Below are 57,671 nucleotides of genomic sequence, written 5' to 3' on the forward strand. Positions count from 1 at the left end.
ACTTAAAGTATTAAATTTTGATCAAAGCTTAAATTTAGAAACTACTTTTTGTTGTTCTTCTATGATTTTAACTAACTTACTACAATTAATTTCTGCTAAGAATATTTTTTCAACATTCATTATTTTTTCAGTTTGTGGATGCAGTGCGCCAATAGTAGCAATATGTTCTTGCTCATAAAAAATATCTGCGCTTAAATACGGATGCATTAAAGAATTATTATTATTTTTATAAACAATAGAGTTAAATAAATTTGGCATAACTTTTGCTAAAAAACCATCTAAAAAACCTTTAATAAAATAATAAGTACTATTAGTAATTTTATTAGCATTAATTTTTGGTCAAAAATTATCCATAATCATAAAAGCTAAATGATGATTATCATCAGTTTCATCACCTGTATAAACAGTTTCATCAGTAAAAATTTTTAATTGTGTTTCTTTACGTGCATAATTATATTGACAAATTCTTAATAAACTATCTGTCAAACTAAAACGCATAACTTCTCTTGTTAATGTCAACGGTGCTTCTAATTTTACAGGTATTTTATATTTAAAAAAATTAAAATCATTTAATCTCTGCATACTTGTTAAACTATATGTTTTTACTTGATTAAAACCATAACTTGTTAAATGTTGTCTTCATTTCATCATTAAATTTTCCAATGCTGTTGGTGACTTAAATGATACATTAAATTGTGGTTTAATAACTGGTAATTTATCATATCCAAATACTCTGGCAACTTCTTCACTAAAATCATTAGCGTTATTTAAATCACTACGATGATTAGGAACTGTTACTTTTAAAATTTCTTGATTTTTTGCATCAATTTCAATTTGACAACCAATAATAGTCAAATAATTAATTATTTCATTAACCTCAAATTTTGTACCTAAAATTTTATTAATAAAATTAAAATTAAAGTTAATCACTTTTGTTTTAACTTGATAAGGAACATCATTACTAAAACCGGTAATTTCATATTTAACTTGCAATTGTCCTAAAATAAACAAATAACGTTGTAAAGCAATTAAATAATAGTCAGGAACAACTGGTCTTGTTAAACGTTCTAATAATGTATTAATAAGAGCACCATGTCGTTTTGCTTGTTTACTCATTAAGGTAACATCAGGATTAATTGAAAATATAAAAACTTCTTTGGAACTTGGTTTAACTTCATATTCAATATTATGACTAACTCCTAAAACACTAAAAGCCAAATATTTATCGTGTAATAAAATATCGCCCTCTTTAATTTGCAAATTACCTTCTGGGTATGATTTAGGCGAAATATTTAAAGATGGTTTTTTTAAAACATCAGCACTAAAAGTAATTAAGGGTTGACCCAATTCTAACATTACTAAATGAATAATATCTTCTGATAAAGTTTTGGGTACAATATTTGCAAGTTGTAGTGTTCTTCTAATTCAAATTGGTGTTATTACAGATTTATCATCAAATTCAATCTTTAATGTTGCTAAAGCTTGAATTTTACCATTAAGAACGCTAACTTGACTTTTATTATCAAATTTTCCTATACTACTAACTTCCATGTTTTTTAAAGGAATTTTAAAATACCCGCTTAATTCTCTAGCAATACTATAAATCCCCAAACAATCACTACGATTTACTGTTAAATCAATAAAAAAAATTGTATCATCTAAATTTAAATATTGTAACGGATTAATATTACCAATCATTGCATCATCTGGTAAATGAATAATACCACTTAATTCTTCTTTATTCTGAACAATACCGCTTAATCCTAATTCTGTTAATGAACAAAGCATTCCTGAAGAAACAACATCTTGAATTGTTCTTTCAACAATAGTAAGACCATTACCTAAAACACTTCCTATCCTTGCTACAACAACTTTAATACCAATAACTACATTTGGTGCACCAGAAACTATAGTTAACATTTCAGTACCTACTGTTACTTCACAAATATTTAATTTATTCGATTTAGGATGTTTGGTAATTTTAGTAATTTGACCAACAACTAAGTTTGTATTACTAAACATTAAATTTTTTACTTGATCAACCTCAAAACCTAAACTATTTAAAGCATCAACGATTTCATAATCTTTAATGCTATTAATATTCAATCACTGCGAAATGATTTTACGTGAAACTATCATTTTATTTTATACTCCTTTTAATTTTTAAAATTGTTTTAAGAATCGAAAATCATTATTATAAAATAATCTGATATCGTCAATGCCATATTTAATCATAGTAATTCTTTCAATGCCTACACCAAAGGCAAAACCTGCTGTTGTTTCATCTAAACCAGCAGCAATAAAAACATTTGGATGAATCATACCAGCACCCAAAACTTCAATTCAACCAGTATACTTACATAATGAACAACCTTCTGTATTACATTTTGGGCAACTTACATCTACTTCAACTGAAGGCTCCGTAAATGGGAAATAACTAGGACGTAATCTTGTTTTAGTTTCCATACCAAAAAATTGCTGACAAAAATAATTTAATGTTCATTTTAAATTTGCAAAAGTAATGTTAGAACCAACTAAAAACCCATCAACTTGCATAAATTGATGAGAATGAGTAACATCATCATCATCTTTTCGATAAACATTTCCTAAACTAATAATAGCCGTGGTTTCTTTTGAATTTTTATCTTGCTCGCTAAGAATGCGTGCAGTCATATTTGTAGCGTGTGTTCTTAATAATCAACGATTAAGTTTGTCATTATTATTTTCAAGATAAAAAGTATCTTGCATATCTCTTGCTGGATGATCAAATGGTAAATTTAAGCGATTAAAATTATATTCTTCATTTTCTACTTCATTACCACTAATGATTTGATAACCCAAATTTTTAAAAATTTCAGATATTTCGGTAACAGTTTTTAATAGAGGATTGATGTGACCAATATTAAAATCAATACCCGGTAGTGTTAAATCAATTTCTGAAGATTTAAGACGCTTATTAATGTTATCTTTCTCAATTTCATTAAATTTTTTTATTATATATTCATTAATTTCTTTTTTTAATTTATTAGCTGCTTGACCAATTTCAATTCTAAAATTATGAGGAAACTTTTCTAAAGATTTTAATATATTATTAATATCCGAATTTTTACCTAAATATTGTGATTTTAAAACTTGCAATTTATGTAAATCAGCAACTTCATCAATATTATTAAATGCTTGCTGTCTAATAATTTCTAATCTTTTTTTTAAATCGTTAACCGCTAACATTCTATTCCTCCATTAATTTGTTAATATGTATAATTAAATTTTTATAATTCAAAATAAGTATAATTTATTTTAATATATTACTAGATATATTACTAGTAAATAAGCAATACGTTACTATTGCTATACTTGTTGCTAAATTTAATGATTCAACATTAAAAGAAGTTGGAATAAAAATATTACTATTAATTTTATCTTTATACTTTTTATTAATGCCTTGTCCTTCATTGCCAAATAAAAAAGCATTCTTTTGCTTAAAGGTAATTTCAGATAAATTAGTACTATTATCTTCATGTAGAAATGTACCATAAATCATATAATTTGCATTTTTTACTTTTAATAAAAATTGATCAAAATTTTCATAATACACATTAGTATAAAAAATAGCTCCTTGACTTGCACTAATTACTTTGTGATTATATAAATCAACGCTTTCATTCGATAAATATACTTCAGAAATATTAAAAGCAGTAACACTGCGTAAAATATTTCCTAAATTACCTGGATCTTGAATTGTATCAATTAGAATAATATGAGAAGAATAAAAATAATTTAAAGGTTTAACAATATTACAAACGCCAATTATTGGTTGTGGTGTTTTTTGTTGTGAAATTTTTTTAATAATCATACTATTTACAACAATAACTTCAATATTATTACAATCTTTTAATAAATTTGCATATTTGTCTAAATACTTCTCATCAACATATACTGCAAGTAATCTTTTTTTTAATAATGCAATACTAATTAAATGTTCTCCTTCAATTAAAAACTTTTTTTTAACATTGCGATGTTTTCTTTCATGTAATAAAACTAATTCTTGAATTATTGGATTTTTAAGTGAGGTTATTTGTTTCATCCATAACTCCTTGTTTTAATATTTTTTGACAATCTTGAAAATCTGGACAATATTGAGCAACAAAATTTCAAAATGTTTTTTTATGATGAGCATGAATTATATGCGTTAACTCATGAATTATAACATAATCAATTACAGCATAATCAAAATGAATTAATTTATAATTAAGTGTAATGATTTTAGTATTTGGTTGACAAACACCTCATTTATTTAACATCGAACGAATTTTTAGTACTGAAAACTCAATATTCATAATTTCTGATCAATATTGTAAACGACTCATAAAAATATTTTTTGACTCTTCTTTTAAAAATTTTTGAATTTTAATTAATATTTGCTTATCATCTTGAATATTTGTGCATACTACCAAATTATTAAATTCAAAATAAATAATGGTTTTTTTTGAATGATACTTAGTAATTAATTTATATTTTTTACTTAAAAAATAAAGATAACTGTCATTATTATTAATAACAATATTAGGTTTTAATATAATTTTCTTTTTTAAAATTTTAGGTAAACTTTTTAAAATGAAATCTTCAATTAATTTTTCTTGCATAAAAAATGGAGCACTAATAATAATTTGATCATTGCGCACTTTTAAATACATATGTTTTTGTTGTTTATATGTAATAATGTACTCTCATTTTGTATTATTATAATTGAAAATTTTAACATTAGTCATTTTAATCTCCTAAATAAAACGATCACTTATTTCCATTAATAATTTTGTGATTGTCGTAAATGATTTATTTCATTTTTATAAATATAACAAGAAATAATGTCTTCACTATTAAAGTTACATTTTTTACCAATTGTAAAATAAATATTTAATAATTCAAAAAAATCATTACTTGATTTTGATTTAAAAAAAGTTGTAACAAAAGCAAATAAATCAATGAATGCAAGATTAAGATCTTGATAATTTGTTTTTTCTGAAAAACTAAAATTTTGAAAATCAATATTAAGGCTATTACCGATACTAAGAATAAAATGAAGACTATCAATATATTCTTCAAGCATTACTGATTTTTCACTACTTGGTTTTGAACTTCAATATTTAAAACATCTTTGTTCATTTGCAAATTCACCTAATTCAACTAAAAGTGCTAAAAATCTAGAATTTAATGTTTTAATATCGCTAACACCGCGATTAATAATTATTTTTTTATCTAACTCATTTTGAAGTTGGATAATTGTTGAAAATTGTTTTGAATTTAACATAATTAACTCACTTTCTTTTTTTAATTATTAATTAAGATTTCATTATTTTTTTATCTTTTAAATTTAATTTTTTATAAAATTTTGTAATTAATGATTTTTTATCTTTGTAAATAGCATTAATTTTTGTTCCTTTTTCTAAATAAAAAGGAGATAAAGTTTTTATAATAAAAATATATGTTAAAACTAGTAATGAAATACCAACAACAGACATAAATGTAAAACGTAAAATTGGTAACCACACTGAAGTGTTTAATACTTTTTTACCAAAACTTGCTGTATAACCGGCATTTCCAATAAATAAGTAATTAGTACCAAAGGAAGTATTAAAAATAAAAACACCACCACCAAATAAAGTTAAATATAATATACTTTTTTTGATATATATTTTGTCATATTCAATATGACCATATAAATATAAAAGTAAATAAGAAAAAAGAATAATAATATGAATAAAATAATAATTTCAATAAAGAAAATGCTGTGGACCAAAAACTCATTTTGTTTTATCTGGTAATAAAAATGCCAAAATAACAAGACCAATTAAAGGAAAAGTAATATTAAATAAACTTTTATTAGGAATAATTAATAATATACCACTAGTAATATTTAATACCGAACATAATTGAAAAGGAAAATAATCATACCATTGATAATTATCTCCATTCAATCCATGAACAATATAAAAACTAATATATAAAAGTATTTGAAAAATACCTAAACTATATTTAAAACTATAGCACTTACTTAAATTAGCATAAAACCTTTTAAAAATAAATAAACTAATTATCAAGAATAATGATATAGATAACCCAATTCAATAATACATACCAAATAAAGGATTAATAACTGCTTGTGGATTACCATCAAAAAATCCAAGAAAAACAAATTGCATAATGGCCCCCCTCTTTTTTAAATTTCTTTCTTATTTTTATACTAAGAAGCGAATTTATTTTTTAATTTTACCATTAAATATATTATAAAACAAAGTTTGTGATAAAAAAATATTCTTTGAAATTTATATTAAATACATTTCCAAAACTTATCATAATTTTATAAATTAAAAACACTTGAAATAAATTAAATTTATTATAAGTGTTTTTAATTTATATAAAATTTGCAATTAATTATTTTGCTAAAGCAGATTTTGATGCCAAAACTAATTTCTCAAATTCTTCTGGTTGATTAATTGATAACTCAGACAATATTTTACGATTAAGATTAATATTAGATTTATTTAAGCCATCAATAAAACGTGAATATGATAAATCATAATTACGAACAGCTGCATTAATTCTTTGAATTCATAACTTGCGAAACTCACGTTTACAATTTTTACGATCACGATAAGCATATGCTAATGAGTTCATTACTTGTTCATTTGCTGTACGATATAAACTATGTTTTGCTCCATAATATCCTTTTGCTGCTTTTAGTATTTTTTTACGACGATGATTAGTTGTATAACTGCCTTTAACTCTAGCCATTTATTTTGTCACCTTCCTAAATTAAATCTTTTAAACGCTTATAGTCAGAAGCAGATACTTCACTTCACCCACGTAATTGACGTTTTTGTTTTGTTGTTTTATTTTGAGCTAAGTGAGAAACAAAAGCACCACTACGCATTCATTTACCACTTCCTGTTACTTTAATTCTTTTTTTTAAAGCTTTTTTTGTTTTCATTTTTGGCATATTTTACCTCCTATTGTTAATTTTCTTGATTTTTCTTTTTTGGAAAAAGATAAATAGTTTGTATATTTTTTTCTTTTTTATCAAAGTTTTTATCATAAATACAAATATCTTCTAATTCTTTATAAAATTTTGTAATTACTTCAAATCCTGCTTCAGGATTATGTAATTCACGACCACGATATTTTAATGTAACTTTTACTTTGTTACCATTACTTAGAAATTTACGAGCCTTATTTGCCTTTGTTTTAATGTCATTGTTATCAATAACAACACTTAGTCGAATTTCTTTTTCTTCAACAATTGTTAATTTTTGTGCTTTTTTAACTTCTTTTTCCTTTTTTTGTTGTTCAAAACGATATGTATCAAATTTAAACATTTTACAAACAGGTGGTTTAGCATTTGGTGATATACATAACAGGTCATATCCTAAATCTTCTGCTTTTTTTAAAGCATCATTTTTTTTCATTAAGCCATAATTAGTACCCTCATTACCAATTAATAAAAATTCATAAAAGGGAATATTACTATTTCATAAATTATCATTATTTTTAAAAGCCATACATACCTCCTTTAATTTGCATAAATAAAATTCTGCTAAAACGCACACTCACCACTACAAAACTTTATTTTAAAAATAAAAATTTAAAGCATTGAACCTATAACAACTTAGTTATCAGGTGAGCGTAAAAACTACTTTCTTTATGTCAACTATTATTATATTAGATTTTTAATAAATTACAAGATTTTTTTAATATGTTAGTACATAAATTTAAATAAAAATAAAAAAACTTACTATATAATTAGCAAGCAAGTCTTTTATTTTTATTAATTTTAATACTAATTACTTATATATAACCTATATTTTATTAAAATTTTTAGCTGTATATAAGATTCCTTGCGATCCAGCAGCATAAATTCAATCATCTGGACCAACTGCTAAAGCAAAAATATGATCATCAGTATTTTTTATTCCAGATAATTCAGAACATAAATTTGTATCTTCTATTTTTTTATATACTTTATTAGAGTCAATACCAACAAATAAATTATTATCTCTATCAATGACTAAACCTTTAACATCGTGGTTTGGATTTGTTTCTAATATTACCTCATATATTCCATTCTTTATCTTATAAAGACGACCATTTCAAGAACCAGCAAAAACAGTATTATCCTTGTCAACTACTAAACTATCAATTTGATGCCCATCGTTTATTTGTTGAAATATTCCAAAAGTTTGACTTATTTTATCAGTTTTATAAATTATTCCACGATCATCATCACCAGCATAAATTGAGCCATCTGAACCAACTGCTAAACTATGAATATGATCACCATTTGTTCCTTGCATTAAACTAGTGCTTCCATTTTTACTGATTTTGCATACACCAGTATTAGTATTACTACCAACATAAACAGTTTCAGTATTTTTATCAAATGTTAAAGCTCAAATTCAGTTTTTTGGTCCTGGTATTATAATTTTTTCAAAACTACGTACACCATCACTCTTATAAACAAAACCATTATCACTACCAACATAACATTATCTTCATTATCAATTACTAAGGCTCTAACTGCCCAATATCCTTCTAATCCTGACAATAAAATTTCTAATCCTGTTGGAGTAATCTTATAAACCTTATCTTCTTGTGCTCTAAAAATATTACCTTGTGAATCAACACCTAAAGCATAAATGTTTCCATTTGTTAATTTTTGAGAAACAAAATTAGTAATACTATAATACAAATTAACTGTTCCTATATAATCACCTTTACCAATAATTGTAGCAGTACTATTATCTTGTCTTTTAATATCAAAATCATTAATAGTTAATGATTTAATTGCATGATTTGCTTCAATAATACCTATTAGTAAACTCATTTTAGATGGTGCTAAATCCTTCCCACTATTAATAAGTCCTAAATTATTATTTACTATTATATCTGCTAAGTTAATTGCACTATGTTTATTTTCTAAACTTTTTTTATTTTGAATATAATTAGTTGCAATATTAGTTTTTTCTTCAATTGTGTTTAATACATTAGTTAAATTTCCTGTTGTTGTTGCAAGTGTTAAAACACTTAATGTTTTTATTAATGTTTTCATAAGTACCCCCTTTTTGATACTACTAATAGTTTTTTATAGTATACTATATATAATATATATTAAGACTTTTAAAATAAAATACAAATCTTTTAATTTTCCAACTTTGTAATTCTAATTAAATTGATATGTAGGTTAATTAAATAATTAATTAGACTATTTAATAGCCAACATCTTAAAATTAATGTACCTCAAGTAGTACCATTCATAATAAGTGAAATTGAATGAGTTCCTGTAATCCTTGTACTTATATCTGCAAAGCAATTTTTTTTTGCGTAAAATTTCTTCACATTTTCCTTTAAATATATCTCTGATATTTGGAATATTTTACGATTCCGTTTACCACTTGCTTTCACATAATCAATACTATATTCTAATCGTACCTTGATTGGTTTTTTTGTCTCAATCTTAAAAGAAAAAGTCATATTTTCTCCAATAGAAACAAATTCAGCACCTAAAGCAAAATCAATCACATTTACACAATCAATATTGGTAAAACCAAAGATTTTCATTACCTCCATATTGCCTTTTTTCAAAAGGGTCCTACAACCGTGCTTTACAATCCAATCAGTATGATTGTTTTTACCATATCATTCCTTTGCATTTTTTGTAACCAAGTCAGGATGTGTTTTAGAAATATCATTTAAATTATTTGCTACACTTTTACGAACATAAAAAGAGGGATTGGCTTTTAATTGTTGTAAAATTTTAAGGATTGGATATGGGTTTTTTTAAAATTTGTTAATGCTTGTCCTCATGGTAATTGAGGACGACAACCTTCACTAGCAAGTCGTCGCACATGCTCATTATCATGCTTAGATCAAGCAAGCGTTTAATAATATTGATGAATAAAAAATGATTTATCAATAGCAGAATGTATAAGTGGTTTAAAACAATCATAAATTAAAAATAAAATTATTTACTTATTTTAATGTAAAAATTAAAAAAATCTTAATTTTTAGATTAAGATTAACAATAAAAAAAATTTGGCATCGTGCTATTTTCCCATTGCTGGTATTTTCGCCGCTGAAGTGCTTAACTGCTGTGTTCGAGATGGGAACAGGTGTGACCACTCCGCCATGGACACCAAATAGTTTAGCAATTGCTCCCTAAAAACTAGAAAAAGACATCTTTAAATTTGATTACTTTTGATTTGCAATAGAGAATATATTCTTCAATAAATCCTCGATCTATTAGTATCAGTAAGCTGAACATATCACTATGCTTACACACCTGACCTATCAACCTTGTAGTATTCAAGGGATCTTACTTCTTTCGAATGAGAAATCTCATCTTGGAACTGACTTCGCGCTTAGATGCTTTCAGCGCTTATTCATGCCCTACATAGCTACCCAGCTGTGCCACTGGCGTGACAACTGGTGCACCAGAGGTAGGTCCATTCCGGTCCTCTCGTACTAGGAACAGCTTTCCTCAAATTTCTTGCGCCCACGACAGATAGGGACCAAACTGTCTCACGACGTTCTGAACCCAGCTCGCGTACCGCTTTAATGGGCGAACAGCCCAACCCTTGGAAGCGACTACACCTCCAGGATGCGATGAGCCGACATCGAGGTGCCAAACCTCCCCGTCTATATGAACTATTGGGAGAGATTAGCCTGTTATCCCCGGGGTAACTTTTATCCGTTGAGCGACGGCCTTTCCACACAGCACCGCCGGATCACTAAGCCCAACTTTCGTTCCTGCTCGACTTGTATGTCTTGCAGTCAAGCACCCTTTTACCTTTGCGCTCTACATATGATTTCCATTCATATTGAGGGTACCTTTGGGCGCCTCCGTTACTTTTTAGGAGGCGACCGCCCCAGTCAAACTACCCACCAGACACTGTCCTTAGACCAGATTATGGTCTCAAGTTAGAATTTCAATATAGCAAGGGTGGTATCCCAATGGTGACTCCATGCCTACTAGCGTCTGCATATCAACGTCTCCCACCTATGCTGTACAAACTACACCAAAATTCAATATCAAGTTGTAGTAAAGCTCCACGGGGTCTTTCCGTCTAATCGCGGGTAACCTGCATCTTCACAGGTACTAAGATTTCACCGAGTCTATAGCCGAGACAGCGTCCGGATCGTTACGCCTTTCGTGCGGGTCAGAACTTACCTGACAAGGAATTTCGCTACCTTAGGACCGTTATAGTTACGGCCGCCGTTCACTGGGGCTTCAGTTCAAAGCTTCGCTTACGCTAACAAATCTCTTTAACCTTCCAGCACTGGGCAGGCGTCACCCCCTATACATCGTCTTACGACTTAGCAGAGAGCTGTGTTTTTGCTAAACAGTCGCCCGGACCTCTTCACTGCGACTCATATTGCTATGAGCTCCCCTTCTCGCTAACTTACGGGGTTATTTTGCAGAGTTCCTTAGCTATAGTTATCTCGCTTGCCTTAGGATATTCTCCTTGACCACGTGTGTCCGTTCTCGGTACAGGCACCATGGTGATGTCTTTAGAAACTTTTCTTGGAAGTATGGTATCAAATGCTTCGTTACTAAGCGAACCGTTCACTCCCCATCGTACTTCAAGGTTAACGCTGTGCGGATTTGCCTACACAACCCTCTTTGTACTTAGCCCAGCACTACCAACCACTGGGACATTTTAGCCTTCTCCGTCATTCCATCAGTCACCATGGTGGTACAGGAATATCAACCTGTTATCCATCGACTACGCCTTTCGGCCTCGCCTTAGGTCCTGACTAACCCTGGTTGGACGAACCTAGCCCAGGAAACCTTGGTCAATCGGCATGAAGGATTCTCACCTTCAATCGTTACTCACGCCGGCATTCTCACTTCTAAACGCTCCACTAGTCCTTCCGGTCTAACTTCGTCGCAGATTAGAACGCTCCCCTACCGCCCACAATATATGTAAACATATATATAGACCCATAGCTTCGGTACAATGCTTAGCCCCGGTACATTTTCCGCGCAGAATCATTCGACTAGTGAGCTGTTACGCACTCTTTAAAGGATGGCTGCTTCTAAGCCAACCTCCTAGCTGTCTGAACAATTCCACATCGTTTTCCACTTAGCATTGATTTGGGGACCTTAGCTGATGATCTGGGCTGTTTCCCTCACGTCCATGGACCTTATCACCCATAGACTGACTGCCATATATGTAACAATGGCATTCGCAGTTTAATTGCATTCAGTACCCCGAGGTGGGGCCATCATACATTCAGAGCTTTACCTCCATTGCACTAATTCTGACGCTAGTCCTAAAACTATATCGGGGAGAACCAGCTATCTCCAGGTTCGATTGGAATTTCACCGCTAGCCACAAGTCATCCACGGTCTTTTCAACGAACGTTGGTTCGGTCCTCCATTAACTGTTACATTAACTTCAACCTGCTCATGGCTAGATCACCTGGTTTCGGGTCTACGACCACATACTAAACGCCCTATTCAGGCTCGCTTTCACTTCGGATCCGTCTTTTCAACTTAACCTTGCATGTAATCGTAACTCGCCGGCTCATTCTACAAAAGGCACGCCGTCACCCATTAACGGGCTCCGACTTGTTGTAAGCATATGGTTTCAGAAACTATTTCACTCCCCTCTCGGGGTACTTTTCACCTTTCCCTCACGGTACTGGTTCACTATCGGTAATTGGTTAGTATTTAGCCTTACGCAGTGGGCTGCGCAAATTCCGACAAGGTTCCACGTGCCTCGCCGTACTCAGGATACTGTCAAGAGATTTATACATTTCGCATACTGGGCTTTCACCATCTATGGCTTTGCTTCCCAACAACTTCTGCTATATATAAATTTTGTAACTCTTCATAGGTCGAACCTAATAGACAGTCCTATAACCCCAGTCTGACGACTGGTTTAGGCTGTTCCCTTTTCGCTCGCCGCTACTAAGGGAATCGCATTCGCTTTCTTTTCCTCTAGGTACTAAGATGTTTCAATTCTCTAGGTATCACTCTGCACAACTATGAATTCATTGTACAGTACTATCTGATTAAAGATAGTGGGTTTCCCCATTCGGACATCTCCGGATCAAAGCTTATTTCCAGCTCCCCGAAGCTTATCGCAGGTAATCGCGTCCTTCATCGTCTTCCAATTCCAAGGCATCCACCATACGCTCTTAATAATTTATTTTTAGAATATCCTATTGCAAGATAAAAATTATCTTATTTTTTTAAAAGATGTCTATTATCCAGTTTTTAAAGAACAATTGCTCAGAGAAAACAATCCCTGAAAACTAAACAGAACAAAAGAAGTAATCCAATAAATCATCCATCTAATTTTTCTTGTTGTCTTGGTTTCTTATTAGAAACTAAACTCCATAGAAAGGAGGTGATCCATCCCCACCTTCCGGTAGGGATACCTTGTTACGACTTAACCCCAATCATCAACCCTGCCTTTGGCAGCTCCCTCCTTGCGGTTAGGACACCGACTTCTGGCATTGCCAACTCTCGTGGTTTGACGGGCGGTGTGTACAAGACCCGAGAACGTATTCACCGCGACATTGCTGATTCGCGATTACTAGCGATTCCGACTTCATGAAGTCGAGTTGCAGACTTCAATCCGGACTGAGACTGACTTTTTGAGATTTGCTTGACCTCGCGGTTTAGCGACTCTTTGTATCAGCCATTGTAGCACGTGTGTAGCCCAGGTCATAAGGGGCATGATGATTTGACGTCGTCCCCACCTTCCTCTAGCTTACACTAGCAGTCTCCTTAGAGTCCCCAACTTAATGCTGGCAACTAAGGACAAGGGTTGCGTTCGTTGCTGAACTTAACCAAACATCTCACGACACGAACTGACGACAACCATGCACCACCTGTATCCTTGTTAACCTCTACTATATCTCTATAGCTTCGCAAGGTATGTCAAGACCTGGTAAGGTTCTTCGCGTTGCTTCGAATTAAACCACATGCTCCACCGCTTGTGCGGGTCCCCGTCAATTCCTTTGAGTTTCACTCTTGCGAGCATACTACTCAGGCGGAGTACTTAATGCGTTAGCTACAGCACTGCCTCATGGCAACACTTAGTACTCATCGTTTACGGCGTGGACTACTAGGGTATCTAATCCTATTTGCTCCCCACGCTTTCGTGCCACAACGTCAGTAATAGGCCAGTTAGCCGCCTTCGCCACTGGTGTTCCTTCATATATCTACGCATTCCACCGCTACACATGAAATTCCACTAACCTCTCCTATACTCTAGTAATGTAGTTTCCAAGGCGGTCAGGGGTTAAGCCCCTAAATTTAACCTCAGACTTGCAAAACCGTCTACGCACGCTTTACGCCCAATAAATCCGGATAACGCTTGCCACCTATGTATTACCGCGGCTGCTGGCACATAGTTAGCCGTGGCTTTCTGGTAAGGTATGGTCGATACTAAAATCATTTCCTATTCTAGCACTTCTTCCCTTACAACAGACCTTTACAATCCGAAGACCTTCATCAGTCACGCGGCATTGCTCCATCAGGCTTTCGCCCATTGTGAAAAATTCCCTACTGCTGCCTTCCGTAGAAGTTTGGGCCGTGTCTCAGTCCCAATGTGGCCGTTCATCCTCTCAGATCGGCTACGCATCGTTACCTTGGTAAGCCATTACCTTACCAACTAGTTAATGCGCCGCATCCCCATCAATTAGCGAAGCAAATGCTCCTTTCATTATTTATCATTGCAAATAAATAACATATGCGGTATTAGCTGTCGTTTCCAACAGTTATTCCCCACTAAATGGTAGGTTAGATACGTGTTACTCACCCGTTCGCCACTAAAGTATTGCTACTTTCGTTCGACTTGCATGTATTAGGCATGCCGCCAGCGTTAATCCTGAGCCAGGATCAAACTCTCAATAAAATTGTTTTTGTTAAAAGATGATGTCTGACTTATTTAATTTTTAATAAAAAATTGACGGATTAATTCTTGTTTTATTTAGTTTTCAAAGATCGTTTTTTCTAGTTTGTAACCCATTTATTTTCGGGCACAATAAGTATCTTACAGAAAACAAAACCCAATGTCAATGAAAATAATAGTAAAAATATAAATATTTTTTTCGTATAAAAAAATGGTTTAAATTTTACTAATATACTTAGTAAAATTAAATTGCTTAATTAACTAAAAAACCATTTAAGAATTAGAACCTTAAATGGTTTTTTTAATTTTTATAGTTATATTTTATTCTCAACTTGTTTTGTTAATAATTTTAAAAATTCTGATAAAGTAACAATTTTACTTTCTTTTTGACCATACTGACGATAACTTAAATTATTATTTTCTATTTCCTTATCACCAATAATAATTTGATAAGGAATTTTTTGAGTTTGTGTTTCAACAATACGTTTGCCAATAGTTCCACTGCTAATAATTTCAGTTCGTAAATTATGTTGTTTACAAGTTTGCAATAATTTATTAGCATATTCTAAGGTTTTTTCTTTTTCATTTATTGGTAAAATTGCAATTTGCCTTGGTGCTAATCATAGTGGAAAAACGCCTTTATTTTGTTCTAATAATGTGGCAATAAAACGTTCATATGTACCAATTAATCCTCGATGAACAATAACTGGATTTGTTTCATTATTATTTTCATCAATATAAGTTAAATTAAACTTTTTCGGTAATAAGAAATCGAATTGAATAGTAGATATTGTAATTTCATGACCTAATGCTGTTTTAATTTGAACATCAAATTTTGGTCCATAAAAAGCAGCCTCACCAATCATTGGTTTATACTCTAATTGTAATTCATCTAATACTTCACGTAATGCTGTTTCTGCTTGATTTCACATTTTATCATCATTAAAATATTTTTCTTTATCAGCAGGATCTCGTAAAGATAATGATAAATAATCAATTTTAATATTTAAAGTTTTTAAAACCTCAGCAATTAACTGATAACAACGTTTAAATTCTGTTTTCATTTGATCAAATCTAACAAAAATATGAGAATCAGTTAATTCCATACTTCTTACTCGTTCTAAACCAGTTAAAGCACCACTTGCTTCATAACGATATAATAAAGCATGCTCACTTAAACGCAAAGGTAAATCTTTATAACTACGAAGAGCACTTTTATAAATCATACAGTGATGAGGACAAGTCATTGGTCTTAATACCAATTGTTCTTCTTCTTTTTTAATTGGAGTAAACATATTTTCACGATAATGATCTCAATGACCACTTTTTTTATATAATTCAACAGAACCTAAAACTGGTGTTGATACTTCTTGATAATCTCACATAAATTCTTGTTTTCTCAAATATTTCTGCAAAACTTTTTTAATAACCATACCATTTGGTAAAAATATAGATAATCCTTTACCACAATCATCATTAAAAGTAAAAATATTTAATTCTTTACCTAGTTTGCGATGATCACGATTTTTTCGTTCTTCAAGTTCATTAAGTTTATCTACTAATTTTACTTTTGAATAATCACAAATACCAGAAATGCGCTGTAATTGTTTATTTTTATCATTTCCTAATCAATATGCACCAGTAATACTTAATAATTTAAAATCTTTTATTGATGAAGAATTATTAATAGCAACACCCGATGCCACTACTAAAGTCTTATTATCAACTAAATAAGAGCATTTTAATCCATTAACATGATTTAATTTAATATATTCTAAAGCAAAAGGATTGTCTTTATGAGTTTTTAAAGATTCTTCTTTAGTTTGACAAACTCTTTTAATTTCAATATTTTTTATTAAAATTTCACGCATTTTCTCTTCAATTTTAATTAATTCATCATTAGAAAGTCGCTTTTCATAATCAAAATCTAAATAAAAACCATTATCATTAGTATTAGCAATCGTAATTAACGCTTGTGGATACATTAATTTAATAGTATGAGCTAAAATCATAGCACATCCATAATTTAAAATAGTTCATCCTAAAGCATCATCTTTTTTAATAAACTTGATTTCAGCATCTTCTTTAATTTCTCAATATAAATCTTTTAATTGTCCATTCAGAGTAAAAGCAATAATTGAAGAATCTATATTTTCATTTTCCTGTTTTAATAATTGATAACCAGTAATTGGATTTTCAATATTATAAGTCATCGTTTTGCCATTTAATTTAATTACATTAATTTTCATGTTTTACCTAATTCCTTTTCTAATTTACCTCAGTAGTACTAGGTTATTTGACAATAAAAGTTGTAAAAGGATTAGTATTATTATTAATATCTACTACTAATACTTTTGATTTAGTAGCGATTATATAAGTGCTACTAATGCTTTTAACTAATTGCGAAGAATTACTTAATTCTACTGGAATTCCTTCAACTGCTAAAAAAGTATAAATTCCAAAGTTTATTGCAAATTTATTATAATCAATAACATTATTAACAATAGGAATTATATAAACTGGCAAATGAGCATTAGCAATAGTTCTAATATAATTACTATCTTGACTATTAGTAATTAAATATTGTGGTTTTTCTTCAATAATTTTTTTAATAGTTTTAGCAACTAATTGATCTTTTGTATGGAATAAATCAGTAGCAATTTTACTCTGTTCTTGATGACTTTCAGCATCAACAAGAATTTTACTCATTGTTGCAATTGATAACACAGGATAGTTACCATTGGCAGATTCACCCGATAACATTGTACATGTTGCTCCCCAATCCATAGCAACCCAAACATCAGTAACTTCAGCGCGTGTTGGATGAGGATTATCTATCATTGAATCTAGCATTTGCGTAGCAACAATTATCGGTTTGTTAACAGTACGACATTTTTTAATTCATTCACGTTCTAAAAAAGGAACTTTTTCAAAAGGAATTTCAACTCCTAAATCACCACGAGCAACCATAATAGCATCTGATTCTTTTAAAATTTCATCAAAATTATTAACTGCTAATTGTGATTCAATTTTAGCAATGATTTGAATATGTTTACCATCATTATCATCTAAAACTTTGCGGATTTCTTTAATATCAGCTGCTGAACAAACAAATGATGCAGCAACATAATCTACTTTTTGCTGACAACCAAAAATTAAATCTGCTCTATCTTTTTCAGAAATAAAAGGTAAAGACAATTTAACATTTGGAATATTAATAGCACGACGATCTTTAATAGTATGTGTATTTAAAGCTTGACAAATAACAGTATGATCTTTAACCGCTGTAACCTTTAATGTTAATTTACCATCATCTACTAGTAAATTATCATTAACTTTAATATCCTTTGCTAAATTACCATAATTTACAGAAAACTTATCGGCAGTACCAATAATCTCTTTATTATCAATTATCGTAATAATTTCATTTTTTTTGATTTCTACACTACCCTTTGTAAAGGTATGTGTTCTAACTTCTGGACCTCTAGTATCTAACATAATAGCAACTGGTACATTTAATTGTTTAGATACTTCTCTAATCATTAAAACCCTTGCTAAATGTTCATCATGAGTACCATGAGAAAAATTTAAACGCCCACAAATTGAGCCATTTTCTATTAGTTGTTTAATAACATCAGCAGAATTTGAAGCAGGTCCTAAAGTAGTTACACATTTAGTTCTTTTTATAATTGATATCAAATTATTCACCTCTTTTTATTAAGTATTTTTTTTAAAAATAACTCCTGACAAACGTAAAATTTTATTAGCAACGTTATTTTTATTTATTGAAGGTGTGTTTAATGCATCTTGAATTTCAATAGCTACTAATTTATTATCTTGTAATCCAATACAAATACTAGATTTATTACTATTTGCAAATCTTTCGGCAGCAAAAATACCCATCATTGTTGATAAATAACGATCAAATGCACTTGGTGTTCCCCCACGTTGAATTTGACCCAATATTACTGCTCTTGTTTCACAATCAGTATCTTTTTCAATGATTTTAGCTATTTTATTAACATCATATTGACGTTCAGTTACTACTATTACTAATGAACGACATTGTTTTTTAGTGTACAACTGTTTAATAATATCAATCAATGACTGTTCTCCAATTCCTAAATCTTTAGTTGCAACTAAATCACAATTTGCAGCAGCAGCACTATGAAGAGCAAGGTCACCACAATTACGACCCATTACTTCAACAATCATAATTCTTCCATGAGAATTAGCGGTTTGACGAATTTTATCAAGATTTTCAACAATTGTATTAAGAGCGGTATCAAAACCAATAGTAAACTCACTTGAACTAATATCATTATCAATAGTACCTGGAATACCCACACATTGAATAGCTGCTTCATTACTTAATTTTTGCAAACCATTATATGTGCCATCACCACCAATAGCAATTAAACCTTCAATTTTTTTAGATTTTAAAATTTCAATACATTTTTTACGAGTTTCTTCTTGCTCAAATTCTCTAAAACGAGCAGACCCAATGATTGTTCCCCCCATCTCAGTCCCTAGATCAATTAAATTTGCTCAATTGTTATCAATAACATGAATGTCATTTGTCATTATTCCTTTATAACCATTTTTTATTAAAACTAATTCAAATGGTCTTTTATCAGCAGTAGCAATTTTACTATTTTCATGATTTATACCACGAAAAGTCTTATATACTGCATTAATAACATTATTCATACCTGGTGAATCACCACCAGAAGTTAAGATTCCAATTCTTCTTTTATTTAATTCTTGCATATTTAGTCATCCTCTCTTCTAATTACATTATTTTAGTGATAATTATTATAATTTGTTTAAAATTAAAAAGGATATCAGTAAATTTAACCATAAAATATGATTTTAATTAATTAATATTATAAAATACATCGTCACCTAAAAATTTAGATTGATCTGCTAAATCAGCTTCAATTGTTAATAAACGATTGTATTTTGCAACACGATCAGTTCTTGACATTGAACCTGTTTTAATTTGTCCAGTATTAAAAGCTACTGCTAAGTCAGCAATCGTTGTATCTTCAGTTTCCCCAGAACGATGAGATACTACTGCCGTTCACCCAGCTTTTTGACACATTTCAATAGCTTCCATAGTTTCAGTTAATGTTCCAATTTGATTTAATTTAATTAATACTGAATTAGCAACGTTTTTAATAATTCCTTCTTTAATAATTTTTGGATTAGTAACGAATAAATCATCAGCAACAACTTGGAATTTACCTTCTGATTTTTCTAATAATAATTTAAATCCTTCTCAATCACCTTCAGCCAAACCATCTTCAATTGAAATAATTGGATATTTTTTAGTTAAATCAACTAAATAATCTACTAGTTGCGCTGAAGTTAATAATTTTTCAGTATTTTTACTTTTACCATCTTTATTACCAAAAACATATTTACCATTTTTATAAATCTCTGATGATGCACAGTCCATAGCAATTTTTATATCTTTATTTGGAGTATAACCCGCTTTTTTAATAGCTTCAACAATTAAATCTAATGCTTCTTCGGTTGATTTTAAATTAGGAGCAAAACCACCTTCATCACCAACTGCAGTAACTAAACCCTTACCTTTTAAAATACTTTTTAAAGCATGAAAAGTTTCGGCAGCCATTTGGATTGCCTTTGAAAATGTTTTAGCACCAACTGGCATTATTAAAAATTCTTGAAAGTCAATATTATTATCAGCATGAGCACCACCATTAATTACATTTAACATTGGGACTGGCAACTGACAAGCATTAGTACCACCTAAGTATGTATATAAGGGCACATATAATTCATCAGCGGCAGCTTTAGCAACTGCTAATGATACCCCTAAAATAGCATTGGCACCTAATTTTGTTTTATTTTCTGTTCCATCTAACTTAATCATTGTTTGATCAATTAATCTTTGATTAGTAACTTCCAAACCAATAATAGCTTCGGCAATATTTTCATTAATATTTTTAATGGCTTTCATAACACCAAGTCCACCATAAACTTTAGTATCTTTGTCTCGTAGTTCTAAAGCTTCTCTAGTACCTGTTGAAGCACCTGATGGCACTAAAGCAAGCCCGTATCCACCATCTTCAGTTCAACATTCAACTTGAATAGTTGGATTTCCTCTTGAGTCTATTACTTGTAGTGCTCTAATATCAATAATGCAAGACATATTTGTTAATTCCTTCTTTCTTTAATATTTCACTAATTATTATACAGAAAAAAATATTGTTTAGAATCAAAAAAGCACAAATATTTTTTATTTGTGCTTCTAAAATAATGATGATTTAATTACATTTGTTGTTGTTGTTGTGGATGTTGAGTTGTACTACTTGGTAATGATGCTCCATTAACTTTAGCAGCAGTATCACTATTTCATGGTTTTGGAGTTACTCCATCATCTTCTGGTATTAAACTTTCAGGATTATTAAGAGCAGTAACTATTGTTTCCATTAATTCATCAGTTTCAATCCTTTTTTGATTAAAATTATTACTATCAGATAAATCTTTCCTATTAATAGTTATATTTTGTTTTACTTCATCTCTATAAAAGGTATAACTTATACTTTTAAAATTATCATCTTTATCAAAAGTTAAAGAAAAATCAACTTCATTTTTAGCTAAATATGATAATGCACGAATTTGTTCAGGACTAAGTTTCACTTCTGCTTTTAATGGAATTCCAAGTTCATCATTACATAAAACATAACATTTTCCATTAAAAATATTAAAATTAAAAGTTTTAGTATTTTTTAAAAATAAGTTTGATTTTAAATCAAGTATTGGTGTTACTGTTCTTGCTTCTAATACTCTTGCTTTTGCTTTTTGATTTATGGTACTAAGTTGTTCTTTATCTTCATCACTTAACTTATTAGAGCAATTTACTTTCTTATTATTTTCATCAAAATAATATGCTCTTAAAAATTTACGATCACACTTATTAAATAAAATAACAGTATTTGCTTTTTTATTTTGTTCTATTAAATTATTCAAAATATCATTTTCATTTTTTTCTAATTTTAATTTTTTATCCAATGTTTGCTCATCAGTTGTTATATTTAAATCTCATAATTTTCTACTATCATCTCATTTTAAATTAATAACATTTTTAACGATAACTGGAGATAATTTTGTAGCTGATGGTTTTGGTGATATTACCTGTTCAGCAGCAGTTCTTGCCACTTTAACTTGTGCTCCATTTTCTCCACAGTGAATACCCTTTAATCCATCAAGAAATAAATTATTATTTGCAAAACTTTTTCTTAATTCCGATAAAGAAATTGTTCGAATACATTGTAGTTGATTTTGATCAGCAATAACTACTCATTTTTCTACTAAATTATTACTTGGGTTTTTCGCAAAGTATACTTTTTGATACTTACCAGCAACTTCTATATCATTATTTCATATATTTTTATTTTCTTGAGAAAGTTCTTGTTCAAAAATTACATTTTCTGGATCTGATTTAGCATCTGATATTTTTATTTTACCATCTTCTATTACTAAACTATACAAACCTTCTATGCTATTATTTTGCAATGTTTCAGAGATATTATTTGCAATCTGTAAAGGTTCAGGTAAATCTTCTGGTGCATTTACTAAAAAACGCATAGCAACTAAATCAATTTCTTGTTGCTCTTCTTTAAGAAGAGATGCTAATCCATTATTAATTGTTGGTTCTATAGTAAATCCTAATTGTGGAGGAATACTTAATGCTTTTAAATCATCAAATTGCTGGTTGGTTAAAGGATTAAATTCATATGCTTGATATTTTACATTATCATATAACCATCCTAGAACAGGTTTTTTTGTTATTTTATAGGTTTCTCAAAAAGTTTCTCCATTTTCGTTAATCTTTTTATTTAAATAAAAAATATCATTATCAGTAATATTTTGAGCAGTTGTTGAGATTATAAAAGTATCATTTGGATCAGTAACATTTTTAATAAAAATTTCATTTCCTTGACGATAAATAAAATAGTCTTTTTCAACATTCACTAAGTTTAAATGTTTTTTAAAATTTTCAATCATTGTACTATTTGAAGAATAATCATTAATTTTATAGTGTTCCACATCTCAAACTGGGTTTGGTTGTTCAAATGGATTTCGCAACTGTGGAGCATCTAATAAATTATTAATCTTTTGATTAATTAAAACATCATTTTCTTTAAACAGTCCAGAATTTATAAAAATTCCATTAAATTCTGATAATTTTATACTTCCTAATAATCCTAATTCAGGTCTTATTTCACCTTCAGATTCATCAAATAAAATTTTATATATTTTAATTTTAGTATTGTCAGTTTCATCTTCAACGAAAACTAATTGGTCTTTTTTAAATAAACTTTGATCATTTTGAGTTAATGATTCATCACTAATAAATATAGTATTAACTAATGAACCACTATCAACAACAAATTTTCCATCTTGATTTAAACTAACTATTTTTTTTACTTTTAATGGATTAATCTTGAAAGAAGAATTCTTTAAAATATTAAGTGTATTCTTTTTTGAATATAGGTCATCCTCTACTTCAATAGCAATATCTTCAACATCACTTATTTCTGATTGATATATATTTCTCATAATGTTTGTAAATCATTTAAAATTTTTCATTAGTGGCATTTTTATTTTTCTCCTTTAATTATTACATTTATGGTGTTGGTGTAGATAAAACTGACTTAACACTTTGTTCTACTGGTTTTGATGGTGGTTCAGTACCATTAACTTCCTTTGCAGGAAAAGAATTATTACTTTGTACTTCTTTTTTAGGTGCAACAGAATTATTTTGTGAATGTTGTGAATGTAAAGAAGAGGCTGTAATAATTACTCTTTCAAAAGTATCAATTAATTTTTCAGCAATTTTTATATCTTTCCTCTTATGAGTCTGGTTATCAATAATATATGCAAACAAAATCTTTCCATTTTTATCAACTTCAATATTTATACTACCATTACGAGGACATTTTTTGGCTACAAAGTTTTTAAATTCCTTAGCATCATTTACATCTACAGGAACAATTGTTTTGTTTTTATTATCAATAAACAAATAACACGTTCCATTTTCAGCAAATGATAATTTCATAGGCTCTTCAGATCTTTTTATAATATTAACATTAAGATCATCTAACTCTTCTTTATATTCTTCATTATTTAAATTATTGGATTCTGATTCAGTTTTTAATAATAATGCTGGTAATTCTTTTTTACCTAAATATTCAAGAATAATCTTATCATTTTCTTTTTTAGTTCGATATAAATGTACTAGAGAACTATCTAATTTTTCTTTTACTATTACTAGTTGTTGTAATTGATCACTATTAATTACTAAAGGTGGTTGTTGAATAATACTAACGTTTTCATCATTAGTTTTTTTTACTAAACGTCCCTTTTCATCTACATATACAAGTTCAATAATATATTCTTTTAAACTACTATCCAATTGTGTTTTTATATCATCAATCTTAACTTCCAAACTATTTAAAGTTATATTGGCTGATGATTCATCTTTTTTAGAACTTAATGATTTTTGTACAAAATCATTAAGTTCTCGATATTCTACTGTCTCTGATAATGGCATACTCTACCTCCATAATTTTTAATAAATGTATAAATTTGCAAAATATAAAAGCTAAATATAATAAACCCCTTATATTTATTTAAAAAAAATAAAAGGGGAAACACTATATTTAATTCATATGCCTATATTTTAATACTTTTATATTCTTAAAACAAGCACTTATCAATAAAAAGAAAAAATCAATATATTTTTATTTAATAATTAAAGACTCACTTGTCATAACAGTTGGTTTAACTAAACCCAAAACGTCTAATAGCGTTGGAGCAATATTTGCTAAGCAACCACCTCATTTTAATTTTAATCCTGTTTTACAAATAATAAATGGTACTGGTTGCGATGTATGTTTTTTATTAGGATTACCCTCTTTATCAATCATGATTTCAGCATTACCATGATCAGCAGTAATCATTAAAATACCATTCACTTTTTTTATTGCTTGATACAATTTTCCAAGACATTCATCAATAACATCAATCGCATCAATGGCAGCATTTAAAACACCAGTATGACCAACCATATCTGGATTAGCAAAATTTAAAACCATAACATCATATATGTTTTTAGAAATTTCACTTTCTAAACGAGTAGTAATTTCGCGAGCACTCATTTCTGGTTTTAAGTCATAAGTTGCTACTTTTGGTGAAGGAATTAAAATTCTTGTTGATAGTGGATATTCAACATCAACACCACCATCAAAAAAATAAGTTACGTGTGCATATTTTTCAGTTTCAGCAATTCGTAATTGATGATATTGATTTTTACTTAATCATTCCCCTAAAGCATCAAGCATTGATATAGGTGGAAAAATAACACCTTGTGGTTTAACACTTTTAGCATATTCCATCATTGAAATAAAAAAAGTATTTTTTAATGTTGGTATTTTCATACTAATATTAAAATCATATTTATTATTTGTTAATGCTGATGCTAATTGAATTGCACGATCAGGACGAAAATTAGCAAAAATAATGCTATCGTTATTAGTAATATTGCCATTATTAATTTCAGAATTATAAGCAGGCATAATAAATTCATCATTACGACCAGCACTATATTCTGCATTAACATAAGCAATAGGATCAATAAATGAAGCGCCTTCATGATTAACTATTACATCATATGCTATTTTTAAACGATCTCAACGTTTATCGCGATCCATAGCATAATATCTTCCTGAAATAGTAGCAAGCATACCAACACCTAATTGTTTCATAGTTTTTAATAACTGTTCAACATAAATTTTAGAAATATCAGCTTTTGTATCACGACCATCTAAAATAGCATGAACATAAACATTCTTAAAATTTTGTTGTTTAGCAATTTCTAATAATGCCAAAATATGATTAATATGAGCATGTACTCCACCATCACTTAGTAAACCAATAATATGAACATTACTATTATTCTTTTTGGCATGATTAATTGCTGACAATATTGTTTCATTTTTAAAAAATGTTTTATCATTTATTGACTTATTAATTAATGTTAATGACTGATAAATTACTCTACCGGCACCAATTTGTAAATGTCCAACTTCAGAGTTGCCCATTTGTCCTTCTGGTAAACCAACTGCAAGGCCAGAAGCTGAAACTTCAGTATGCGGATAAGTTTTTAATAAATAATCCAAATTAGGTTTTGTTGCAGAACTAATGGGATTAGTTGCACTAGATTTTGCAATACCAAAACCATCTAAAATACATAGTAATATTGGTTGTTTTGTTTTCATAAATTTCACCTCATATTTTATTTAATAACTTGCAACTGATGTTTAAAATTATCAGATTTAAAAATAGTAATCATTTTAGTAATAAAATCAGTAATACATTGATAATGAACAGTACTCAAAATAACAATATCTTTTTTAAAGACTATTTTAATAGATTGCTTTTTAGTAATTTTAGTAATTATTGTTTTTAAATCACAAATTGATTTTAAATCTTGACTTAATAAAATAACCATACTAGGATTATCACTAATATTATTAGAAAGAAATAAAATAGTATTACTACTATTAGCTAATAAATTGTGTCCTTTAATTTCCATTAAATTATAATCTAATAAATCATTATTAAAAGAATAATGAGTAATTTTCAAATTATCAATGACTTCTGAATAATAACCATAAGCAAAAGTCTGCGATAAATTTTCTAATATATCTTGAGATACTATCCGCCATTTTGAAAATGACTTCAATAGTTCTTTATGAATTTTTTGTAATTGTCATAAATCTTGATAATTAGTAATATTAGTTATCGGTGCTATTGGTTGAATATTTTCAGGCTGATTAATTGCTCTAATTTTTTTATTAATAGCATTAATAGCAATAATGATTGGTTTTTTAGCATTAATAAAAAAGTTTTCAATTCGTTGTTTATTACCTGCTATTAATGTTATTTTTCGCTGATCTTTATTAGTTTTAATAGCAACAACTGCTATTTTTTGCAAATTAATAATTTCTTGTAATTCAACTTCATTAAATTTTTTTAAATAACTATATTCTTTTTTATTTTGCAATAAAATTAACTGTTCTAATGATAATTTTTGTTCTAATAAAGAATTAATGATACATTCACTTTGCAATATTTGTTTTCTATTTATCTTTAAATTATTAAGAACAACAATAAAATTTTCTTCAGTAATAGAAATAGAACTAAAATTAGAAGTTTTATAATTTAATTGTTTCATCAAACTATTTGTAAATAATTTAGCACCAATTTTATTATTAACTAATGATTGATGATGACTTTCATTGATGGTTAAATATAATGGAATATCGTTAATAACGATTGGTCCACTATTAACTTTAACTAAATGAATATAAGTATTAGGAATAAGAGTATTATTAACATCAATTACTTCACCAGTAAAATATTCATTAGTAATAATACCTTTGTCACTAACAATACTATCACTACTAGAAGCAAAAATAGTTTTAGTACAAATAATAAAGCCAATTTGTTCTAATTGATTAGTGTCTTCACCATTTTTACTAAACAATGCTAAAATTTCTGAATTATTCCTAAAAGCATTGACAAAAGTGGTTGCCGGAAAGGCACGATGTTTAATTTTTTTTGTTAGTTTTGTTCACATACTTTTAATTTGTATCTTTGATAATTCCATGTTTAGTTAACTCCTTATTTTTATTAGTAATTTAAATAGAGTTAAATTAGTAAATCAAAAAAAGATTGTGGTACTAATGAAGCACCTCCAACTAATGCACCATCAATGTCAGGTTCAGAAAGTATTAATTTAATATTATCGGGTTTTACTGAACCACCATACTGAATACGTACTTGTTCTGCAACATTTTTATTATATAATTCACTAATAAATACACGAATCATTTTACAAACCGTTTGAGCTTGTTGAGCTGTTGCTGTTTTACCAGTACCAATTGCTCATATTGGCTCATAGGCAATTACTAACTTAGCAATATTTTCTGCTTTAATATTTTTTAATGCTAACTTAATTTGATTTTTAATTACTTCATTAGTCTTTTTATTTTCATATTGGTTTAAAGTTTCACCACAACATAAAATTGGTATAATATTAGCATTAAATAGTGAATGTAATTTTTTATTTATTGTTTCATCTACTTCATTAAAATACATTCTGCGTTCAGAATGACCAATAATAACATGACTAACCATCATATCTTTTAGCATCTTAATTGAAATTTCACCAGTATATGCACCTTCGGTTTCATAATGACAATTTTGAGCTGCAATAATTAAAGCAGAAGTTTTATTCATTTTTAATAAAGGTAAATTAGTAAAACTAGCTGCTATTCCATAATCATATTTAATAGTTTTAGTTTTTAATAATTTATTAAATTCATTTAAAAAAAATTGAGTTTCTTCTATATTTTTATACATTTTTCAATTTCCAATAATAATCTTTTTACGTTCCATTTGTTTCTCCTTTAAGTTAATTTTTTTTTGATATAGTTGGCTTTAATAAAGTTGCTGCTTCTTCATCAATAATAATTGTAACATCATCATGATTTTGTAAAAAAGTACATGGATAATTTGGAGAAACTTTACCTTCAACTAACTCTCGAATAGCTTGTGCTTTATTAGTTCCTGTAGCAATTAAAACAATCAATTTAGCTTGTAAAATAGTATGAATACCCATCGTAACAGCTTTGGTTGGTACATCTTCAACTTTAGAAAAAAATCTTTTATTAGCTTCAATTGTTTCTTTAGTTAAATTAACAACATGTGTTTTACTACTTGCAAGAGTACCTGGTTCATTAAAAGCAATATGACCATTAGTACCTAAGCGCAATATTTGTAAATCAATTGGTCCTTTTTCTTTTAATAATTTTTCATACTCTTCCACATTTTGGTCTAAATCACCAATACCTTTAGGAACATACGTATTTTTTAAATTAAGACTTTTAATATGATTAAATAATTGATGATTCATAAAATAACGATAACTTTTTACATGATATGGAGTTAAACCAACATATTCATCTAAATTAAATGTTACGACTTTTGATCAATCTCTTTTGTTATTTTTTGCATCTGCTATTAATAAATCATATGTTTCAATTGGACTACTTCCCGTTGCCAATCCTAAAATAGCATTTGGTTTAACTTTAATAATATCAATAATAATTTTACTTAATAATTGAGCAAGCTCAGTTTTATCTTTTAAAATAATTAATTTCATAATTTAAAAACCCCTTACATTACTTACTTATTCTTGCTGATATGCAATTTTTCCTTCACATATTGTTAAAAAAATATCATTATTCTTAGTTAATACAATAATATCTGCTAATTTACCAATAACAATATCACCCGTTTTATTTGCAATTCCTACTTGTTTAGCACTATTATAAGAAGCCATTTTGATGCAATCTTGTCAATTATTATTAGTAATTTTTAATAAATTTTTAAAACCAGCAATCATTGTTGCAATGCTGCCTGCTAATTTTCCGGTTGCTTCAACAGTAACCTTATTATTACTTTTAATGACAGGTAATGGTCCCAATAAATACTTACCATCAGGCTGTCCTTTCGCACTCATGGCATCAGTAATCATACAAATTCCATCGGCACACCTTTAATTTTATATGTTATTGCTAAAATATCAATATCAACATGAATTCCATCACAAATTAACTCAGTAACTAATTGATCATAATATAATGATGCCGGAACAACACCAGGATCAGGATGATTATAGGGGCTCATTGCATTATAAAGATGGGTAATATGCGTTAAACCATATTCAACAGTTTTAGTTATTTCTTTAAAAGTAGCATTACTATGACCAACACTAGGAATAATGTTATTAATTATATTTCAAGATTTTACTAAATTAAGATCAGGAACATGAAGTAATGACGGAGTATGTGCTCCTTTTTGTAATTCTGAGATAAAAGGTCCTTCTAAATATGCACCAATAATTCGTGCCTTGTTACCTTTATTTTCTGTTTTCATATACTTAGCAAATACTGAAAGAACATTATCAATTTCTTTTTTGCTGGCAGTAACTGTTGCATAACAAAACTTTGTTACTCCCTCTTTTGGAACTAATTTTGCAAAATTATTAATTGATTCAATGGTACCATCCATTAAACTATAGCCATAACCTCCATGTACATGTAAATCAATAAAACCAAGTATTATTGTTTGATTATGACAATCAATAACCTGAGCATCTTGAAATTCATAATTATACTTTCCTTCATTAATTTGGAAAATTAAATTATCTTTAATTACTAAAAAACCATTATTTATTATTTTCTTAATGCTAATTATTTTCGCATTATTTAAAACTAAAATTTTAGACACTAATACCCTTCTTTCTAGAATTATTAATTGTTTAAAATTGCTAATGACACTATTATACCTAAAATTTTAACTTAAACCTAAATCTAAGAAAAATAATTAAAAAAAAGGCTTAATTGCCTATATTTTAAATAATGGTGGCTCGAAGCGGATTCGAACCACTGACACTTCGCTCTTCAGGCGAATGCTCTACCAACTGAGCTACCGAGCCGTTACCTATACAATAATAGCATATAAAAGTAAAAAATAACAAGGGGTTAAAACTTATTTTTTAATTTATTTAAATATATATTTATTTTTTTGCTAATTATCTTCTAATTACATATCTTCTTCAACAAGGTTTTTCAGTTTTTGGCATTAAGTGATTTGAGTCTCTTCTAATTTCTTCTTTTCAATTATTATTTAATAAATCAGTAGACTCATTTTCTTTAGAACCTGTTTAAAATCTTTTCAATAAAATTGAAATAAAGGCAAGAACAACCATTTGTAAGCTAGTATTTAATTTTTTTTCACAATTTTTTCATAATCTTCTGCATTTTTCTAATCATGCAAAACTTCGTTCTACAACTCATCTTTTTGGTAATACTACAAAAGAATGTAATTCATTACGTTTTATAACTTCAACATTTGCATTTATAATTGTTTTAATTTTAGAAGCAAATTTTTCACCAGTATAACCAGCATCTACTAGTATTTTTTGAACTGCAGAAAGATTCTCTTTTTCATTTTCAATCATTATTATAGCACTATTACGATCTGTTTTTTCTGCTGTGGTTATGTAAATTGCATGTGGTAAACCTTGAGAATCAACAGCAATATGACGCTTTATTCCTGAAATCTTTTTACCAGCATCATAACCTTTATTTTTAGTAGTATCTGTATTTTTAACACTTTGTGAATCAATTATACAAAAACTAGTTTGTTCTTTTCTACCATTATTGATACGAAATGCCTTGACTAATTTTTTTTAAAACTAATTGTAATACACTAGGTTCTTTATCATTATTTTTACTTCAAGCTTGAAAATAATAATATACAATTTGTCATTTTGGAAAATTTTTTGGTAACATTCTTCACTGGCAACCACTTTTTAATACATATAAAACTGCACAAAATACTTCATATAAATCTAAACTTCTTGGTTTAGTTCTCTTTTTAGTATTTTCTAAAATTGATTTTATATTTTCAAATTGCTCTTTGCTAACATTACTAGGATAATTTTTACACATATATACCTCTTATTTTAAAATATATAATCATTTTATCCTATTCTCTAAAAGATTTTAAACAGGTTCTAATAGTAAAAAAGATTCTTCTTTAGTTAATGGCATATATACTTCTCCTTTTTAAAAGCAAAAGAACCCATTTGCTTTAAAAAAACAATGGGTAAAAACTTATATTAAGTTTATATATTAAGTTTATATATTAAGTTTATTAAAATATATTATACTTTATTTTTTTATTTTTTAACTATTAATTTTTAAAAAATAGTTACATTGAACAAAAATATTACATTATAACATAAAAAATATCTTTAAAATAAGATAATATATTTATATTAGAAATATAGTTATTAACTAAATTCAATCATATACTAGTTATAATTACTTATTTATTTTATCTAAAACACCATTAATGTATTTATAATCATCATTTGGACAATAAGCTTTAGTTATAATAATAGCTTCATTAATAATAATTTTTTTATCTGTTTTAGTATGGACAATTTCATACACTGCTAAAATTAAAATTGCTTGTTCAATTGGTTTTAAATTTTCAAAATCTCATCCTTGTTTTAAATTTTTATTAATTAAATCTATTAAATCATATTCATAATCAATTATTTTATTTAATATCTCACATTGTTCAGTAATTAAACTCTTACCTTCTTCTTCAAAAAGAAATTGTTTAAATGCTTGTTGTGATTGGCCTTCAAGGAAATATTGATATAATACTTCTATCATGCCAATTCTTTTATGATGCTGGGTTATCTTCTTTTGTTCTTGCATTGTTGATTTCTACTTCCTTAGTTTTAGCAATAAATATTATATGAATATTTAATAAAAATAAATTTAAAGCTGATTCAGTACGTCTTAAAATTAAATTATTAATTTTATTTTTTAAATTTACTAAATCTTCATTTGGATTAACAATTAATTTTATTCGCACAACAATATTATTATTAATAGCAGTAATATCATTTGTTTCTAACATTAGAACTTCAACATCTTCTAATGTTAATTGAAAGTTATCATTAATTAATAACATATAAATAAATTTTTTAATAACTAACGAAGATAATTTTAATGTTCCAACTTTACTTTCTTCAATAAGTATTTCCATAATATTCACCTTTCTTAAGCGCGAGTTTTGTATTTCCCTTCATCTGTACTTACTACAATTTTATCACCATTATTAATAAACATTGGTACTTGTAATTGTAAACCATTTTCTAAAATAGCTGTTTTTGTCGTATTAGAAACACTATTTCCCTTGACTCCTGGTGGAGCATCAACAACCGCTAATACTACCGAAGGAGGTAAATCAATACCTAATATTTCTAAATTTTTATAAACCCTTAATGATACTTCATTACCAGGAACTAAAAATTTTTTTTCTCATGATAAGCGTGATTGATCAATCCTAATTTCATTATAATCTTCATTATCCATAAAAACTGAATACATACCATCATCATAACTATAAATTGCTGGTCGTTTATCAATAATAGCTGGATAAACTGTATCACCACCGGTAAAAGTAATACTAATAATAGCTTGTGTCCTTAAATTTTTTGCTTTTACCTTCACATGCGCTTGTCCACGTCCACTTTTAGAATGTGCTGATTCAATAACTATTAAAATATCAGTTTTATTATGTAAAAAAGTAATTCCTGGTTTAAAATCATTAACGTTAATCATTTTTATTTTTTCTCCTTTCAAATGTCAATTTCACGAGATGATTTTGTTAAAATTTGATAACCATCTTTGGTAACTAAAATATCATCTTCAATTCTAACACCACCTAAATTAGGAATATAAATACCTGGTTCAACAGTAATAACCATTCCCGGAACTAAAATAGTAGATTCATTTTTAATAACTCAAGGCGATTCATGAATTTCAATACCAAGTCCATGACCAGTACCATGAGTAAAATATTGTTCATAACCCTTTTCTTTAATATATTCTCTACAAATCTTATCAATTTCACCAATAGCTATACCTGGTTTTACAGCCTTAATTCCTGCCATTTGTGCTGATTTAACTATTTCATGAATTTCAATTAATTTTGGATTAACTTTACCAATCGCAAAAGTTCTAGTCATATCTGAACAAAAACCTTCATATACACAACCAAAGTCACAAGTAATTAATTCATTATTGCCAATTTTTTTATTACTAGCTTTACCATGAGGCATTGCTCCTCTTTCTCCAGAAGCAACAATAGTATCAAATGATGCTTTTGTTGCACCATTTTTAACAAATGAACGTAATATTATATCTTCAACATCTTTTTCACTAACACCAGGTCGGATAAAGCTTAAAACTTCATTAAAAGCCAAATCACCAATAGCACAAGCTTTTGCAATTCGTGCAATTTCGATTTCATCTTTAATCATTCTTAATGAACTAACATAAATTGGAACAAATTCAATATCTTTAATTTCTTGCTTTCAACTTTCTAATTGAGCAATAGTAATATATTCTGCTTCAAAACCAATTTTTTTAATTTTTTGTGATTTTAATAAATCTTTCAACGAAGAAAAAATATTACTAAATTGAATGCATTTAACATTTTTGGCATTTTCTTTTCCCTCAGTAATATATCTTCCATCTAATAATAAATTTGCATCATTTTTGCTAATCAATAAATAACCTAACGTTGAAATAAAATCACTATATCAAAAGCGATTTTCGGGAGAGTAAAATAACATAGCATCTATTTTATTTTTGGTTAATATTGTTTCAATAATTTCTTTTTTATTTAAATTTTTCATTTTAAATTCAATCCTTTTAATAAATCATTAATTAATAACTAAGTATATTGTACTGCAAATTAAAGAAAAGAAATAAGTAAAACTTATTTCTTTTCTTTATGTAGTGTATGTTGATTACAACGAGAACAATGTTTTTTTGTTTCTAATTTTTCAGGCTTAGTTTTTTTATTACGATCAGCAATATAATTTTCTTCTTTGCAAACTTCACATCTTAAAGTTAATCCATCACGCATTGTGCCCCTCCTTAATAATAATTGAGTTATATACAATACAATATTATTGCATAATTAAATAGTTAGTTCAATTAAATAAAGGAATTATTTTTAAACTTCCTTATATGAAAAAATGTTACTAATATTAAAAATACAAAATATCAGTAACTAGGTAATTATTTAAATAATATTATTTAAAATACTTGATATCAATATAAGTCATCAGTTTTATACTGTGTAAAAATACTAACTGTTTTATTATATCTATTAATTTCGCCATTCATTCCATTAGGAATACTTTTAGTATTAACTTCTAAATTCTCAATTTTGTTTATATTTGCATCAATATTAAGAACATAATTTGGATTATTTAATGTTTTAACGAAAAAATTAGTTGAAGATTTACCCTTATTTTCTTGATTATTTAATAATTTTATTTCACTTATTTCATTAGTTAAATTTATTGTTTTTAATACAACTAATTCATTTTCAGAATTAAGATTTCTCTCAATTATTCTAACTGTCATTTTTTGTTGTCGATCAAATAAAAGTAATAATTGACTATTAATATTCAATAAATCATAAGCATCAGAAATTTCAAAATTATATTTTCCTTTAATAACTTGACCTGTTCAGAATATGTATTACTTACATAATCATAATGAATCAATAATTTGAATATTTTTACTATCTTCTTTTAAAATATATGTTTTACTATTTAATCTAATAATATCAATTCCATAAAGATCTAAAATTAATACTTGATTATTATCATCTTTAATTACTCAAACTTCTCTATTAGTTTTAAAAAAATATTTTGCTGTTCACGATAATTTATTAATAGTAAAATCGGAATTACTTACTAAAAGACTATAGTCTCCATTATCTGACTTAATAATAACTTCATCATCACGAATATAGTTAATTTCTTTTATTAGACTTGGTGCAAAACCTTTAATTTTAATAATTTAACGGTTATTATTAATATCAAAGGTGATAATTATTATGTTAAAAAAATACAAAGATGAACAAGAATTTTATAGTTTAGTGGGAATAAAACTACAAACATTTCAAAAAATGGTTAAAATTTTAAAAAAAGCTGAAGCAATTAAAAAAGCAGTTGGTGGTAAACCTAATAAATTATCAATAGAAAATCGTTTATTAATGACATTAGAATACTGAAAAGAGTATAGTAGTTATAGAGTTATTGCAAAAAGATATAATATTAGTCATACTAGCTGCATTCGTAATATTTTTTGAATTGAAAATACTTTAATAAAAAGTGGAATTTTTAATTTATCTGGCAAAAAAGATTTAATCAAAAATAAAGGAATCAATAATACTTTACTAGCTATTGATGCTACTGAAACTCCAATTGAAAGAATTAAAAAAAACTAAAATTACTTTTTTCGGGTAAAAACAAACATCATACTCTTAAATCGCAAATAATTATTGATATTTTAAATGGAAAAATTATTTCAACCGCTTTTTGTTTTGGAAGCATTCATGATTTTAAATTACTTTTAAAATCTTTTTAATAAAATTGAAATAAATGAAAGAATAACCATTTGTAAACTAATATTTAATTTTCTTTCAGAATTTTTTGATAATCTTCTACATTTTTCTAATCATGCAAAACTTCGTTCTACAACTCATCTTTTTGGTAATAATACAAAAGTATGTAGTTCATTACGTTTTACAACTTCAACATTTGCGTTTATAATTTCTTTTATTTTAGAAGCAAATTTTTCACCACTATAACGATAATCTACTATTATTTTTTGAACTGCAGAAAGATTCTCTTTTTCATTTTGAATCATTATTATAGCGCTATTACGATCTGTTTTTTCTGCCGTAGTTATGTAAATTGCATGTGGTAAACCTTGAGAATCAACAGCAATATGACGTTTTATTCCTGAAATCTTTTTACCAGCATCATAACCTTTATTTTTAGTAGTATCTGTATTTTTAACACTTTGTGAATCAATTATACAAAAACTAGTTTGTTCTTTTCTACCATTATTGACTTGAATTTTTATAACTGATTTTTTTTAAAAATTAGTTGCAATACACTAGTTTCTTTGCCATTATTTTTACTTCAAACTTGAAAATAATAATATACAATTTGTCATTTTGGAAAATCTTTTGGTAACATTCTTCATTGACAACCACTTTTTAATACATATAAAACCGCACAAAACACTTCATATAAATCTAAACTTCTTGGTTTTGTTTTCTTTTTGCTATTTTCTAAAATTAATCTTATGTTTTCAAATTGCTCTTTACTAACATTACTTGGATAATTTTTAATCATATACACCTCTTACTTTTAAAGTATATAATGATTTTACTTTATTTTCTAAAAGATTTTAAACAGGTTCTTAAATTTAAGAAGTTAATTACATTTTAATTTTCAAAAAAAATAAATGCAATAAAAAATTAATATTAAAGTATTCTAATCTATTTTCTAAAAAATATTTTTTATCAAAACCATTCTCCTTTTTAAAATCTTTAATTTGACAAATTTTAAAATATACTTATCAAATAACTTCTATTTACAATTAATTTATTTTCATAAAATTAATAAATCCATTACTTAAAACTAAAGTAATGGATTAATTTTTATATTAAACTAATAATATATTTATAATGTTATTTTTGGTAATTCTTTTCTAAAGATTAAATAATACATACCAGGTAATAAAATACCACCACCAATAAAATTACCAAATAAGGTTGGAAGTTGTACTTGATAACCAAATTGTAAAAAGTCATTAAATCCACTATGAATTCCATAAATATTAAATAAAGGCCCTAATCCTCAAACATAAGAATTTGCTACAACGTGAGAAAAACCAGATAAGGCAAAAACCATAATTACTAATCCTATTAATAAAAATTTAGCAGTAGATGAACGAGTGGCATGAGAAATATAAACACTTCCTGCTACTAAAAAATTACATAATATGCCACTAAAAAAGGCTTTTCATCAAGACATTACTAATTTATGATTAAAAATACTAACAGCATTATCCAAAAAAGCTTGATTATCAAAAAATCCTGCTCATCATGTAAATAATGAAAGAATAAAACAACCTATAAAATTACCAATTAATACTACTAGTAAGTTAATTAACATTCTTGTTAACTTAACTTGTTTTTTTATTAATGGCATAAATATCATGGAATTAGAAGTAAAAAGTTCACCACCCATAAAGACAATCATAGTAATTGCTAAAGTAAAAATAAAACCAAATGTTAAATTTTTAATACCCTTATCACTTAATCCTCTACTACCAAAAATAGCCGCAATATAAGCAATACCAACAAAAAGTCCAGACGCAATACCCATTAAAAAAGTTTTTAATAACGGACTTTCTGCTTTCTTTAATGCATACTTATAAACAGCAATATAAGTTTCAATACTTGTTAATGTTTCTTCATTATTGATATTTTCTACACTTGTATTCACGAATAAACTACTCCTATCTTTTATTTAATAGCAGCAAAAGCTGTTTTTAAAGTTTCTTTAATAATTGCACAAGATTTATCAAATGCCGTTTGCTCTTCTTTCGTTAATGGTAACTGAACTACTCTTTTTCAACCTTTTTCGTAAAGTATTGTTGGTACACCAATATAAAAACCTTGCTGTCCATATTCTCCCTGTAAATAAGCACCTGCTACTAAAACGTGATTTTGTCCTTCAAGGATATTTCTTACTAATAATGCCAATGCTGCACCAATACCATAAAAAGTTGCACGCTTTAATTTAATAATTTTATAAGCTCTTTGTGCTACTTCTTTTCTTAATTCTTCTAAATCTTTTTCTTTAATTCTACCTTCAGTAATTTGTTGATAAATAGTTTTATTACCTACCGAAACCGAACTTCAAGGAATCATTGAAGAATCACCATGTTCACCAATTACATAAGCAGCAACTGACTTTGGATTAACTGCAATTTTTTCTCCAATTAAATATTGTAAACGTAAGGTATCTAAAATTGTACCAGAACCTAATACTTGATGATAATCAAATTGTGTAATTTTTTGATAAACAGTTGTCATAATATCAACAGGATTAGATGCAATAATAGTAACACCTTTAAATCCTGATTTTTTAATTTCTAAAGCAATGCTCTTCATAATTTTGGCATTATCTGCTACCATATTTAATCTTGTTTCACCATCTTTTTGTGGTCTTCCAGCAGTAATAACAATAATATCAGCATCTTTACAATCGCTGTAATTTCCCGCCTTAATTGAAATAAAAGGATGATCTAAAGCTGCTTGACAATCAGCAAAATCAATCGCATTACCTTCAGCTATACCTTCAAAAGCATCAATTAATACATATTCTTGGGCTAAACCTTGATTAATGGCACTGTAAATAAAACTACTACCAACAGCTCCACATCCAACAAGGACAATTTTTCGTTTTGCCATATTTACCTCCATATTTTTTGCATTTCATGTAACAGTACTTTATCCTCGGCACTATTTTAATAACTTACTTTTTAAAATAAAAGTTACAATGATATGTAATATTTTTATTATGCTTTTTATATAAGAATGTTAAAAAAATAAAAATCTAATTAACAAGGACAAAAATTTATTACATTTTTATCTTACCACTATTTTAATAAAAAAATAAAACTTATTTTTTTATTAAAATAAGTTTTATTTTTTCTTTTAAATTTTTGTTTTTCAATTAATAACAATCCCTTTTGGTCTAGTAAAAGCAAGTAACGAAGGACGAATACCTTGTACGCCAAGACCCGAATCCTTAACACCAACAAAAGAAAAGTGATCGGGACCACGTTGTGACTGATCGTTAATATTAACACTTCCAACTTCTAATAATTTAGCAATACTCATTGCACTATTAATATTAGTAGTAAAAACAGAAGCTTGTAAACCATATTGTGAATCATTTGCAATATTAATTGCTTCTTTTACTTCATCAAAAATAATAATCGGCAACAATGGTGCAAAAGGTTCTTCTCATGCTAAATTCATTTTTGTTGTTACGTCAGTAATAATAATTGGTCACATTAAATTTTCTTTAAATTTATTACCAACTAAACAATTGGCTCCTTTATCTAAAGCATCTTTAATTAATTTTTTAGCATTATCAACTGTTGGTTGATCAATAACAGGAGTAATATCACAATCATCTGTGGGCAAACCAACAGTTAACTTTTCAACTTTTTCTTTTAAAATTGGAATTAATTTGCTACTAATTGTTCTTTGTACTAACACTCTTTTAATAGCAGTACAGCGTTGTCCTGAATAACTAAATGCACCTTTAATGATTTTGGTTGCTGTATCTTCAAGATCAGCATCATTAAGCACTATTGCTGGATCTTTACCTCCTAATTCTAAAATCAAATCAGCTTTTAAAGATTTCTGTGAAATACGATTACCAACAACAGCACTACCAGTAAAAGAAATAACATTAATTGCTTCATTTTCAACTAAACTATCACCAATTTCACTACCTTTACCACTTATAGCATTAAAAACACCATTAGGAATGTTAGCTTCTTTAGCTAATTTAGCTAAGTGTAATCCCACCAATGATCCTTGTGTTGCGGGTTTAAAAACAACACTATTACCAGTCACAAGTGCTGGAAATATTTTAGAGACTGATAAATTTATCGGATAATTAAAAGGGGAAATAGCAAGAACAATTCCTTTTGGTACGTATTCAAAAACAGCTAATTTGTTCATACTTCCTCAACTATCACCTGTATAAGATTCAGGATGAAGACGTAATGCTTCTTGTAAAGTATATTCAATATATTCAACTGTTCTATCAATTTCACTGCAAGCTGCTTTTGTGCCTTTAGCAATTTCATTAGTCATTAATTCAGCAAGTATTAATTTATCGCGAATAATTAATTGTTTTCAAGAATTTAAAAAAGAAATTCTTTTTAAAATAGGCATTTGTTCTCAATTTTTTTGAGCAAATTTTGCAGATTCATATACTTTTTTAATTTCAACTTTAGTTAAGGCAGGAACTTGGCCTGCTATTTTATTAGTGGTGGGATTGATAACTGATATTCAATTACCATTTTCATACAACTCACCATTAATTAGAGATTGATATTTAATAATATTATTTGTCATCTATACTTCCTCCTTAAATCACTACCATAATAATTATAGCATTGATATAAGTCATATCCTATTCACTCTTAACTAAAATTATTATTTAAATTTATATTATGAAAATCAAAAAAACTAATTCTTTAAAAAGTCCATAATTTTCAACAAAAAAGTTTATTTTAAATACCATTGTTGCTTTCTTTTCCATCAAAATTTTCTGATATTGATGATATATCAGCATCAATAACATCAGTTTTTAAATCAATCACTAAATTACTACCGCCAGCAATAATATCATCAGCAACTACTTTGCCAGTTCCTTCATTTACCTTGCTAAGATTAATGTTACTTGCTTTAATCACTAATCATTTTTCTTTTTTCGTTAATATATTAATAAAAGATGTTGCTGGTGATAAGAAAGTTTTAATAATACTAATACTTTTACTTTTAGGAACTTTTATTACTTTATTACCTTTTGTTGTTCGTGAAGTTTGTTCAATAGTATTGAATAACATTCGTTTAATTGTTCCAACTGATGTTAACATTGCATAAATATCATTACTATTACCACAAGCCATTCCTACCACTTCATCTTCTTCAGAATTAATTTTCAAAGCTTTAACACCTGTTGCAGTTTTAGTTAATAATGGAACTTTCGTTTCTAAATATTTTAAAGTCATACCCTTGCGAGTACTAATAACAATAAAATCATGACCGGTAGTACTATTAACACTAATAACACTATCGTTCTCTTTTAACTTAACATATTTGGCGGTTTTATTAAATCTGGTAGTTGCTAACTCTAAAAGTGGCATTCTTTTAATTAAACCATATCTAGTAGCGACTACTATATTTACATTTGGCTGTTCAAAACTATTAACTTGCGCAACACTAATAATTTTTTCATTTCCTTCAAGTTTACATAACGTATTAACATGAATACCATTATCTTTCCATTTATTTTCTTCTAATTTAAAAATTGGTATTAAAAAATAATTACCTTTATTTGTAAAAAATAATAAATTATTAAAATTATTGAACATTGCTCCACCAATAATAACATCATTTGGCTTACGCCCAAAATCTTGATAATCAAGATTTTGTAAAAATACTTTACTACTTATTACCTTAATTCAACCATCATAACTAATACTAACAAATACATTTTCTTGTCGCAATGTTGCTTTTTCATCAATTGTAATTTCAGAAATTTCACCTTGAATTTGTGATTTTCTTAATCCAGAAAAATGAGAATTAATTTGTTCTAACTGAGTAATAATAACTTGAAGTAGTGAATTTTCATTATTAAGAATTTCTTGTAAAACAATAATTTTACTTTCAATATCTGCTTTTTCTAAAACTAATGATTGAATATCAGTAGCAGTTAAACGATATAAACGCAATTGTACAATTGCTTCTGCTTGAATATCAGTAAAATTAAAAGCTGATATTAAATTTAATTTTGCTTGCATACGGTCAGTTGATGTTCTAATAATTTTAATTACTTTATCAACTTCACTTAATGCAATAACTAAACCATTAACAATCTCTAATCTTCGTTCTAATTGTGCTAAGTCATATTGTGAACGCTTAGTAACAACATCAATTTGATGATTAATATAAAAATCTAACATATTAATTAAACTCATTTGTACTGGTTTTTTGTTAGCAATTGCTACTAAATTAAAGTTATAATAAATTTGTAAATTGGTATTTTTAAATAAATAATTTAAAATTTCTTGTGGTTTACTATCTTCTACTAAATCAATAACTATTCGTAAACCAAAACGATCCGTTTCATCACGTACTTCTTTAATACCATGAATTTTTGCTAATGTTTTAACATCATCAATTTTTTTAATTAAATCTTGTTTAATAACTTCAAATGGAATTTCGGTAATAATTATTTGTGGAATTTCACCTTCATTATTAATATGAGTTTTGGCACGAATTGCAATTCGCCCCTTACCAGAACGATAAGCTTCTTTAATACCTTTAATACCTTGAATAATTCCTCCGGTTGGAAAGTCAGGACCCTTAATAACACGCATTAATTCGCTTAAATTACATTGTGGATTATTAATTCTCATGACAATTGCATTAATTACTTCTTGTAAATTATGAGGTGGAATATTAGTTGCCATTCCAACGGCAATTCCAGAAGCACCATTTACTAATAAATTTGGAAAATAGGCAGGTAAAACTGTTGGTTCTGTTTCTGATTCATCAAAATTTTTAATTAAACTAATAGTATTTTTCTTAATATCCTTCAATAATAATTCTGAAATTAATGATAAACGTGCTTCTGTATATCGCATCGCAGCAGGATTATCACCATCAATTGAACCTTTATTACCGTGCATTTGTACTAATGGTCATGCTACCTTTCACTCTTGTGCCATTCTACACATCGCAGCATAAACTGCTGTATCACCATGAGGATGATATTTACCAATTACTTCTCCAACAACACGAGCTGCTTTTTTATATGCTTTATCATTGGTTAAACCCAAATCATTCATAGCATGCAAAATTCGACGTTGAACTGGCTTCAAACCATCACGGACATCGGGCAATGCTCGTTCTAAAATAATATATTTGGCATATCGACCAAAACGTTCTGCAACAATATCATCAATAGGATAAGATAAAATTTGTTCATTATTTTGTTGAATCTCTTCTTTACTATTCATAACTTATAAACTCCTTTTTTTCTTAATAATCACTAGCTTCAAAAGAAATATTTTCTTCAATTCATTTTCGTCTTTTTTCTGGTTTATCACCCATTAATATTTGAATTTCTGTTTCTGCTGATAGAGCATCCTCAATAGTAATTTTAATTAATTGACGGACGTTTGGGTCCATAGTTGTTTCTCATAATTGTTCAGCATTCATTTCTCCTAAACCTTTATAACGTTGCAGATCATATTTACCTTTAATTGTTTCAACTTTATCTTTTAATTCTAACTCATTTCAAACATATACATGTTTCTCTTGCTCTTCTTCTTTAAAAGAAATTTTAAATAAAGGCGGTAATGCAATATAAATATTACCCGAATTAATTAAATCTCGCATATAACGATAGAAAAAAGTTAGTAATAAAATTTGAATATGGGCACCATCAGTATCGGCATCAGTCATAATAATGACTTTATTATAATTACAATTTTCAATACTAAATTCGTTACCAACACCAGCACCAATCGCATTAATAATCATACTAATTTCCTCATTATTAAAAAGATCAATTACTTTAGTTTTTTCGGCATTAATTACTTTTCCTTTTAACGGTAATATCGCTTGGAACTTACGATCACGACCTGACTTGGCACTGCCACCAGCGGAATCTCCTTCCACTAAAAATAATTCATTAATATTGGGATTTTTACTTTGTGCGGGCACCAATTTACCTACTAAAAATTTTTGCGTATCTTTACTTTTATTACGCAATGATTCACGTTCTTTTCTTAAAGCATTACGAATATCACGAGCCTTAATGGCTTTATCAATAATTTTTTTAGCAGCATCACTATTTTCGTGAAGTCAAAATGAAAATCTTTCATTAACAATATTATCAACAACAATTCTTGCTTCGGGCGTTCCTAATTTACCTTTTGTTTGACCTTCGTATTGAATTAAATTTTCAGGAATACGCAACGAAACAATAGCAACCAAACCTTCTCGCAAATCATTACCTTCTAAATTTTTATCTTTTGCTTTTAATAATTCTTGTTTTCTTGCATATTCATTAATAGCTTTTGTTAAACCACTTTTAAAACCAACTAAATGACTTCCACCATCAACAGTTTTAACGTTATTGGCAAACCCTACTAACGTTTCGCTATAATCTTCCGTATATTGTAATACAATTTCAACCTCAATATTATTTTGTTTACCTTTTAAACTAACAATTGGTGATAAATTTTTTTTATCTTTATTTAAATATTGCATAAAAGCAACTAAGCCATTTTCATAATGAAAAGTTTCTTCAGTACCTGTCCTCTTATCAATTAATTGAATACTTAAATCATTAATTAAAAAAGCACTTTCACGTAAATGTTGTTCAAATAAATGAACATTTCAATCACAACCTAGAAAAACACGATGAAAATCAGGTAAAAATTGTACCCTAGTTCCTGTTTTATAAGTGTTACCAATCATTTTTAAACTTTGATCAATCTTACCACCATTTTTAAATTTAATTTCATGAATTTTTTTATCACGATGAATAGTAACAATCATTCAATTACTTAAAGCATTTACTACTGAAGCACCAACGCCATGTAAACCACCCGAGGTTTTATAACTATTAGTGTCAAATTTTCCACCAGCATGTAAAACCGTATAAATAACTTCGGGAGTACTTTTTTTTGAAGCATGCATACCAGTTGGAACACCACGACCATTGTCTTCAACAGTAACTGACTTATCAACATTAATAGTAACAACAATACTAGTACAAAAACCAGCTAATGCTTCATCAATACCATTATCAACAATTTCTCAAACTAGATGATGAAGACCGCGATTATCAGTAGAACCAATATACATTCCAGGTCTTTTTCTAACTGCTTCTAGACCTTCTAAAATTTGAATTGATGATTCATTATAAACACTGTTTTTTCGTTTATTTGCCATTAAAAAACTCCTTACTACAATTTATTTCATTTTCATTTTATCATATATTTATTTATTTAAAGATAATGTCGATAAAAGAACTAAATCAATTTTATAATTTAAAGTTAAAGGTTTCTATACAAAATTTAAGATAATACATTTAAAATAAATATTTAACTAATAATTTTTAATTATTAATAAAACAGCTATAAAAATAAATATAAAAAAACTATTAACTTTTAAATTAATTAAAAGTTAATATTTGAATCATAAAAAAAATAAATATAATAATCTTAGAACCTGTTTAAAATCTTTTAGAGAATAGGATAAAATGATTATATATTTTAAAATAAGATGTATATATGTGTAAAAATTATCCTAGTAATGTTAGCAAAGAGCAATTTGAAAATATAAAATCAATTTTAGAAAATACTAAAAAGAGAACTAAACCAAGAAGTTTAGATTTATATGAAGTATTTTGTGCAGTTTTATATGTATTAAAAAGTGGTTGCCAGTGAAGAATGTTACCAAAAAATTTTCCAAAATGACAAATTGTATATTATTATTTTCAAGCTTGAAGTAAAAATAATGATAAAGAACCTAGTGTATTACAATTAGTTTTAAAAAAAATTAGTCAAGGCATTTCGTATCAATAATGGTAGAAAAGAACAAACTAGTTTTTGTATAATTGATTCACAAAGTGTTAAAAATACAGATACTACTAAAAATAAAGGTTATGATGCTGGTAAAAAGATTTCAGGAATAAAGCGTCATATTGCTGTTGATTCTCAAGGTTTACCACATGCAATTTACATAACCACAGCAGAAAAAACAGATCGTAATAGTGCTATAATAATGATTGAAAATGAAAAAGAGAATCTTTCTGCAGTTCAAAAAATACTAGTAGATGCTGGTTATACTGGTGAAAAATTTGCTTCTAAAATTAAAACAATTATAAATGCAAATGTTGAAGTTATAAAACGTAATGAATTACATTCTTTTGTAGTATTACCAAAAAGATGAGTTGTAGAACGAAGTTTTGCATGATTAGAAAAATGCAGAAGATTATGAAAAAATTGTGAAAAAAAATTAAATACTAGCTTACAAATGGTTGTTCTTGCCTTTATTTCAATTTTATTGAAAAGATTTTAAACAGGTTCTTATAAAGATTATAGAATTTTATCGCTTACTTATTTTAATGTTTACAAAATAAATGGGTTTTTTATTGTTAAAGGAGTAAAAAAATGAATGACGATTTAAATGAAAAATTAATAAATAGTGCTTGAAATGGCGATTTAGATACAATTAATATTTTACTGATAAATAATGTTGCTGATGTTAATTATTTAACTATAAATAATTTTAGTGCTTTAACACTAGCCGACTGAAATGGACACTTAAATATCGTTAAAACTTTACTAGAAAATGATGCTAATATTAATCATGCTAATATATTTGGTAATACTGCTTTTATTAGCTGCTGAAAATAATCATATTGAAATAGTTAATACACTAATAGAAAATAACGCTAATATTAATCATGAAAATAATGGTAATGAAACTGCTTTAATCTTAGCTGCCAGAAACGGACACCATGAAATCATTAATCTCTTAATCGATAATTTTGCTAATATTAATCATGAAAATCGTTATGGTGATACAGCTTTAATATGAGCCGCCAGAAACGGACACTTAAATATTGTTAATAGCTTAATAATGCAACATAATATTAATATTAATCATGAAAATATAGAAGGTTACACTGCTTTCAAGTGAGCCGCTACAAACGGATATTTAGATATAGCTAATGTTATAATAGCGCATAATGCTAATGCCGATCATACAAATCAAATAAATAATAATGCTTTAATATGAAGCGCGCGAAATGGTTATCTAAATATAGTTAATAGTTTAATAATACATAATACCAATATTAATTATGTAAATGAAAAAGGTGATACAGCTTTAATATGAAGTACTTGAAAAGGTTATTTGGAAATAGTTAACACTTTACTAGCAAAAAATGTTAATGTTAATTATTCAGATCAATCTGGTTACAGTCCTTTAATGATAGCTGCTGAAAATGGTTTTTTAGAAATTACTAATGCTTTAATAAAAAATGGCGCCAATGTTAATCATACAAATCAAGTTGGTGATACGGCTTTAATCTTAGCTGCTGAAAATGGTTTTTTAAAAATTGTTAATAGTTTAATAGAAAATAACGCTAATCTTAATTATGCAAATCAAAATGGTAATACAGCTTTAATGATGGCCAATAAAAATAACCATATAAAAATAGCAAGAATAATCGAGCAAATAAATCAACTAAATCAACTAAAGGCAGAAAATTTAATAAATGCTAAAGAAATGATACTAAACATTAATAATGTTTTAAATGAACAACTAAAAAAACTAATGAAATAAAAGATAATCAAAATGATAATGAAATTTGAAAAAATAATCAAGAAGAAATTATTGAAATCATTGATAACTATAAACATAATTTAAATCAAAAACTTAAAAATATTAATTCAGAACTTAATAATCATTCTCTAAAAAAAGATTTTATTAATATTCTAAAGTTTGGAAAAGAAAATTATTCATTATTACATATAGCAGTATTAAATGATTGACAAAAATTAGTAACTTATTTAATAAATGAATGACCAGTTGATATTGATTATCAAGATAATTCGGGAAATTCGGCATGAAATCATGCTTGTATGTTATTACAACCAAAGAACATCAATTAACTTATAAAAATAAAGTATTTATAAAACAATTAATTCCTTCATCTCCAAATTGAAATCCAATTGAAAAAAAAGAAATTAATAAAAATGCTAGTGAAAATAGAAAAAAAATTATTGACTATTATATGCCAAAAGATAAAAATAGTATTGAGAGTTGAGAACATATTAGTAGTATCGATTTACAAATGCAAAATTCTTTCACAAACGAAAGCAATACGTTAAAATTTTCAATATCTTAAAACATTAAGATATTTTTTATCTAACTTTTGATATTTTTACATTAGTAACTTAGATAAATATCTTATTTACGTTATTATTTATTTCTTAATAACATATTATTCAAAACTATGTAATTCTTTTCATAGTTTTTCTAAAATTACTTTTGATTTAACTAATGATGAAAGTTCTGTTTTTGTAGCATTTTGCAATAATTGTCAAGTTGGAAATTGCTGTAATATTTTATTTTGTAATTGTAAACCAATTCCTGGTACTGATGATAAAACACTACTTATCATTGATTGACTTCGCTTTGCTTTATGATATTTAATTGCATAATTATGAACTTGATCTTGTAATTTACTCAAAAATAAAAAACAAGCATCAGTCTTAGGAATATTAATAATTTGCATTTTATCATTTATAATTTTATCAGTTTGATGTTTTTTATTTTTAACTAATCCAATAATAGGAATTGTTAAGTTTAATAATGTTAGTTGTTCTAATGTAGCACTAATTTGTGGTTTTCCACCATCAACAATAATTAAATCAGGAAGTGGCAATTTATTAATAACTAAGTGATGATATCTACGATAAATCATTTCACAAAAACGATGATAATCATCAATAATTTTTGGATCTAATAAAAATTTGCGATAATCATTAAAACTAGGATTACCATTCTTATAAACAATCATACCACCAACACTAGCACTTTGTTGAAGATTAGAAACATCAAAAACCTCTAAATGATTTAAATTAGGAATTTTTAATCATTGTGATAATACTTTCATCATATTTAACGGCGCATTAAACTGATTAGTCTGTAAATAATTATTTCATGCATAAATGGCATTGGTTTTTGCCAATGTTAAAATATGTTCTTTTGTTCCTTTAATTGGATTAATAAATTTTATTTGTGGAAATAATAATTTTAATTGTTTTAAATCAATATTTGATGGTAAATATATTTCATTTGGCAATGTATTTTTACTATATAGTTGTTGACAATAATTACGAATTAAATCTTGAATTTCTAAGTAATTATTTTGAACTATTTGTTCATCTTTAGCTTGCAATTTACCATTACGATAAAATAAAGTAATTAAAACAACCATTTCATTTTCAATTAAAAAATTAATAAAATCGCGATTTCCATAATCTTGAAACTCAACAACTTGTTGTGATAAAAATAGATCTATTTTTGATAACAAAATTTTAATACGATTAGCATTTTCAAATTGTAAGTTTTCAACACTAATATTCATATTATTAATTAATATTTTTTTAACAGCAGTAACATTCCCTTTGAAAAATTGATCAATTTTACTAATCATATCTTCATAATAAGTAATAGGTACTGATTTAAAACAAGCGCCAGAACATTGCTGTAAATGATAATATAAACAAGGTTTACCAAGATTACCAGCACATTTTCGTAATGGAAAAATTCGTTCCAATAACTTTAAAATTTCACGCGCACCAGTACCATCGGGAAATGGTCCATAATAATGTCCCTCTTTTTTAGTAGCACTACGTACATAACGATATTGTGGATCACGATTATTAGTGATTTGAATATAAGGATATTTTTTATCATCTGCTAACAAAATATTATATTTAGGATGATGTTTTTTAATCAATGTTTGTTCTAAAATTAAAGCCTCTTTTTCATTAGATGTCGTAATGTATTCAACATCATGAATATCATTAACTAATAACATTGTTTTAAAATTACTGGCTTTATTTAAATATGAAGTTACTCGTTTTTTTAATGAATTAGCTTTACCAACATAAATTAAATTATTATTTATATCTTTAAATAAATAGCATCCAGCAATATTAGGTAAAAGTTTAATTTTCATTTGTAGTAAAGATTTTTCTGCCATTAGTTCACCTAAATTTATTAACAAATTAAAAGATACTTTGATTTTAACATTAATATAATGTTTTATCCTAAAGTAAACTCTTAATTTTATTCATTATTAATTACTTATGATTCGTTATTAATAATAGTCTCGTTATCATTAATAATTTCACGATTTAAAATACTATCTTCTAAACTTTTTTTAACTACCAGAGTACCTTTGCTATTACTCATTACATCTTTTTGTTTTTCAGGGTCAATTTTACCAAAAGGAGTTAAATAACTATTTTCATTAAAATAAACAATAGGTGAAGAAGGTTTATTGATAATGTCGCTATTATCATTTTGTTTTATTTCTGCTTTTTTTACTGGTGATATAGATGGTTCCTTCTTTGATTCCTTATTAAAATTATTTTCTTTTCTAAAAGATTTTTTAACTTGTTTATCAATTAATAATTTTTCTTTTTTTAACTTAATATGTTTTTGTTTTAAATCAGCATTTATTTTATTTTTTTGCTTTTTATTTTTATTATTAATAATAATTTGTTTAATAATTTGTTTAATAATTTGTTTCATTTTGCTAAAGAAAATAAAAGGTTTATTAAAAATAAATAAACAAGTTAAAGAAAAAATACTAATAAAGTTTGCAATTAAATTAGTAACAAAAAAACCATAATTAAAAATACCTATTAAAACATTACTAATAATGCCACCAGTAGCATATGCTGGAAAAAAGGTTTCAACACTAAAGTCTTTAAAAGAAATTGGTGAAGCAAAAAAACCTAGATAATTATTTATAGCATTTGTATTTCATCATGTTTTAACGTATATTTCACTAATATTTAATAGGTTTAAATTATAATAACTAGTTCATAAATTATTCTTTCCTAAAATTATTAAAGTTAAAGTTTGTGTTGTCCAACAACTAATCACTAAAAATAAAAAAGTAACAAAAATATACTTCAATTTAAATTGCATGCGATAACCAAAAGCTAAAGGAATAATCATTAAAAAAAGAAAGAAATAAACAGCATATTTCACTCATCCAAATAAAAAAGAAAAAAGAAAATCATCAAGTACTTTACCAATTATTGAAAATCTAGTTAAACTAACTATTAGGAAAAAGAAGATTAGTAATAAGAAAAAAAGTAACCCAACTTCATCACCACGAGATTGAGATTTTGATATTTTAATGCCATTTTTAATCATAAGAATATCACCTCTTAACAGTCTCCACAAAATAACTTATAAAAATAGTATAACATAATTGATATATGTAATATCTTTCTATAATCGATTTTTGATTTATTATTGCAAAAGAACAATAATATTTTTTTAATACTTTTATCATAAAAAATGTATTATTTAAATTTCATATTCATTATTTTCTAGATTTTAAAAATTTAAAATAAATCATTTTTCTTATTTATATTTATTGGTGGTTGGCCCTTAATTACTGGACCATTTTTGATATAAAATTCTAAATTTTAATTTGTAAAATTGGTGGTTTTAGAAATTTAGAATGTATTCTTTCATAATTATAAAACATAACATATTGATTTACATCATTTATAGCTTCATTGATGGATAAATATTGATTTGATCCTTTAGGTAGTCATTCTTGAGATAAATGAGAAAATCAGTTTTCAGATAATACATTACCACCAATATCATAAGGTTGTTTTTTGCTTAAAATTATTTGTTTATCCTCTGCTCATTTTGTGATATCTTGACAATAAAATTCGTTGGCGTTATCTGAATGTAAAATAACATTTTTTATTTGATTTCAAGAAAATTGTTTGTTGATTTTTTCAAGAGCAGGAAGAATTAAATCCTGATATGATTTATTAGGAGCAATATTATAACTAACAACATTATTTGAATAAAAATCAATAATTACAAAAAGATATAATCATCCTTCTTTAGTATTTATTTGTTTAGTGTCCATTGATCAAATTTGATTTGAAGAGGTTGTACTTTTATAATCTTTGTTTACTTTATCCATTGTAGGTATTCACTTATTTGGATTTTTTTTGTTTTTAGGATAGTTATTTTTAGTTTGTTTTAATCCTTGAATATTGTGTTCTTTCATAATTTTTCGCATTTGTTTTATTGATAATTCTATATTTAAAATGATATTTTTTTCTTGTTTTAATCACTCTTTAAAAGCTGAAAAAATTCTTAAATATCCATAAATTCTGCCTTTTCTTGTAGAATGAAATTCGATTAAAAGTTGGCATATTTTTTGATATTTATGATTGCATTTAATAATATGATTTTCTTCTTTTTTAATAGGTTTTTGTTTATTTTTTAAAAAGTAATATGTTGATCTGTTTAATTGAAGATATTGACATAGGTTTCTAATTGAATATTGATTTTTACAATCATCAATAATTTTAATTTTTTCTTTGATATTTAATTTGTTAATTACTAATGCTATTTGTTTAATTTTATCCATTAATAAAAATCCTTTCAGGTTAAAATTAGTGTTAATTATATAACACAATTGTTTTTAGAATACATTCAGGTTTTTTAAATTAATGGTCTAGTAAAAAGGGCTAAGTGGCAAGTGGCAAGTGGCGTGTTTCAAATATTTCTTTATATTTTTCAAAGTCATTGGTATTAAATTGGTTGATTTCAATGGGATTTGTTTTGTTTTTTTAATAAAAAAAACATCTCGTGATCAACTTGAAGCTGCTGAAGTGAAAAATGTGCCAAGTGCAGTATCAAGTAATACCATAACATAATTTTGTCAATTTCAAAATATAGCATCAATATAATCTTGGGATGTGTGTTCTTTACCATCAATGAGAAAATTAGAAACTACTTTTTGTAAATTTTTACCAGTAAGTCCAATATAAATTTCTAAGAACCTGTTTAAAATCTTTTAGAGAATAGGATAAAATGATTATATATTTTAAAATAAGAGGTATATATGTGTAAAAATTATCCTAGTAATGTTAGCAAAGAGCAATTTGAAAATATAAAATCAATTTTAGAAAATACTAAAAAGAGAACTAAACCAAGAAGTTTAGATTTATATGAAGTATTTTGTGCAGTTTTATATGTATTAAAAAGTGGTTGCCAGTGAAGAATGTTACCAAAAAATTTTCCAAAATGACAAATTGTATATTATTATTTTCAAGCTTGAAGTAAAAATAATAATAAAGAACCTAGTGTATTACAATTAGTTTTAAAAAAAATTAGTCAAGGCATTTCGTATCAATAATGGTAGAAAAGAACAAACTAGTTTTTGTATAATTGATTCACAAAGTGTTAAAAATACAGATACTACTAAAAATAAAGGTTATGATGCTGGTAAAAAGATTTCAGGAATAAAGCGTCATATTGCTGTTGATTCTCAAGGTTTACCACATGCAATTTACATAACCACAGCAGAAAAAACAGATCGTAATAGTGCTATAATAATGATTGAAAATGAAAAAGAGAATCTTTCTGCAGTTCAAAAAATACTAGTAGATGCTGGTTATACTGGTGAAAAATTTGCTTCTAAAATTAAAATAATTATAAATTCAAATGTTGAAGTTATAAAACGTAATGAATTACATTCTTTTGTAGTATTACCAAAAAGATGAGTTGTAGAACGAAGTTTTGCATGATTAGAAAAATGCAGAAGATTATGAAAAAATTGTGAAAAAAAATTAAATACTAGCTTACAAATGGTTGTTCTTGCCTTTATTTCAATTTTATTGAAAAGATTTTAAACAGGTTCTAAAATCACTATAATTACTGTTCCATTTTTTTCAACAAATGTTAGTTTTTGTCAGTATTGATTGTTATTAATGGTAATAGTGCTTTCATTAAAAAAAGTTAAACTATCAAAGTTATTTTTAATTTGGGTTTCATATTTTCAATTTCCATTATCATCGATTTTTTTGTGTTGTTCCTCCATAACGACTACTACAATTTATTCAATTATTTTCTTCACTATCTTCTATTTCGATAATTGTACTTGAACTATTAAGACTTTCAGTACTACTTGAATTACTATCATTTATAGAAGGTTGTTGATGAGTAACTCCATAATTACTATAGACTTGGTGCAAAACTAAGGTAATTCAAAATTATATATTTCTGCTATTAAATTAAATCTTAATGCAAATCTTCGTATTTTATTGCGATATTTTAAAGTTAAAATTTTAAAACGTTTTAGTTTAGCAAATACGTGTTCAATTTTAATTCTAATTTTGCTTAAAGTTTTATTGTATTCTTTTTGAATTGGTATTAATTTATTGTATTTACTTTTTTTAAATGGCAAAAATGTATTTTTATGAATATTTTGTATTCCTTGATAACCTGAATCAACAAAAACTTGTTTTTCTGGATGAATAAAAGTTTTAGATTTTAAAAGTAATTTAAAATCATGAATGCTTCCAAAACAAAAAGCGGTTGAAATAATTTTTCCATTTAAAATATCAATAATTATTTGCGATTTAAGAGTATGATGTTTGTTTTTACCCGAAAAAAGTAATTTTAGTTTTTTTAATTCTTTCAATTGGAGTTTCAGTAGCATCAATAGCTAGTAAAGTATTATTGATTCCTTTATTTTTGATTAAATCTTTTTTGCCAGATAAATTAAAAATTCCACTTTTTATTAAAGTATTTTCAATTCAAAAAATATTACGAATGCAGCTAGTATGACTAATATTATATCTTTTTGCAATAACTCTATAACTACTATACTCTTTTCAGTATTCTAATGTCATTAATAAACGATTTTCTATTGATAATTTATTAGGTTTACCACCAATTTTTTAATTGCTTCAGCTTTTTTTAAAATTTCAACCATTTTTTGAAATGTTTGTAGTTTTATTCCCACTAAACTATAAAATTCTTGTTCATCTTTGTATTTTTTTAACATAATAATTATCACCTTTGATATTAATAATAACCGTTAAATTATTAAAATTAAAGGTTTTGCACCAAGTCTTATGTTTATTTTTTTCTAATAAAGGCTTTTTTTCTTCATTTGGCATTTTATTTTCTCCTTTAAGTATAAAAGTCCTATTTTGTTTTTATAAACAAAATAGGACTTAAAAATATATTTAAACATATATCTGATTTGGATTATATCATTTATTTAATAGTTTTTAAATAAAAAATATCTTTTTATATATAAGACTTGGTGCAAAACTAAGGTAATTCAAAATTATATATTCCTGCTATTAAATTAAATCTTAATGCAAATCTTCGTATTTTATTGCGATATTTTAAAGTTAAAATTTTAAAACGTTTTAGTTTAGCAAATACGTGTTCAATTTTAATTCTAATTTTGCTTAAAGTTTTATTGTATTCTTTTTGAATTGGTATTAATTTATTGTATTTACTTTTTTTAAATGGCAAAAATGTATTTTTATGAATATTTTGTATTCCTTGATAACCTGAATCAACAAAAACTTGTTTTTCTGGATGAATAAAAGTTTTAGATTTTAAAAGTAATTTAAAATCATGAATGCTTCCAAAACAAAAAGCGGTTGAAATAATTTTTCCATTTAAAATATCAATAATTATTTGCGATTTAAGAGTATGATGTTTGTTTTTACCCGAAAAAAGTAATTTTAGTTTTTTTTAATTCTTTCAATTGGAGTTTCAGTAGCATCAATAGCTAGTAAAGTATTATTGATTCCTTTATTTTTGATTAAATCTTTTTTGCCAGATAAATTAAAAATTCCACTTTTTATTAAAGTATTTTCAATTCAAAAAATATTACGAATGCAGCTAGTATGACTAATATTATATCTTTTTGCAATAACTCTATAACTACTATACTCTTTTCAGTATTCTAATGTCATTAATAAACGATTTTCTATTGATAATTTATTAGGTTTACCAGCAATTTTTTAATTGCTTCAGCTTTTTTTAAAATTTCAACCATTTTTTGAAATGTTTGTAGTTTTATTCCCACTAAACTATAAAATTCTTGTTCATCTTTGTATTTTTTTAACATAATAATTATCACCTTTGATATTAATAATAACCGTTAAATTATTAAAATTAAAGGTTTTGCACCAAGTCTATAGTTAATAAAAATTAAGTTTTAATTATTTATTTAAAAAATTCAGTAAATGATTTTTTGCTATGACGTTCAAGAAATTTATTAAATTCAATTGTTTTTTCATTTTTAATTTTTTCTAAAAATACATTAACTTCTTTTCCAGTACCTAATGGAATTGTATTAGTGTCAATACCTTTTATTTTTTTAATTTCTTCTAAAAATAAATAACGACTAATAATAGTACTACAAGCGATAGCTAAATACTTACTTTCTGAATTAGTAACAAATTGAACTTTATCTTTAATAATTTTATTACGATTATCTTTCATATTTTCAATGTATTTGTAATATGTATCTTCATTAATATATTGATCAATAACTATAGTATCATATTGAATTCTATGTTGTAACATACGAACTAATGCTTGATTTTCTCCTCAAGTTTTAATAATATTGGGGCTATAACCCGCATCAATTCATTGATTATATTTACGATTGTTAATGATTACTGACTCAAAAATAATTGTTTTCATAATATCTTGTGCTAATTCAATAAATTTACTTTGTGATAAGTCTTTATAATCGCGAATGTTAAGTAAACGTAATTTTTCTAAATTACCTGAACCAATATAAGAACTAATAATAACAAGTGGACCAAAAAAATTATTAATACCAAATTCAGCATTGCCAATGACTGGTGATTGATTTTCATCAAGTTGATTTCAAATACTGCGATATTCTGCAATAATATCTTCTTTAGTACCTTTAAAAATAACTTTTTCTTGATAAATTTCAATTGTTATATTATGATATTGAAATAATTCATAACTACTATTTTTATTATCAACTTTATAGTTTTGGTAGTGTTCTTTAATTAATGATTTTTGTTTTTGATTTAAGTAAAATGTCATTAATATACCACCATCTTTTCAAAATTTATTTGATTTATTGAAATTAATATCACACTTTCTTTCATATTAATTATATAATAAAAACAAGGATTTTAGGGTTTTAACCTTTTATTTTATATAAGGAGTTAACAATGCGTAGTGTAGGTATAGATATTATTGAAGTAAATCGAATAGAAAATATTGAAGAACTTGCTAAAAGAATTTTAAGTAAAAAAGAAATTATACTTTTTAATCAATATTCTTTACAACGTCAACAGGAATTTTTGGCAGGAAGATGAGCATTAAAAGAAGCAATTTTTAAGGCATTACCACAAGAAAAGTTAACATTTAAAAATATTGATATTAGCTATAATCAATATAATCAACCAATAACTATTATTAAGAATTATCAATTACTTTTATCTTTATCACATAATGAAACTAATGCAATTGCAATTGCAATTGTTATTTAATAAAAAGAAAGTAAGGTGTTTTATTAAAATGTATATGATTGATTTAATTTCTAAAAAGAAATTAGGACAAAGTTTAAATAAAGAAGAACTAAAATTTTTAACAGAAGGTATTGCCAATGAAACAATACCAGACTATCAAATTAGTGCTTGAGCAATGGCTGTTTATTTTCAGGGAATGACTAATGATGAATTAGTAGAATATACAAAA

52 protein-coding genes, 1 tRNA gene, 3 rRNA genes and 2 pseudogenes (2 of these 58 only partly in view) are annotated in these 57,671 nt (G+C 26.7%); 8 read left to right on the forward strand and 50 right to left on the reverse strand.

Translation table 4 applies throughout. From position 1 onward, the window contains the following. The 35 genes and pseudogenes from pheT to AAHM96_RS06285 all read right to left on the reverse strand — a co-directional run. On the reverse strand, positions 1–2,139 hold the 5' portion of the coding sequence (pheT, locus tag AAHM96_RS06115) for a phenylalanine--tRNA ligase subunit beta (protein ID WP_342272958.1). Its footprint begins 267 nt before the window's first position; the window shows 2,139 of its 2,406 coding nt (coding positions 1–2,139); the start codon lies at positions 2,137–2,139; the stop codon falls past the left edge of the window. Between the two features lie 24 nt (positions 2,140–2,163). Continuing rightward, positions 2,164–3,228, reverse strand: a complete 1,065-nt coding sequence (pheS, locus tag AAHM96_RS06120; protein WP_338975912.1) for a phenylalanine--tRNA ligase subunit alpha — start codon at positions 3,226–3,228, stop codon at positions 2,164–2,166. Positions 3,229–3,292: 64 nt separating this feature from the next. After that, on the reverse strand, positions 3,293–4,084 hold the full coding sequence (locus AAHM96_RS06125) for a TrmH family RNA methyltransferase (RefSeq protein ID WP_281749159.1): 792 nt from the start codon (positions 4,082–4,084) through the stop codon (positions 3,293–3,295). Then, positions 4,062–4,769, reverse strand: coding sequence for a SprT family zinc-dependent metalloprotease (locus tag AAHM96_RS06130; RefSeq protein WP_342272959.1), 708 nt, complete (start codon positions 4,767–4,769; stop codon positions 4,062–4,064). The genes AAHM96_RS06125 and AAHM96_RS06130 overlap by 23 nt, the downstream gene beginning before the upstream one ends. A gap of 35 nt (positions 4,770–4,804) precedes the next feature. Further along, positions 4,805–5,308 carry a dUTP diphosphatase gene (locus AAHM96_RS06135; protein ID WP_338960903.1) on the reverse strand — a complete coding sequence of 168 codons (504 nt, stop codon included), beginning with the start codon at positions 5,306–5,308 and terminating at the stop codon, positions 4,805–4,807. Positions 5,309–5,339: 31 nt separating this feature from the next. Then, the gene (locus AAHM96_RS06140) at positions 5,340–6,200 is read right to left on the reverse strand and encodes a hypothetical protein (RefSeq protein WP_342272960.1); all 861 of its coding nucleotides are present in this window, start codon (positions 6,198–6,200) and stop codon (positions 5,340–5,342) included. A 232-nt stretch (positions 6,201–6,432) separates the two neighbouring features. Further along, positions 6,433–6,792, reverse strand: a complete 360-nt coding sequence (gene rplT, locus AAHM96_RS06145) for a 50S ribosomal protein L20 (protein WP_281749155.1) — start codon at positions 6,790–6,792, stop codon at positions 6,433–6,435. A gap of 16 nt (positions 6,793–6,808) precedes the next feature. Further along, a complete protein-coding gene (rpmI, locus tag AAHM96_RS06150) occupies positions 6,809–6,997 on the reverse strand; it encodes a 50S ribosomal protein L35 (protein WP_174480739.1) in 189 nt (62 codons plus the stop codon). Between the two features lie 16 nt (positions 6,998–7,013). Then, the gene (gene infC / locus AAHM96_RS06155) at positions 7,014–7,556 is read right to left on the reverse strand and encodes a translation initiation factor IF-3 (protein WP_339042334.1); all 543 of its coding nucleotides are present in this window, start codon (positions 7,554–7,556) and stop codon (positions 7,014–7,016) included. Between the two features lie 297 nt (positions 7,557–7,853). Beyond that, positions 7,854–8,348 (reverse strand): hypothetical protein, encoded by a 495-nt coding sequence (locus tag AAHM96_RS06160; RefSeq protein WP_342272961.1) that lies wholly within the window; start codon positions 8,346–8,348, stop codon positions 7,854–7,856. Between the two features lie 122 nt (positions 8,349–8,470). After that, the gene (locus tag AAHM96_RS06165; RefSeq protein WP_342272962.1) at positions 8,471–9,103 is read right to left on the reverse strand and encodes a hypothetical protein; all 633 of its coding nucleotides are present in this window, start codon (positions 9,101–9,103) and stop codon (positions 8,471–8,473) included. Positions 9,104–9,192: 89 nt separating this feature from the next. Then, positions 9,193–9,923: pseudogene (locus AAHM96_RS08565) on the reverse strand (DNA alkylation repair protein); the annotation flags it as partial. Between the two features lie 161 nt (positions 9,924–10,084). Next, positions 10,085–10,191 (reverse strand): 5S ribosomal RNA (gene rrf, locus AAHM96_RS06175). Positions 10,192–10,273: 82 nt separating this feature from the next. Continuing rightward, positions 10,274–13,211, reverse strand: a 23S ribosomal RNA gene (locus AAHM96_RS06180). 191 nt (positions 13,212–13,402) lie between these two features. Then, positions 13,403–14,924, reverse strand: a 16S ribosomal RNA gene (locus AAHM96_RS06185). Together the 16S, 23S and 5S rRNA genes form the textbook arrangement of a ribosomal RNA operon. A gap of 311 nt (positions 14,925–15,235) precedes the next feature. Then, a complete protein-coding gene (gene thrS, locus AAHM96_RS06190; RefSeq protein WP_342272964.1) occupies positions 15,236–17,170 on the reverse strand; it encodes a threonine--tRNA ligase in 1,935 nt (644 codons plus the stop codon). Between the two features lie 43 nt (positions 17,171–17,213). Beyond that, positions 17,214–18,620, reverse strand: coding sequence for a pyruvate kinase (gene pyk / locus AAHM96_RS06195; protein ID WP_342272965.1), 1,407 nt, complete (start codon positions 18,618–18,620; stop codon positions 17,214–17,216). An 18-nt stretch (positions 18,621–18,638) separates the two neighbouring features. Continuing rightward, entirely contained in the window at positions 18,639–19,691 is a 1,053-nt protein-coding gene (locus tag AAHM96_RS06200) for an ATP-dependent 6-phosphofructokinase (protein ID WP_342272966.1), read from the reverse strand. 106 nt (positions 19,692–19,797) lie between these two features. Further along, complete coding sequence (gene eno / locus AAHM96_RS06205) at positions 19,798–21,102, reverse strand: phosphopyruvate hydratase (RefSeq protein WP_342272967.1); 1,305 nt, start codon at positions 21,100–21,102, stop codon at positions 19,798–19,800. Positions 21,103–21,221: 119 nt separating this feature from the next. Continuing rightward, complete coding sequence (locus tag AAHM96_RS06210; protein ID WP_342272968.1) at positions 21,222–23,546, reverse strand: hypothetical protein; 2,325 nt, start codon at positions 23,544–23,546, stop codon at positions 21,222–21,224. A gap of 37 nt (positions 23,547–23,583) precedes the next feature. After that, positions 23,584–24,510, reverse strand: coding sequence for a hypothetical protein (locus AAHM96_RS06215; protein ID WP_342272969.1), 927 nt, complete (start codon positions 24,508–24,510; stop codon positions 23,584–23,586). 190 nt (positions 24,511–24,700) lie between these two features. Then, positions 24,701–26,236 (reverse strand): 2,3-bisphosphoglycerate-independent phosphoglycerate mutase, encoded by a 1,536-nt coding sequence (gpmI, locus tag AAHM96_RS06220; RefSeq protein ID WP_342272970.1) that lies wholly within the window; start codon positions 26,234–26,236, stop codon positions 24,701–24,703. A gap of 17 nt (positions 26,237–26,253) precedes the next feature. Beyond that, complete coding sequence (locus AAHM96_RS06225; RefSeq protein WP_342272971.1) at positions 26,254–27,630, reverse strand: hypothetical protein; 1,377 nt, start codon at positions 27,628–27,630, stop codon at positions 26,254–26,256. Positions 27,631–27,671: 41 nt separating this feature from the next. Next, positions 27,672–28,421, reverse strand: coding sequence for a triose-phosphate isomerase (tpiA, locus tag AAHM96_RS06230; protein WP_342272972.1), 750 nt, complete (start codon positions 28,419–28,421; stop codon positions 27,672–27,674). A gap of 16 nt (positions 28,422–28,437) precedes the next feature. Then, a complete protein-coding gene (gene nagB, locus AAHM96_RS06235; RefSeq protein WP_342272973.1) occupies positions 28,438–29,187 on the reverse strand; it encodes a glucosamine-6-phosphate deaminase in 750 nt (249 codons plus the stop codon). Positions 29,188–29,214: 27 nt separating this feature from the next. After that, a complete protein-coding gene (locus tag AAHM96_RS06240) occupies positions 29,215–29,511 on the reverse strand; it encodes an amidohydrolase family protein (RefSeq protein ID WP_342272974.1) in 297 nt (98 codons plus the stop codon). Then, a complete protein-coding gene (locus AAHM96_RS06245) occupies positions 29,448–30,317 on the reverse strand; it encodes a hypothetical protein (RefSeq protein WP_342272975.1) in 870 nt (289 codons plus the stop codon). Before AAHM96_RS06245 ends, AAHM96_RS06240 begins: the two co-directional genes overlap by 64 nt. Before the next feature lie 132 nt (positions 30,318–30,449). Beyond that, positions 30,450–30,525, reverse strand: a tRNA-Phe gene (locus AAHM96_RS06250). 228 nt (positions 30,526–30,753) lie between these two features. Next, positions 30,754–31,543, reverse strand: a protein-coding gene (locus tag AAHM96_RS06255) for an IS5 family transposase (protein ID WP_342272742.1) whose coding sequence is annotated in 2 segments (ribosomal slippage) — positions 30,754–31,281 and positions 31,283–31,543 — 789 coding nt in all. Because the reading frame shifts where the segments join, the coding sequence is not laid out codon by codon here. Between the two features lie 375 nt (positions 31,544–31,918). Then, on the reverse strand, positions 31,919–32,323 hold the full coding sequence (gene nusB, locus AAHM96_RS06260) for a transcription antitermination factor NusB (protein WP_342272976.1): 405 nt from the start codon (positions 32,321–32,323) through the stop codon (positions 31,919–31,921). Continuing rightward, positions 32,289–32,657, reverse strand: coding sequence for a hypothetical protein (locus AAHM96_RS06265; RefSeq protein ID WP_342272977.1), 369 nt, complete (start codon positions 32,655–32,657; stop codon positions 32,289–32,291). The genes nusB and AAHM96_RS06265 overlap by 35 nt, the downstream gene beginning before the upstream one ends. A 14-nt stretch (positions 32,658–32,671) precedes the next feature. Further along, positions 32,672–33,235, reverse strand: a complete 564-nt coding sequence (gene efp / locus AAHM96_RS06270) for an elongation factor P (RefSeq protein ID WP_338975581.1) — start codon at positions 33,233–33,235, stop codon at positions 32,672–32,674. Positions 33,236–33,237: 2 nt separating this feature from the next. Beyond that, on the reverse strand, positions 33,238–34,314 hold the full coding sequence (locus tag AAHM96_RS06275) for a M24 family metallopeptidase (protein WP_338973802.1): 1,077 nt from the start codon (positions 34,312–34,314) through the stop codon (positions 33,238–33,240). 83 nt (positions 34,315–34,397) lie between these two features. Beyond that, a complete protein-coding gene (gene rpmG, locus AAHM96_RS06280; RefSeq protein WP_174481164.1) occupies positions 34,398–34,547 on the reverse strand; it encodes a 50S ribosomal protein L33 in 150 nt (49 codons plus the stop codon). A 173-nt stretch (positions 34,548–34,720) separates the two neighbouring features. Beyond that, positions 34,721–35,101, reverse strand: a complete 381-nt coding sequence (locus AAHM96_RS06285; protein ID WP_342272978.1) for a hypothetical protein — start codon at positions 35,099–35,101, stop codon at positions 34,721–34,723. A gap of 430 nt (positions 35,102–35,531) precedes the next feature. On the opposite strand from AAHM96_RS06285, the gene AAHM96_RS06290 reads away from it, so the two are divergent. Continuing rightward, a complete protein-coding gene (locus AAHM96_RS06290) occupies positions 35,532–35,924 on the forward strand; it encodes a transposase family protein (RefSeq protein ID WP_342272979.1) in 393 nt (130 codons plus the stop codon). 125 nt (positions 35,925–36,049) lie between these two features. Here the strand turns inward: AAHM96_RS06290 and AAHM96_RS06295 are convergent. The 6 genes from AAHM96_RS06295 to parE all read right to left on the reverse strand — a co-directional run bounded on the left by AAHM96_RS06295 (position 36,050) and on the right by parE (position 45,272). After that, positions 36,050–36,840, reverse strand: a protein-coding gene (locus tag AAHM96_RS06295; protein WP_342272980.1) for an IS5 family transposase whose coding sequence is annotated in 2 segments (ribosomal slippage) — positions 36,050–36,577 and positions 36,580–36,840 — 789 coding nt in all. Because the reading frame shifts where the segments join, the coding sequence is not laid out codon by codon here. A 330-nt stretch (positions 36,841–37,170) separates the two neighbouring features. After that, positions 37,171–37,998 carry a formate/nitrite transporter family protein gene (locus AAHM96_RS06300; protein ID WP_342272981.1) on the reverse strand — a complete coding sequence of 276 codons (828 nt, stop codon included), beginning with the start codon at positions 37,996–37,998 and terminating at the stop codon, positions 37,171–37,173. A 20-nt stretch (positions 37,999–38,018) separates the two neighbouring features. Then, positions 38,019–38,969, reverse strand: a complete 951-nt coding sequence (locus AAHM96_RS06305; protein WP_342272982.1) for an L-lactate dehydrogenase — start codon at positions 38,967–38,969, stop codon at positions 38,019–38,021. Between the two features lie 246 nt (positions 38,970–39,215). Further along, complete coding sequence (locus AAHM96_RS06310) at positions 39,216–40,655, reverse strand: NADP-dependent glyceraldehyde-3-phosphate dehydrogenase (protein WP_342272983.1); 1,440 nt, start codon at positions 40,653–40,655, stop codon at positions 39,216–39,218. 158 nt (positions 40,656–40,813) lie between these two features. Continuing rightward, positions 40,814–43,327: a DNA topoisomerase IV subunit A gene (gene parC, locus AAHM96_RS06315; protein ID WP_342272984.1), complete on the reverse strand. Its 2,514-nt coding sequence runs from the start codon at positions 43,325–43,327 to the stop codon at positions 40,814–40,816. 22 nt (positions 43,328–43,349) lie between these two features. Further along, on the reverse strand, positions 43,350–45,272 hold the full coding sequence (parE, locus tag AAHM96_RS06320) for a DNA topoisomerase IV subunit B (RefSeq protein ID WP_342272985.1): 1,923 nt from the start codon (positions 45,270–45,272) through the stop codon (positions 43,350–43,352). A 341-nt stretch (positions 45,273–45,613) separates the two neighbouring features. Between parE and AAHM96_RS06325 the strand changes: the two genes are divergently transcribed. The 4 genes from AAHM96_RS06325 (at position 45,614) to AAHM96_RS06340 (ending at position 48,240) form a co-directional block, all read left to right on the forward strand. Beyond that, a protein-coding gene (locus AAHM96_RS06325; RefSeq protein ID WP_342272742.1) for an IS5 family transposase occupies positions 45,614–46,403 on the forward strand; the annotation gives its coding sequence in 2 pieces (ribosomal slippage) (positions 45,614–45,874 and positions 45,876–46,403; 789 coding nt in all). Between the two features lie 92 nt (positions 46,404–46,495). Beyond that, positions 46,496–46,741: an ankyrin repeat domain-containing protein gene (locus AAHM96_RS06330; RefSeq protein WP_342272986.1), complete on the forward strand. Its 246-nt coding sequence runs from the start codon at positions 46,496–46,498 to the stop codon at positions 46,739–46,741. Beyond that, positions 46,707–47,675, forward strand: coding sequence for an ankyrin repeat domain-containing protein (locus tag AAHM96_RS06335; protein WP_342272987.1), 969 nt, complete (start codon positions 46,707–46,709; stop codon positions 47,673–47,675). The genes AAHM96_RS06330 and AAHM96_RS06335 overlap by 35 nt, the downstream gene beginning before the upstream one ends. Positions 47,676–47,958: 283 nt before the next feature. After that, on the forward strand, positions 47,959–48,240 hold the full coding sequence (locus tag AAHM96_RS06340; protein WP_342272988.1) for a hypothetical protein: 282 nt from the start codon (positions 47,959–47,961) through the stop codon (positions 48,238–48,240). Positions 48,241–48,336: 96 nt separating this feature from the next. Here AAHM96_RS06340 and uvrC read toward each other — a convergent pair whose 3' ends face one another. From uvrC to AAHM96_RS06355, 3 genes are all read right to left on the reverse strand, one after another. Continuing rightward, entirely contained in the window at positions 48,337–50,106 is a 1,770-nt protein-coding gene (uvrC, locus tag AAHM96_RS06345) for an excinuclease ABC subunit UvrC (protein WP_342272989.1), read from the reverse strand. A gap of 104 nt (positions 50,107–50,210) precedes the next feature. Continuing rightward, the gene (locus AAHM96_RS06350) at positions 50,211–51,293 is read right to left on the reverse strand and encodes a hypothetical protein (protein WP_342272990.1); all 1,083 of its coding nucleotides are present in this window, start codon (positions 51,291–51,293) and stop codon (positions 50,211–50,213) included. A 271-nt stretch (positions 51,294–51,564) separates the two neighbouring features. Beyond that, complete coding sequence (locus tag AAHM96_RS06355; protein WP_342272797.1) at positions 51,565–52,542, reverse strand: IS3 family transposase; 978 nt, start codon at positions 52,540–52,542, stop codon at positions 51,565–51,567. A 477-nt stretch (positions 52,543–53,019) separates the two neighbouring features. Between AAHM96_RS06355 and AAHM96_RS06360 the strand changes: the two genes are divergently transcribed. After that, positions 53,020–53,809, forward strand: a protein-coding gene (locus AAHM96_RS06360; protein ID WP_342272991.1) for an IS5 family transposase whose coding sequence is annotated in 2 segments (ribosomal slippage) — positions 53,020–53,280 and positions 53,282–53,809 — 789 coding nt in all. Because the reading frame shifts where the segments join, the coding sequence is not laid out codon by codon here. A gap of 156 nt (positions 53,810–53,965) precedes the next feature. On the opposite strand, the gene AAHM96_RS06365 is transcribed toward AAHM96_RS06360, so the two are convergent. From AAHM96_RS06365 to AAHM96_RS06385, 6 genes and pseudogenes are all read right to left on the reverse strand, one after another. Further along, positions 53,966–54,151 carry a hypothetical protein gene (locus tag AAHM96_RS06365; RefSeq protein ID WP_342272992.1) on the reverse strand — a complete coding sequence of 62 codons (186 nt, stop codon included), beginning with the start codon at positions 54,149–54,151 and terminating at the stop codon, positions 53,966–53,968. A 2-nt stretch (positions 54,152–54,153) separates the two neighbouring features. Next, positions 54,154–54,600 carry a transposase family protein gene (locus AAHM96_RS08570; protein WP_425288744.1) on the reverse strand — a complete coding sequence of 149 codons (447 nt, stop codon included), beginning with the start codon at positions 54,598–54,600 and terminating at the stop codon, positions 54,154–54,156. Continuing rightward, positions 54,560–54,811 (reverse strand): helix-turn-helix domain-containing protein, encoded by a 252-nt coding sequence (locus AAHM96_RS08575; protein ID WP_425288745.1) that lies wholly within the window; start codon positions 54,809–54,811, stop codon positions 54,560–54,562. Before AAHM96_RS08575 ends, AAHM96_RS08570 begins: the two co-directional genes overlap by 41 nt. Before the next feature lie 14 nt (positions 54,812–54,825). Continuing rightward, entirely contained in the window at positions 54,826–54,966 is a 141-nt protein-coding gene (locus tag AAHM96_RS08580; protein WP_342273390.1) for a hypothetical protein, read from the reverse strand. Between the two features lie 272 nt (positions 54,967–55,238). Beyond that, positions 55,239–56,052 (reverse strand): annotated as a pseudogene (locus AAHM96_RS06380) (IS5 family transposase). A gap of 98 nt (positions 56,053–56,150) precedes the next feature. Further along, positions 56,151–57,011: a hypothetical protein gene (locus AAHM96_RS06385; protein WP_342272994.1), complete on the reverse strand. Its 861-nt coding sequence runs from the start codon at positions 57,009–57,011 to the stop codon at positions 56,151–56,153. Between the two features lie 131 nt (positions 57,012–57,142). On the opposite strand from AAHM96_RS06385, the gene acpS reads away from it, so the two are divergent. Both acpS and AAHM96_RS06395 read left to right on the forward strand, forming a co-directional pair. Beyond that, a complete protein-coding gene (gene acpS / locus AAHM96_RS06390) occupies positions 57,143–57,463 on the forward strand; it encodes a holo-ACP synthase (protein ID WP_338973757.1) in 321 nt (106 codons plus the stop codon). A gap of 34 nt (positions 57,464–57,497) precedes the next feature. Beyond that, positions 57,498–57,671, forward strand: the start of a protein-coding gene (locus AAHM96_RS06395; protein ID WP_342272995.1) for a thymidine phosphorylase. The gene runs 1,128 nt beyond the window's last position; the window shows 174 of its 1,302 coding nt (coding positions 1–174); the start codon lies at positions 57,498–57,500; the stop codon falls past the right edge of the window.

The sequence above is a fragment of the Spiroplasma endosymbiont of Acasis viretata genome (genome assembly GCF_964031275.1).
Classification (GTDB): domain Bacteria; phylum Bacillota_I; class Bacilli_A; order Mycoplasmatales; family VBWQ01; genus Spiroplasma_E; species Spiroplasma_E ixodetis_A.